At 49.4% G+C, this 56,610-nt stretch carries 64 protein-coding genes (1 of these 64 only partly in view); 15 read left to right on the top strand and 49 right to left on the bottom strand.

Annotation, left to right across the window (positions count from 1 at the left end; translation table 11 throughout):
• Positions 1–572, top strand: partial view of a threonine--tRNA ligase gene (gene thrS / locus FT643_RS21135; RefSeq protein WP_156873410.1) — the end only. It extends 1,345 nt beyond the left edge of the window; only the last 572 of its 1,917 coding nucleotides appear in the window; the start codon falls outside the window, past its left edge; its stop codon occupies positions 570–572.
• Between the two features lie 62 nt (positions 573–634).
• Entirely contained in the window at positions 635–2,029 is a 1,395-nt protein-coding gene (gene cysS / locus FT643_RS21130) for a cysteine--tRNA ligase (RefSeq protein WP_156873409.1), read from the top strand.
• Positions 2,030–2,049: 20 nt separating this feature from the next.
• On the opposite strand, the gene FT643_RS21125 is transcribed toward cysS, so the two are convergent.
• The 3 genes from FT643_RS21125 to folE2 form a co-directional block, all read right to left on the bottom strand.
• Positions 2,050–3,672: a hypothetical protein gene (locus tag FT643_RS21125; RefSeq protein ID WP_198043772.1), complete on the bottom strand. Its 1,623-nt coding sequence runs from the start codon at positions 3,670–3,672 to the stop codon at positions 2,050–2,052.
• 17 nt (positions 3,673–3,689) lie between these two features.
• Complete coding sequence (locus tag FT643_RS21120) at positions 3,690–7,187, bottom strand: BadF/BadG/BcrA/BcrD ATPase family protein (protein WP_156873408.1); 3,498 nt, start codon at positions 7,185–7,187, stop codon at positions 3,690–3,692.
• A 318-nt stretch (positions 7,188–7,505) separates the two neighbouring features.
• Positions 7,506–8,438: a GTP cyclohydrolase FolE2 gene (folE2, locus tag FT643_RS21115; RefSeq protein ID WP_317622094.1), complete on the bottom strand. Its 933-nt coding sequence runs from the start codon at positions 8,436–8,438 to the stop codon at positions 7,506–7,508.
• A gap of 443 nt (positions 8,439–8,881) precedes the next feature.
• Here folE2 and FT643_RS21110 point away from each other — a divergent pair, with 443 nt between their 5' ends.
• The 4 genes from FT643_RS21110 (at position 8,882) to FT643_RS21095 (ending at position 13,115) form a co-directional block, all read left to right on the top strand.
• Entirely contained in the window at positions 8,882–9,604 is a 723-nt protein-coding gene (locus FT643_RS21110; protein ID WP_156873407.1) for a BPSS1780 family membrane protein, read from the top strand.
• A gap of 121 nt (positions 9,605–9,725) precedes the next feature.
• Positions 9,726–10,385: a lytic transglycosylase domain-containing protein gene (locus FT643_RS21105; RefSeq protein WP_156873406.1), complete on the top strand. Its 660-nt coding sequence runs from the start codon at positions 9,726–9,728 to the stop codon at positions 10,383–10,385.
• An 89-nt stretch (positions 10,386–10,474) separates the two neighbouring features.
• Positions 10,475–11,065, top strand: coding sequence for a LemA family protein (locus FT643_RS21100; protein WP_156873405.1), 591 nt, complete (start codon positions 10,475–10,477; stop codon positions 11,063–11,065).
• Positions 11,066–11,138: 73 nt separating this feature from the next.
• Positions 11,139–13,115 (top strand): M48 family metallopeptidase, encoded by a 1,977-nt coding sequence (locus FT643_RS21095; RefSeq protein ID WP_156873404.1) that lies wholly within the window; start codon positions 11,139–11,141, stop codon positions 13,113–13,115.
• On the opposite strand, the gene FT643_RS21090 is transcribed toward FT643_RS21095, so the two are convergent.
• The gene (locus tag FT643_RS21090) at positions 13,112–14,305 is read right to left on the bottom strand and encodes a GNAT family N-acetyltransferase (RefSeq protein WP_156873403.1); all 1,194 of its coding nucleotides are present in this window, start codon (positions 14,303–14,305) and stop codon (positions 13,112–13,114) included. The two genes, FT643_RS21095 and FT643_RS21090, sit on opposite strands and share 4 nt — an antisense overlap.
• Before the next feature lie 138 nt (positions 14,306–14,443).
• On the opposite strand from FT643_RS21090, the gene FT643_RS21085 reads away from it, so the two are divergent.
• The 3 genes from FT643_RS21085 to rhlB all read left to right on the top strand — a co-directional run bounded on the left by FT643_RS21085 (position 14,444) and on the right by rhlB (position 16,803).
• Positions 14,444–14,755 (top strand): cupin domain-containing protein, encoded by a 312-nt coding sequence (locus FT643_RS21085; protein WP_156873402.1) that lies wholly within the window; start codon positions 14,444–14,446, stop codon positions 14,753–14,755.
• Positions 14,756–14,814: 59 nt separating this feature from the next.
• Positions 14,815–15,408 (top strand): DUF938 domain-containing protein, encoded by a 594-nt coding sequence (locus FT643_RS21080; protein WP_156873401.1) that lies wholly within the window; start codon positions 14,815–14,817, stop codon positions 15,406–15,408.
• 93 nt (positions 15,409–15,501) lie between these two features.
• Complete coding sequence (gene rhlB / locus FT643_RS21075; RefSeq protein ID WP_198043770.1) at positions 15,502–16,803, top strand: ATP-dependent RNA helicase RhlB; 1,302 nt, start codon at positions 15,502–15,504, stop codon at positions 16,801–16,803.
• A gap of 82 nt (positions 16,804–16,885) precedes the next feature.
• On the opposite strand, the gene FT643_RS21070 is transcribed toward rhlB, so the two are convergent.
• Positions 16,886–17,338, bottom strand: coding sequence for a MarR family winged helix-turn-helix transcriptional regulator (locus FT643_RS21070; protein ID WP_156873399.1), 453 nt, complete (start codon positions 17,336–17,338; stop codon positions 16,886–16,888).
• 24 nt (positions 17,339–17,362) lie between these two features.
• Complete coding sequence (locus FT643_RS21065; protein ID WP_156873398.1) at positions 17,363–18,271, bottom strand: acyltransferase; 909 nt, start codon at positions 18,269–18,271, stop codon at positions 17,363–17,365.
• Between the two features lie 542 nt (positions 18,272–18,813).
• Here FT643_RS21065 and FT643_RS21060 point away from each other — a divergent pair.
• Positions 18,814–20,220: a hypothetical protein gene (locus tag FT643_RS21060; RefSeq protein ID WP_156873397.1), complete on the top strand. Its 1,407-nt coding sequence runs from the start codon at positions 18,814–18,816 to the stop codon at positions 20,218–20,220.
• 129 nt (positions 20,221–20,349) lie between these two features.
• Here FT643_RS21060 and FT643_RS21055 read toward each other — a convergent pair whose 3' ends face one another.
• The 8 genes from FT643_RS21055 to bioB form a co-directional block, all read right to left on the bottom strand.
• Positions 20,350–22,152: an acyl-CoA dehydrogenase C-terminal domain-containing protein gene (locus tag FT643_RS21055; RefSeq protein WP_156873396.1), complete on the bottom strand. Its 1,803-nt coding sequence runs from the start codon at positions 22,150–22,152 to the stop codon at positions 20,350–20,352.
• Between the two features lie 430 nt (positions 22,153–22,582).
• Positions 22,583–23,512, bottom strand: a complete 930-nt coding sequence (locus tag FT643_RS21050; protein ID WP_156873395.1) for a putative metalloprotease CJM1_0395 family protein — start codon at positions 23,510–23,512, stop codon at positions 22,583–22,585.
• Between the two features lie 12 nt (positions 23,513–23,524).
• A complete protein-coding gene (locus FT643_RS21045) occupies positions 23,525–23,758 on the bottom strand; it encodes a flagellar biosynthesis protein FlgE (protein WP_156873394.1) in 234 nt (77 codons plus the stop codon).
• A 290-nt stretch (positions 23,759–24,048) separates the two neighbouring features.
• Positions 24,049–24,747: a dethiobiotin synthase gene (bioD, locus tag FT643_RS21040; RefSeq protein WP_156873393.1), complete on the bottom strand. Its 699-nt coding sequence runs from the start codon at positions 24,745–24,747 to the stop codon at positions 24,049–24,051.
• Positions 24,748–24,750: 3 nt separating this feature from the next.
• Entirely contained in the window at positions 24,751–25,536 is a 786-nt protein-coding gene (gene bioC / locus FT643_RS21035) for a malonyl-ACP O-methyltransferase BioC (protein WP_156873392.1), read from the bottom strand.
• Between the two features lie 3 nt (positions 25,537–25,539).
• Positions 25,540–26,343 carry a pimeloyl-ACP methyl ester esterase BioH gene (bioH, locus tag FT643_RS21030; protein ID WP_156873391.1) on the bottom strand — a complete coding sequence of 268 codons (804 nt, stop codon included), beginning with the start codon at positions 26,341–26,343 and terminating at the stop codon, positions 25,540–25,542.
• 15 nt (positions 26,344–26,358) lie between these two features.
• On the bottom strand, positions 26,359–27,528 hold the full coding sequence (gene bioF, locus FT643_RS21025) for an 8-amino-7-oxononanoate synthase (RefSeq protein ID WP_156873390.1): 1,170 nt from the start codon (positions 27,526–27,528) through the stop codon (positions 26,359–26,361).
• 38 nt (positions 27,529–27,566) lie between these two features.
• Positions 27,567–28,694, bottom strand: coding sequence for a biotin synthase BioB (gene bioB, locus FT643_RS21020; RefSeq protein ID WP_156873389.1), 1,128 nt, complete (start codon positions 28,692–28,694; stop codon positions 27,567–27,569).
• A 216-nt stretch (positions 28,695–28,910) separates the two neighbouring features.
• Here bioB and FT643_RS21015 point away from each other — a divergent pair, with 216 nt between their 5' ends.
• Together FT643_RS21015 and FT643_RS21010 are read left to right on the top strand one after the other, a co-directional pair.
• Positions 28,911–29,603, top strand: coding sequence for a ComF family protein (locus FT643_RS21015; RefSeq protein WP_411267824.1), 693 nt, complete (start codon positions 28,911–28,913; stop codon positions 29,601–29,603).
• Between the two features lie 96 nt (positions 29,604–29,699).
• The gene (locus tag FT643_RS21010; RefSeq protein WP_317622093.1) at positions 29,700–30,680 is read left to right on the top strand and encodes a serine/threonine protein kinase; all 981 of its coding nucleotides are present in this window, start codon (positions 29,700–29,702) and stop codon (positions 30,678–30,680) included.
• A 29-nt stretch (positions 30,681–30,709) separates the two neighbouring features.
• On the opposite strand, the gene FT643_RS21005 is transcribed toward FT643_RS21010, so the two are convergent.
• Positions 30,710–31,714, bottom strand: coding sequence for a ketopantoate reductase family protein (locus tag FT643_RS21005; RefSeq protein ID WP_198043769.1), 1,005 nt, complete (start codon positions 31,712–31,714; stop codon positions 30,710–30,712).
• A 172-nt stretch (positions 31,715–31,886) separates the two neighbouring features.
• On the opposite strand from FT643_RS21005, the gene FT643_RS21000 reads away from it, so the two are divergent.
• Positions 31,887–32,315: a YkgJ family cysteine cluster protein gene (locus FT643_RS21000; protein ID WP_156873385.1), complete on the top strand. Its 429-nt coding sequence runs from the start codon at positions 31,887–31,889 to the stop codon at positions 32,313–32,315.
• 70 nt (positions 32,316–32,385) lie between these two features.
• On the opposite strand, the gene gspD is transcribed toward FT643_RS21000, so the two are convergent.
• The 5 genes from gspD to FT643_RS20975 all read right to left on the bottom strand — a co-directional run bounded on the left by gspD (position 32,386) and on the right by FT643_RS20975 (position 38,571).
• A complete protein-coding gene (gspD, locus tag FT643_RS20995) occupies positions 32,386–34,482 on the bottom strand; it encodes a type II secretion system secretin GspD (protein ID WP_156873384.1) in 2,097 nt (698 codons plus the stop codon).
• A gap of 59 nt (positions 34,483–34,541) precedes the next feature.
• Positions 34,542–35,507, bottom strand: a complete 966-nt coding sequence (locus FT643_RS20990; protein WP_156873383.1) for a type II secretion system protein N — start codon at positions 35,505–35,507, stop codon at positions 34,542–34,544.
• A 131-nt stretch (positions 35,508–35,638) separates the two neighbouring features.
• Complete coding sequence (gspN, locus tag FT643_RS20985; protein ID WP_156873382.1) at positions 35,639–36,388, bottom strand: type II secretion system protein N; 750 nt, start codon at positions 36,386–36,388, stop codon at positions 35,639–35,641.
• Positions 36,389–36,673: 285 nt separating this feature from the next.
• The gene (gene ssb / locus FT643_RS20980; protein ID WP_156873381.1) at positions 36,674–37,153 is read right to left on the bottom strand and encodes a single-stranded DNA-binding protein; all 480 of its coding nucleotides are present in this window, start codon (positions 37,151–37,153) and stop codon (positions 36,674–36,676) included.
• A 59-nt stretch (positions 37,154–37,212) separates the two neighbouring features.
• Complete coding sequence (locus FT643_RS20975; protein ID WP_156873380.1) at positions 37,213–38,571, bottom strand: MFS transporter; 1,359 nt, start codon at positions 38,569–38,571, stop codon at positions 37,213–37,215.
• Positions 38,572–38,790: 219 nt separating this feature from the next.
• Here FT643_RS20975 and uvrA point away from each other — a divergent pair, with 219 nt between their 5' ends.
• Positions 38,791–41,622: an excinuclease ABC subunit UvrA gene (uvrA, locus tag FT643_RS20970; protein WP_156873379.1), complete on the top strand. Its 2,832-nt coding sequence runs from the start codon at positions 38,791–38,793 to the stop codon at positions 41,620–41,622.
• Between the two features lie 28 nt (positions 41,623–41,650).
• The gene (locus FT643_RS20965) at positions 41,651–42,541 is read left to right on the top strand and encodes a lysophospholipid acyltransferase family protein (RefSeq protein WP_156873378.1); all 891 of its coding nucleotides are present in this window, start codon (positions 41,651–41,653) and stop codon (positions 42,539–42,541) included.
• A gap of 91 nt (positions 42,542–42,632) precedes the next feature.
• On the opposite strand, the gene rplQ is transcribed toward FT643_RS20965, so the two are convergent.
• The 29 genes from rplQ to FT643_RS20820 all read right to left on the bottom strand — a co-directional run.
• Entirely contained in the window at positions 42,633–43,022 is a 390-nt protein-coding gene (gene rplQ / locus FT643_RS20960; RefSeq protein WP_156873377.1) for a 50S ribosomal protein L17, read from the bottom strand.
• A gap of 49 nt (positions 43,023–43,071) precedes the next feature.
• Positions 43,072–44,076 (bottom strand): DNA-directed RNA polymerase subunit alpha, encoded by a 1,005-nt coding sequence (locus FT643_RS20955; protein WP_156873376.1) that lies wholly within the window; start codon positions 44,074–44,076, stop codon positions 43,072–43,074.
• A gap of 32 nt (positions 44,077–44,108) precedes the next feature.
• Positions 44,109–44,729 carry a 30S ribosomal protein S4 gene (rpsD, locus tag FT643_RS20950; protein ID WP_156873375.1) on the bottom strand — a complete coding sequence of 207 codons (621 nt, stop codon included), beginning with the start codon at positions 44,727–44,729 and terminating at the stop codon, positions 44,109–44,111.
• 14 nt (positions 44,730–44,743) lie between these two features.
• Positions 44,744–45,139, bottom strand: coding sequence for a 30S ribosomal protein S11 (gene rpsK / locus FT643_RS20945; protein ID WP_101893379.1), 396 nt, complete (start codon positions 45,137–45,139; stop codon positions 44,744–44,746).
• 27 nt (positions 45,140–45,166) lie between these two features.
• Entirely contained in the window at positions 45,167–45,523 is a 357-nt protein-coding gene (gene rpsM / locus FT643_RS20940; protein WP_156873374.1) for a 30S ribosomal protein S13, read from the bottom strand.
• Between the two features lie 124 nt (positions 45,524–45,647).
• Positions 45,648–45,764 (bottom strand): 50S ribosomal protein L36, encoded by a 117-nt coding sequence (gene rpmJ / locus FT643_RS20935; protein ID WP_156873373.1) that lies wholly within the window; start codon positions 45,762–45,764, stop codon positions 45,648–45,650.
• 30 nt (positions 45,765–45,794) lie between these two features.
• Positions 45,795–47,135 carry a preprotein translocase subunit SecY gene (gene secY / locus FT643_RS20930; protein WP_232340381.1) on the bottom strand — a complete coding sequence of 447 codons (1,341 nt, stop codon included), beginning with the start codon at positions 47,133–47,135 and terminating at the stop codon, positions 45,795–45,797.
• A gap of 1 nt (position 47,136) precedes the next feature.
• Entirely contained in the window at positions 47,137–47,571 is a 435-nt protein-coding gene (gene rplO, locus FT643_RS20925) for a 50S ribosomal protein L15 (RefSeq protein WP_156873372.1), read from the bottom strand.
• A gap of 1 nt (position 47,572) precedes the next feature.
• The gene (gene rpmD, locus FT643_RS20920) at positions 47,573–47,758 is read right to left on the bottom strand and encodes a 50S ribosomal protein L30 (RefSeq protein WP_156873371.1); all 186 of its coding nucleotides are present in this window, start codon (positions 47,756–47,758) and stop codon (positions 47,573–47,575) included.
• Between the two features lie 5 nt (positions 47,759–47,763).
• A complete protein-coding gene (gene rpsE / locus FT643_RS20915; RefSeq protein WP_156873370.1) occupies positions 47,764–48,264 on the bottom strand; it encodes a 30S ribosomal protein S5 in 501 nt (166 codons plus the stop codon).
• Between the two features lie 11 nt (positions 48,265–48,275).
• Complete coding sequence (gene rplR / locus FT643_RS20910) at positions 48,276–48,623, bottom strand: 50S ribosomal protein L18 (RefSeq protein ID WP_156873369.1); 348 nt, start codon at positions 48,621–48,623, stop codon at positions 48,276–48,278.
• A gap of 20 nt (positions 48,624–48,643) precedes the next feature.
• Positions 48,644–49,177 carry a 50S ribosomal protein L6 gene (gene rplF, locus FT643_RS20905; protein ID WP_156873368.1) on the bottom strand — a complete coding sequence of 178 codons (534 nt, stop codon included), beginning with the start codon at positions 49,175–49,177 and terminating at the stop codon, positions 48,644–48,646.
• A 13-nt stretch (positions 49,178–49,190) separates the two neighbouring features.
• Positions 49,191–49,583: a 30S ribosomal protein S8 gene (gene rpsH, locus FT643_RS20900; RefSeq protein WP_156873367.1), complete on the bottom strand. Its 393-nt coding sequence runs from the start codon at positions 49,581–49,583 to the stop codon at positions 49,191–49,193.
• Positions 49,584–49,607: 24 nt separating this feature from the next.
• Positions 49,608–49,913 (bottom strand): 30S ribosomal protein S14, encoded by a 306-nt coding sequence (rpsN, locus tag FT643_RS20895; protein ID WP_156873366.1) that lies wholly within the window; start codon positions 49,911–49,913, stop codon positions 49,608–49,610.
• Between the two features lie 10 nt (positions 49,914–49,923).
• Entirely contained in the window at positions 49,924–50,463 is a 540-nt protein-coding gene (gene rplE, locus FT643_RS20890) for a 50S ribosomal protein L5 (RefSeq protein WP_156873365.1), read from the bottom strand.
• Positions 50,464–50,487: 24 nt separating this feature from the next.
• A complete protein-coding gene (rplX, locus tag FT643_RS20885; RefSeq protein ID WP_156873364.1) occupies positions 50,488–50,808 on the bottom strand; it encodes a 50S ribosomal protein L24 in 321 nt (106 codons plus the stop codon).
• 16 nt (positions 50,809–50,824) lie between these two features.
• The gene (rplN, locus tag FT643_RS20880) at positions 50,825–51,193 is read right to left on the bottom strand and encodes a 50S ribosomal protein L14 (RefSeq protein ID WP_156873363.1); all 369 of its coding nucleotides are present in this window, start codon (positions 51,191–51,193) and stop codon (positions 50,825–50,827) included.
• A gap of 39 nt (positions 51,194–51,232) precedes the next feature.
• Positions 51,233–51,499 (bottom strand): 30S ribosomal protein S17, encoded by a 267-nt coding sequence (rpsQ, locus tag FT643_RS20875; protein ID WP_156873362.1) that lies wholly within the window; start codon positions 51,497–51,499, stop codon positions 51,233–51,235.
• Between the two features lie 2 nt (positions 51,500–51,501).
• Entirely contained in the window at positions 51,502–51,696 is a 195-nt protein-coding gene (rpmC, locus tag FT643_RS20870; RefSeq protein ID WP_156873361.1) for a 50S ribosomal protein L29, read from the bottom strand.
• The gene (gene rplP, locus FT643_RS20865) at positions 51,696–52,109 is read right to left on the bottom strand and encodes a 50S ribosomal protein L16 (protein WP_156873360.1); all 414 of its coding nucleotides are present in this window, start codon (positions 52,107–52,109) and stop codon (positions 51,696–51,698) included. The genes rpmC and rplP overlap by 1 nt, the downstream gene beginning before the upstream one ends.
• Positions 52,110–52,120: 11 nt before the next feature.
• The gene (gene rpsC, locus FT643_RS20860; protein WP_156873359.1) at positions 52,121–52,810 is read right to left on the bottom strand and encodes a 30S ribosomal protein S3; all 690 of its coding nucleotides are present in this window, start codon (positions 52,808–52,810) and stop codon (positions 52,121–52,123) included.
• A 12-nt stretch (positions 52,811–52,822) separates the two neighbouring features.
• Positions 52,823–53,155: a 50S ribosomal protein L22 gene (gene rplV, locus FT643_RS20855; protein WP_156873358.1), complete on the bottom strand. Its 333-nt coding sequence runs from the start codon at positions 53,153–53,155 to the stop codon at positions 52,823–52,825.
• A gap of 11 nt (positions 53,156–53,166) precedes the next feature.
• Positions 53,167–53,442: a 30S ribosomal protein S19 gene (gene rpsS, locus FT643_RS20850; RefSeq protein ID WP_317622092.1), complete on the bottom strand. Its 276-nt coding sequence runs from the start codon at positions 53,440–53,442 to the stop codon at positions 53,167–53,169.
• Between the two features lie 21 nt (positions 53,443–53,463).
• The gene (gene rplB / locus FT643_RS20845; RefSeq protein ID WP_156873357.1) at positions 53,464–54,294 is read right to left on the bottom strand and encodes a 50S ribosomal protein L2; all 831 of its coding nucleotides are present in this window, start codon (positions 54,292–54,294) and stop codon (positions 53,464–53,466) included.
• 16 nt (positions 54,295–54,310) lie between these two features.
• The gene (rplW, locus tag FT643_RS20840) at positions 54,311–54,607 is read right to left on the bottom strand and encodes a 50S ribosomal protein L23 (RefSeq protein WP_156873356.1); all 297 of its coding nucleotides are present in this window, start codon (positions 54,605–54,607) and stop codon (positions 54,311–54,313) included.
• Positions 54,604–55,206, bottom strand: a complete 603-nt coding sequence (gene rplD / locus FT643_RS20835) for a 50S ribosomal protein L4 (protein ID WP_156873355.1) — start codon at positions 55,204–55,206, stop codon at positions 54,604–54,606. The genes rplW and rplD overlap by 4 nt, the downstream gene beginning before the upstream one ends.
• Before the next feature lie 18 nt (positions 55,207–55,224).
• The gene (gene rplC, locus FT643_RS20830; RefSeq protein WP_156873354.1) at positions 55,225–55,863 is read right to left on the bottom strand and encodes a 50S ribosomal protein L3; all 639 of its coding nucleotides are present in this window, start codon (positions 55,861–55,863) and stop codon (positions 55,225–55,227) included.
• 38 nt (positions 55,864–55,901) lie between these two features.
• Positions 55,902–56,213 carry a 30S ribosomal protein S10 gene (gene rpsJ, locus FT643_RS20825; RefSeq protein ID WP_156873353.1) on the bottom strand — a complete coding sequence of 104 codons (312 nt, stop codon included), beginning with the start codon at positions 56,211–56,213 and terminating at the stop codon, positions 55,902–55,904.
• Between the two features lie 191 nt (positions 56,214–56,404).
• Positions 56,405–56,610, bottom strand: a 206-nt coding sequence (locus FT643_RS20820) for an EF-Tu C-terminal domain-related protein (RefSeq protein ID WP_458859527.1), incomplete at its 5' end; no start/stop codon positions are given.

Here is a 56,610-nt window from a genome sequence, read left to right as displayed (position 1 = left end):
GCCTGGGCCTGGAATGCGAACTCAACCCTGGTGAAGGTGCTTTCTACGGTCCAAAGCTGGAGTTCGTGTTAAAGGATGCTATTGGCCGGGATTGGCAATGCGGCACCCTGCAGGTGGATTTTGTTTTACCTGAACGACTCGATGCCGAATACGTCGGGGAAGACGGCGCAAGACATCGCCCGGTTATGTTGCATCGCGCGGTATTGGGATCCCTAGAGCGCTTTCTGGGCATAGTGATTGAATCCAGTGCCGGACACCTACCGATGTGGATGGCCCCGGTGCCAGTGGTGATTGCCACTATCACCGATGATGCACGTGACTGGGCTTTGAGCGTGGCAGACAAACTGAAAACCGCCGGAGTGTATTGCGAACTGGATTTGCGCAATGAAAAAATTGGCTACAAAGTCCGTGAACACAGTAAAGCTAAAGTACCGCAGATTTGGGTGGTCGGTAAAAATGAAGCCGAAGCGCACCAGGTTGCGGTGCGCCAGCTGGGCAGCAAGAACAACGATGTACTGGATTTGGACGACGCCTTGCAGAAGCTGATTGACGCTACCCTGCCGCCGGTTTAACGAGGAACAAAGCAAGGTTCCAGACCAGCATCACGTTATTTAACATTCTCTTTAAGAAGACCATGACCATACATTTATACAATACACTGTCGCAGAAAAAAGAACGCTTCACTCCGATCGACCCGAATCAGGTCACGATGTATGTGTGTGGTCCCACGGTCTACAACTACGTGCATATCGGAAATTCCCGCCCAGTGGTGATTTTTGATCTATTGTTCCGCTTATTGAAACGGCATTACCCGGCAGTGAAATACGCGCGCAACATTACCGACGTGGATGATAAAATCAATAATGCAGCGCGCGAGAACGGTATATCGATTCGGGATTTCAGTGATCAGTACACACAAGCGTTCCACCAGGATATGGGCCGGCTCAACACCCTACCCCCTAGCCTGGAGCCGCGAGCAACCGATAACATCGACGCCATGATCGAACAGATTCAGGCATTGATGGATAACGGCCATGCTTATTCAGCGCAAGGGCATGTACTGTTTCAAGTGAGCACCGATGCGCACTATGGCGCGTTATCTCACCGCAAGCTGGATGACATGATCGCCGGTGCCAGCGAGCGCGTAGAGGAAGCCTCTTATAAGCGTCAGCCCGCCGACTTTGTGCTTTGGAAACCGTCCACTGACGACATGCCAGGATGGGAAAGCCCATGGGGTCGCGGCCGTCCGGGGTGGCATATTGAATGTTCTGCTATGATCAACAAACACCTGGCCAAGACCATCGACATTCACGGCGGTGGTCAGGATCTTATATTTCCCCACCACGAGAACGAGATCGCTCAGGGCACCTGTTGCCACCGCGAGGAAGAACAATTTGTTCGCTATTGGATGCATAACGGCTATTTGAATATCGACGGCGAGAAGATGTCGAAATCACTGGGCAACTTTTTCACCGTGCGCGAGCTACTGGAGCTGTGGCCCGGTGAAGTCATTCGTTACGCATTGTTCACCGCCCACTATCGTAAGCCATTGGACTGGACAGAGGATTTACTGTCCAGCGCCAAATCCAGTCTCGATCGTTTGTATGGTGCATTACGGGATACGCCGATAGACGTTGACCTGACTTTACAGCACCCCCGCCTGGATGAACTTGAGCACCATCTGCAGGACGATCTGGCGACGCCACAAATGCTGGCGGTGTTACACGCCCTGGCCGGTGACATCAACAAAGCCGATGCTGATGAGAAAGCAACCCTACAGCACGTACTGCGCGTTGCGGGGTACCGGGTCGGCTTGCTGGACCAAGATGCCGAAGCCTGGTTTAAGTGGCAATCGGCCAGCCAGACGAGCGGCTTAACCGATGCAGAAATTGATTCGTTGATCGAAGAACGTATCGCCGCCAAGACAGCTAAAAATTATGCCCGAGCAGATGAGATCAGAGCAATACTAAGTGAGCAGCGAATTACCCTGGAAGACTCTAAAGAAGGAACCCGTTGGACCAGACAGTAGTCGGTCCAACGACGGATTGCCTACACACCCGCCACCTCATGAATGACGTTGATCGCTGTGCAGCCAGAAACATGGGGACTGTGGTGTAACGGATGGTTCGCCCGACTGGTGGACAAACGTTTATAGAAATTATCCGGATCGACTTTAGCCTTTTCCAGCAGTGCCTGAGCCTGGGCTTCAACCAATTTTCTCGCCTTGAACAATTGCATCTGCACCCGGCTTTGCACGTTCACCGCACCGTCGCCACTGGTCTCGATAGGCAGGAATATAGCATCCGGGTAGCGTTCGGTAATAATCGATTGCACACCATCCGATACCCCACTGGACGGCATGCACCCGAATGGTTTAACACTGATGGTCATGTCGGATTTTTTATCTTTGACGTTTAAAATGAGTTTTCCGACCTCCATGTGCCCTTCGCCGCCCCGCAGATTATTGTCGTAATAATCGTGGGCGACCTTCGCGATCTTATCCATATCCGAAAGCTTATAACCCTTCAGCCCCATAAACCGTGCTACCGTTTTAAACATCATCGGCAAGGCTTTTTCACCCAATTTAATCATTGCCAGACGTTTACGGACGCTGACGCCTTCCAGCGCAAATTTACTGCCTCCGTCACCCCCTTTGTCGACCCCCCTCAAACCGGAGCGATCCAGCGTGTCGTAACGCGCCTGCCATAATAAATACTGTACCCAGGCCGTAACCGGTTGCACTTCTACTTCTGCGCCTTCCTGCTCCAGAAAACGTTGCAGATGGTAGTTCCCGTCCCCCTCCGTCGTCATCGCCCAAAACTCACCGATAATAGACACCTTCGGTTTTACCTTGGAGCGATCCACTTTAATTGCACTGAATTCCGCTTTTGCTTTACGCAAGGATTTTACAAACCCACTATTGCTGCGCAGTGCTTCCGATATGAAATTCTTACTGTTTTGCAGCGCACGATCCGTTGCGCCTGGCTCGACTTCATAGGGGCGAATCCGGTATGCCAAGGCATTAATCACGTCGCCTGCCACAATCCCTTTACCCATATTCAGCACAAAACTAAGGCCCAAGTCCAAACCCTGGTCGCCTCCGGCAGCTTGCTTTATACCTTTTGTCTGCTCAAACATGATTACACGAAAACCATCGAAACCGGCATCCCGCAACGCCTTGCGATATTCAGTTACATAAGTGCCGAAACGGCAGGGTCCGCAAGAGCCGATCGTGGCGAACAAATATTTTTCTATAATTTCTTCTTTGGGTATGCCGCTGTTCCGCAATCCGATCAGATATTTAACCAGGTTGCCCACAGTAAAATAGGTCGGATTGCATTGCCCGCGGTTGCCGTACTCTCGGCCCACCTGCAGTGCCTTGTTATCGGGAATATCCAGGGCGATGACATTATAACCAGCGCCGGTAAAAGCCGACTGAATAAAAAAGTCGTGTGCCGCAGTTAACCCGGCAAACAAAATGGTGGTCGAGGCACGCTGCGCAGCGGTAAATTCATTGGGAACAGGGTCGTGCCAATGTTCTATTTGGTCTGCAACAATCCCAGGGGTAGAGGAAGGTAAAGCGGATGGCGGATTGAATAGGGCAACGGAACTATTTGCGTCTACCAATTGGATCCGATTGTTTGTAGCGTTTTTTTGTGTGGCCGTTTCCATAACACACTCCTTACTGGTTAATCCACCATCATCACATCGATACGATTTCTAGCCGGTTCAAATTCTGGCGTGAAGGTTTTTACTTTTTGTTTTAGCTGGATGGCTGGGGTAGCAGGCTGAGTTGTTCCCAATGCCGCCTTATCCGCCAGCGCTTCCTGTCTCATCATTAGCGTATGCGCATACGTTTTTACGCGAATTTTAATTGAGCCCGACGGCCGATTCGCGTCGATATCATGCAATGCCGAATAAGGCGTATTAGAAGCACCAATAATACTGTCGATCATGCCATAGGTCGGGGCATCGTGGCCGCATTTAAAGCTCGACAAATCCAGCACCGCCACATTTGGATGACGGGCGGCGAACTTTGCTGCCCAGACCTTCTGCACACTGTTAACAGAGTAGTTTTCCGGCCACACATCATTAATTTCAAGCGGGGAGTTAATACGCCCCGACTCCAGGTCCTGCCGGAAGAAGCGATGCAGGTACGTTTTGTCTTTAGGGATTGAGCGCATACTGATAATGGGATAACCCAACGCCTGGAATTCCTCTAACACCCCGTGATTTAAACCCAAATCGTTGTGATAGGGCCGACCCAACATCAAAATCGCCATACGATTTTCCTGTTCCACCTGGTCAAGTATATCGCGACATTTTTCCTGCAAGAACTCATCGAATTTATCCAGTGCTATAAAGCCCTGATCTACAGCAAAATCACTCTCATCCTCAGTAATACCCAGAATATCTGCAAACTGCTCATACATGCGTTTCTTCAGCAGCAACGGTTCCATCAGGCTCAGAGCCGGATTCACATACTCAATATTGCGCTCAGCAAAAAAGTCGGTTTCTTTGGTAAATGCGGATTTAATGACTGCCGGGGTTCCGGCCACAATCGGACAGCAAGCAGTGTCCATGACATTTTCAACAAATGTCGGTATGTGGGTTAGTGCCGGAAAGAAAATATAGTTAAGCGGCTTTTTCGCGTGGTGCACAAACAACAGATTGTGCACGTGAGCCTGAACGACTTTCGATGGATAACAAGGATCAACCGCGCCGTACTTGCCACCCGATTGAAATAGCTCTTCGGTCGTTTCATCGGAAAATACGATGTTTCTGGGGCTCAGACCTAAGGCTTCAAAATAGGTTCGCCACAGTGGCCCAGTGCTGTACAAGTTTAATGCGCGCGGTATCCCGATACGGATTGACTTGCGCCGTTCCGCCGCTGCCGCATCGGATCTTTCAAAGCCGCGCACAATTCTTTTGTGTTTTATTTTACCGAACAAGCTTTTTTTGACTTCGATATCCTGACGCGGTGAACCGGCATCGGGCAAATCTCCCGCTTTATAAAACGGGTTAAAGCAAAGCTTGCTTTCCGTTTCAACCAGGTTGGGGTAGCGGGTCATGCGCGTTTTACGCTCTTTATTCAGCTTTCGCAGCGCGTCATAATCTTCTACTGTGCCCTTCTCACAGGAAAAGCCGGAGATATAACGCGCCGACTGCCCACTGTCGGACTGCGTATCAATAAAGGTACGAGAACAATCGTTTGCACAAAAGTGACAGCGGGTGGTTTCGTCATTGGTCGAGGTATATTTGAGGTTGATCGCATTATCCAACCCCACAAAAGAGGTATACCCTTTTCGCGTCACTACTCGCAACGCTTCATAAGCGGCGCCGATTGCTCCGGCTTCACCGGTATGCGGGTGCACATGCACTTCGGCATCGGGCACACGTTCTTTAATATAATCGACCTGTGATTTGACCGCTGCCAGATTGTTTTGGGTGCCGCCCTGCAAAACAAAGACCCTGCCGAGCTCGGCCATACGCGGTATCTGCACTACGTATTGCCAGACGTTTTTTGGCAATACTAATGCCAAGCCCGCCAGCAATTCGTTGGCGGAGTAGCCTTCTTTTTGAAAATTCACGCGATCCGAATCCAGAAACACCGCGCAGCCGTAACTGAAATTTGGGGATAGATCCGCCTCAAAAGCACGATCAGCGTATTCCGTTACCGGTATACCGAACTGATCCGCCATAGCTTGTAACAGCATACCGTTCCCGGCGCTGCACGAATTCGAAAGGCGGAAATTTTTGATATCCCCTTTGTGCAAAAACAGCACTTTTATGTCCTGCCCGCCGATATCACAAATCACATCCGCATCCGGAAAAAAGTGGGTAGCGCTTTTCATGTGAGCGACAGTTTCAACTATATTACTGTCCGCTGCCAGCGCGGTTTCCAGCACATCGCCCGCGTATCCGGTCACCCCGAACCCACAAATATCCAGACTGGCAGACTGCTCGGACGCCCACGTCTTTAATTGCGCGAACATATCCTGCATATCTGAAATGGGATTACCTTTAGAGAGGCGATAGACTTTTTTAAGAATTTCGCCCTGCTCATCAATCAAAACCAACTTACTGGATGTCGAGCCACCATCCAGCCCAATCACGCCGCGGATCACCTGATTACTGCTGATGGTTGCCGCTTTGAATTTAGGCGCTGCATACAGGTCAACAAAGAACGATTTCTCGTTCGGATTTGCCACCAGTCCCGGACCGGCAGAATTTCCCAGCTGCGCTTTACGGCCATGGTTAATAAATTCTTTCAAGCCTTCCAGTCCAGCGTATTGACCGACATTCGCTTGTTCATGGGAGCCATATAAAACAGCACCGAACGCCGCATAAAGCTCAGCGTTGTCCGGTACAAAAATCATCTCTTCAATCGGTACATCTTTTGCGTATTGGTAGCCCCGCTCGTCCCAGGTCTGCGGGATTCTGTAGCGCCAACACTCTTGCAGAAACGGCAGATAGGTATTCGGCCCACCCAACAACAGCACCCGTGTGCGCAACGTATTACCGCGTGTAAGTACAGAGATATTCTGTTGGACAATCGCGTCGGCCAGAGAGCATAGGATTTCTTCTTTAGGAATACCGCTTTTCACCAGGTTTACGATATCGGTTTCCGCAAACACACCGCATTTAGCCGCTACGTGATGCAAATGCTCCGTGTCGAAGTGCAAATTCGCCACTTCTTCCAGCGGCATTCCCACTTTTATAAAACATTTGTCTATGGTCGCGCCGGTTCCCGAGGCACATTTATCGTTCATAGACGTAATGGCCTGCTTTTCACCGGTTTCGGGATTTTCTTTAAAGATGATGATTTTTGCATCCTGCCCGCCCAGCTCGATCACGCTGCCGACTTCGGGATGGTAATATTCCACCGCCATTGTCACCGCGTTGACCTCCTGCACAAAGCGCCCGCCAATATGCGGAGCAATCGGGGACGAGCCCGAGCCGGTGGCAAAAATGCGAAATGCGTTATTGGAAGGAGGGAATTTAGACTCGATGTCCTGCATCATTTCGAGTACTTTTTCGGCCTGCTTGGTTTCGTGCCGTCGATACTGATGCCACAAGATCTGCTTGGTTTCTGCGTCCACCACTACGGCTTTTACCGTGGTGGAACCCACATCAACTCCGATGATTAGGGATCGTAAATCCGTCGTTGAATCGAGGTTTGGCAAATCCGTTCTCCAGGTCAGTTCTTATTTTTCTTGCGCGACCACTACCCAAAAGTCCGCAACCTGCGTCCAGCATCACTCTGTGCCGTTGAGTCTCGCACAGGCTTCCGTGCGATGTAAACAGCCGTCCAAGCGGGATGGCACCTACACCACTAAAGCGGCGTTCCGGCTCGCCTTTATGACCACACTAGCAACGAAGTGTCACCCGCAACACCAAAATTCCATAAAAAAAGCCGCACCCAGAAGGGGTACGGCTTTTAATATTAAACTTGTTTCGATGTCGCCAGGCCAGATTGGCAAATCTGACCCGCACCTTGTAGATCAAGGTTTGGGCAAATATCCGCCTTTTATGCCTTTGCTAACAATGGCCACGGCGTTGTGAGCATGCAGACTCTCAAGATGATTCACTCTCAACCAGAAATCCTGATAGGACTCGTGCTCGTTTAGTACGGTTTGTATACGGCGGGCCGCATCTTCACAAAACATCAGATTCTGACCATTTAGCAGAGCAAACTCTTGCTCATCTTCACGCTTAACTGCGGTCTGGACCGGTGTTTTAAGAGCGTCTTCAACCACATCAATCAACTCTTCCAGTGGAAAATCATCGGTATCCTCTGATAGCTGGACTTTGATTTCGGCAACACTGCGTTGGCTATGAGGGGTTGCAACAATGCCCTGCTCGGTGCCAAGCCACCCATGCACTTCTTCAGCAGATATCGGGTCATGACCGGCAAAATCCTTGCGGAATTGCTGTTGGATCAATTGCCGGGCCAAAGCTGCAGAACAAGGACAAGTAGAGGAATAAGGGATTTCCACATGCAGCTCGAACTGGAAGCCCTCAGGTGATTCGCTCGCTACAATACGGGCGGGGTACGCCTTCCAACCACTGAACTCGCTTTTGAGCGCCGGTCGACGAGCCAGAAACTCAAAGCGGAAATCCACAAACGCCTGGTCACTCAGGCCTTCATGGGATTCCAGAAAACGCCGCAGAATATCGCGCAAACCACGGGCAGTCATAGTTTGACTGCAAACTTCATCCAGCAGCAGATAAAGCCGCGACATGTGGATGCCTTTCGCCTCTGGGTTAATCAGGTTTACATACGCCTGAGCTTTCGCAACGGCGTGTGCCACGGCCCCGTTACGCGTAGGAATAGCGAGTGGAACATCGATTTCGCTCATGCCGACCCAATCCAGCGCTACGGATGCTTTGGCCTGAGATGCGACGGCGATGTCAGGCATTGATCTGCTGCCCATTGCTGATATATCCAAATATTTCATAAAGTCAGAGGACTCCTCCAGGCAAAACCCTGAAACTCTTCCGGTGATTCCGGTCACGGTTTCGAATACCTGGACAATTAATCCATAGGGTCAGGCTCTTTACAAGCGCTGAAAATGACGCCGGATTTTATAACAAACTGAGCCAAGACTGAAATTTAGTTGACTAAGCACCTAATGCATTAAACTCATTGGGGGATAATACCCATATTTATCAGCTTGTTAATAGATTTTAATCTACCACGGGCGCAACGTGTTGATAGTTTTCCTGCCCGTGGGCCGATAGACATTTTTGATCACATACATGCGAAAAGTGCCACCCAAAGCGCGAATCATTTGCAAACCGGAAAAACATATCAGAACCTATCCCGTCATTCGAAGCCAAACCAAACAATATCTCTAACAAGAACGGAGCACGCAGTATGGCCCGCGCACCCCATGAATCACCCTCCCCTCAGGTGGTTATCCGAACGGTTGCCGCGACCCATGGCAAAGAGTGGGTATTAGCCGCCTGGTTGTTATTCAAACAAGCGCCCTGGCCAGTACTCGGCAGCTGGGTCGTAGTAATGGTGCTGACTGTTACTGCGAGTGCAGCGCTGCCGATTATTGGAACCGTGTGCACACCGGCTCTCTTCGCCGGATTTGCCAGCGCGGTTGACCGTTTGCGAAATGGCAGGCGCATTGATATCGCGGATCTGCTGCAAGGGCTGCAACACCGAGGTATTCCATTGCTCATATTGGGGGTATTGCTTATTTTGACTACCGGAGTGATTGCCCTATTGATAGCTGCCATCGCAGCGGTGATGCTCAGCGCCATGAATCAAGGACATATGACTTTAATTCTGGCCGCAACAATGGTATGCGTTCTAATCGGTTTAGCGCTGGCATTCGTGGTTGTGTTTGCTATGACCTGGGCGCCCTGTTTGGTTTATTTTAATCATCAAAGTCCGACAGAGGCCTTAAAAAGCGCCATCCTGGGCATGCTCAAAAATATGAAAGCATGCTTTATATATAGCCTTTTGGTCTTGCTTTTATACCTCGGGGTTTTATTGACTGCCGGTATCGGGATCTTACTGGTGGGTCCTTTACTCATGGTCGCAATGTATACCAGCTACAGGGATGTTTTTGTGGACTATAAAGATTAGCTAAATGCCTTATTTAACAGGCCAGAATTGCCGGCAAAAATACAGAATAACAACAAAATAAAAACCCCTTTGCAGCAAACACCCCCTACCATAGACGACAATCAAATTTCGTCTTGAGACTATGTCCCGGCTATTCGTTTTATTACTACTTATACTGTCTGCATTCCCGTGTTACAGCGAAGATTTGTTCACCAAAGCAGCAACAGCGAACGGCATCAGCCCCGCCCTCTTGCGCTCCATTGCAGAAATGGAATCGCAAGTTAATCCGTGGGCGGTCAACTTGAACCGAGAAGGGTTTATCCCTTCCACCAAAGCGGATGCCATTGACCTGGTGCAGCAGGCCCGTAACAAGCCCTGGCTTTTACGGGTGGACTACAAAGAAGAATCGCATCGGTTATTTTTTACCAGCAGCAAAGACGCCACAGCCGCTTTGTCCGATATCCGCTCCGGAGCAAACCTTCTTGGGATCGAAGCACCACACCAATGGGAAATCCGCCTGCTTGACACCCGCAGCGTTGATATCGGTCTAATGCAGATAAATTGGAAATTCCACGGACGCCATTTTGATTCACTGGATGAGTTATTTGAGCCCAGGGCCAATATAAACTATGCCGCGCGCTATCTGGGCAGTTTAATCAAACGCCATGGAGACGTAGAAAACGCGGTAGCGCACTACCATAGCAATACTGAAAAATTTCAGGATATCTACCTTAAGGGATTTCTGCCAATTTATCAGCGCCAGCTACTATCGATCAATACCGCGGTAACCGCTGTACCTTAACCAATCAATTTGAGTAAACTTGCTCCATTCTGTGCCCTGCCGCTGTCTATAACGGTAACGTAGCTGGATACATTCAAAAGGAGAAAAGCATGTCTATCGGTTTCATCGTCACCTTGGTTGCGATCGCTATTATCGTTATCTATTTCATCACCATTTACAACAAGCTGGTAGCACTGAAAAACCGCTTCAAGAACGCCTTTTCCCAGATCGATGTGCAACTGCAAAGGCGTTATGACCTGATCCCCAACCTGGTGGAAACCGCCAAAAAATATATGTCCCACGAGCGGGAAACCCTCACCGCCGTTATAGAAGCCCGCAATCAGGCGCTGGCCGCATCGAAAGCCGCTGCCAGCCATCCTGATGACGGCTCTGCCATGCGAAACCTATCCGGAGCCGAATCCCTGCTCGGGGGCGCGTTGGGCAAATTATTTGCCCTATCAGAAAGCTACCCGGACCTGAAAGCCAATACCACCATGACCCAGCTAATGGAAGAACTGTCCTCCACTGAAAATCGTATCGCCTTTGCCCGCCAGGCGTTTAATGATTCGGTTATGGAATACAACACGTACCGGGAACAATTTCCCAACAGCCTTGTAGCCGGGGGACGATTCCAGCCCGCTGAACTTCTGGAAATTGAGGATCCGGCGGCGAAAAAAAGTGTAAAAGTCGATTTTGGCTAAGTGACTATTGCCCGCCAGACAGGCAGGTAATCTCACACACCCTGAAACCCAATCTTTGTACTGGTAGAATTCCATGAGTTTTTTTGAGAACCAGGATCGGGCCAGAAAAAAAACAGGATTACTTGTTTTTTACTTCTGCACCGCAGTGCTGCTGATTATTGCAGCAGTCAATATTGCTATCTATTTCATCTTATTTTTGGCTAATCAGCAAAAATTTTCCTTTGGCTATTGGCTAACCACAGGCACATGCTGGTGGATTGCATTGGCCACCCTGATCATCATCGCTGGAGGTAGCCTGGTACGCATGGCCCAATTGGGCAAGGGCGGCGTATCGGTTGCACTCATGGCCGGTGGCACACCTCTGAACCCCGACACCAGCGATCACCAGGAACAAACCCTGATCAACGTTATAGAAGAAATGGCGATCGCCTCAGGCAGCCATGTTCCCCGCGTTTTCATAATGCGTGAAGAAGAAGGCATCAATGCTTTTGTGGCGGGCACTCAAGCCAATAACACCGTGTTAGCGATTACACAAGGAGCACTCGATAAGCTCACCCGGGATGAATTGCAAGGCGTCATAGGCCATGAGTTTTCACACATTCTGAACGGTGACATGAGCCTGAACGTGCGCTTATTGGGTATTCTGGGCGGCATTCTGATGATCGGACAAATCGGAGAGTTCTTGATGCGGGGAAACCGCAGTCAAATTGTCCTGCATGGATCAAGTAGACGCATAGGCAATAAGTTGATGCCCCTTGCCCTGGTGTTAATCGTAGTGGGCTATATTGGATTATTTTTTGGTCGACTGATCAAAGCGGCTATATCCCGCCAGCGCGAATTCCTTGCCGACGCTTCGTCAGTCCAGTTCACCCGTAGCCCAGAAGGTATCGCCAGTGCGTTGTACGCCATCCAATACCATGCCGGCCAAGGCTTTCTGATGAATCGTCATGCAGAAGATATGAGCCACATGTGCTTCGGGGATAGCGTCAAAGTGAGAATGAGCAGAATTTTGGCTACCCACCCGCCCATTGAAGATCGCATCCGGTCCATCGACCCGGGGCTGCTGCCGCGCCTGAAAGCGCGCTTTAAAAAACGCAGTGAATCGGGCCATTTGAAAGCGGGTCGTGCAAGGGGATATTCCCAATCCCCCCTACAACCGGAGGCCGATAATCAGTTCCAGCCGGACAACATCACGGCCCTTGTAAACGCGAACACCTCCTCCCTGTCACCTGAAGCCATCGCAGCATCAATGAAAGACTCGATTGGCCATCCGACACCGGATCATCACTATTACGCTCACTCTCTTCACCAAGGATTCCACCAAGGCCTTAGAGAAACCGCACACAACCCGAAATTGGCCCCGGTTATTCTGTATGGCCTGCTACTCACGGAAACCAGGCTCACTTCGACCGCCCCCCCCGTGATAAAAATTCTGGAGCAAGACGACCACTGGACTCGACTGGGAGAACATACGCAAGCGTTTCAGGCGATCGTCAATGAACTCCCGGTTGAATACCGCCTTCCACTGCTGGAAATAGCAATTAATACCCTAAAAACCTCGCCACCGGAAATACGAAAGCAGGTTATTGAGACCTGTTTCCTTCTGATCAAGGCAGACCAACGGATCACGCTGTCAGAGTTTGTTTTCACTTATCTGGTAAAACAGGGCCTAAGTGAAATAAGACGGCCGCCCCGGAATATTTATTCACTGACTAAAGCAGAAGATGCACTGGGGACGCTGTTCAATGCCCTGGTAAAAAGCAGCGGGGAAAGCGCTGAACGTCAAAAGCAAAACCTTACCGCCATCATGGGTAATTTCAGTGAACAGGATGCCAGTCATTTCCTGAATACGACACCCAGCGCAATGGGATTGAACACGGCGCTGGAACGCCTAAACCGATTAACGCCACTGCTTAAAGAACCGGTAGTGAATGCCTGCGTGGACTGCATACTGCACGATAAAAAAGCCGTCATAAAAGAAATTGAGCTGTTAAGGGCTGTTTGTGCGGCCTTGGACTGCCCGATGCCCCCAGTGCTGGAACATCACTAATTTTCAGTGATCTTAAACGGCAGATATTCAGTGGCATTTTCCTGATATTGCTGCATATGCTGCTGTTCCGACTGAAGGTATTGCGCAATTGCGTGCCGGAATCCGCTATGACTAATGTAATGCCACGAGGTAGTCGTAACGGGCTCAAAGCCCCGGATCAATTTGTGCTCGCCCTGCGTGCCCGGGTCAAAACGGGATAACCCGCGCTCGATACAGAACTCAATCCCTTGGTAAAAACAGGCCTCGAAGTGTAAGCAGTCTATATTCTCGATAGCTCCCCAATGGCGCCCATACAATACCTTGGCATCGAAAAAGCAAAGAGAACCACCAATGAACCGCCCTTCCTTATAGGCTTGCACCATCAATACATTATTCGCCAGTGTTCTGCCAATTCGCTGAAAAAAAGCCAAGTTCAAATGCGGTTCCATGCCCCGCTGATGATAGGTATTACAATAGAATTGAAAATAGTCTAACCAATCTTGCTCATTCAACTCCGTTCCCGTAACACGGCAAAGCGTCACACCCTGCTCCATTACTTTCTGCCGTTCCCGGCGCAGACTCTTTCGCTTACGGGATTTCAGCGTGGCGAGGAAATCATCAAAATGGTTGTAGCCCCGGTTGTTCCAATGAAACTGCGTATCTCGGCGAGACAACAACAGACCGTCCGGGTTAGCCGGTGGCGCCTGCTCCGAAAACAGCAAATGCCAGCTGGAATCAGCACCTGATTTGATCTGCGTCCGGATAACGTCAAAGACTTGCTTCCACAGTTCCGATTGGTCGTAACCCTCTGCGGCCCACCAACGGGGACCTGAACTGGGTGTAAACGGTATAGAAGTCACCAGTTTGGGATAATAACGCAACCCGTTCCGATGATAAGCATCAGCCCAGTTCTGATCGAACACAAATTCACCCCAAGAGTGGGCTTTACGATACAGCGGCAGATAGAACACTGGGGCACCTGCGTCTTCCAACCACAGATGGCAAGGCTGCCAGCCGGTTTCGGCGGCAACGCAACCGGTCTCCTCCAGGGCGCTCAAAAATGCCTCATTCAAAAATGGGTTGGCGTTAGCGGACGGGAGCTGCTGTATTAATGACAAAGGTAAATCCGAAAAACGAGCTGATTGTTTAACCACCATATCTGTACTCACCCACACCAAAACGATGATCAATAACTGAACTTTTAATGCCAATCGCAAGAAACGTGTTGATATTTTCCCTGAAAATGGTATTCATTTAAGTAGAAATAGAATAAACCACAATAATAAAGCAATAAGCACGGGGAATGCTAAGGATGACCAACTTGTATAGGCAAACTAAAGGACGTAGGTATGAGCTTATTTCAGGACAAGTCGGATTACTTTCTAAAAGGTGACGACCAGTTAGACGTCTTCCACCTTCGCCCTCATGGCTGCGACGTTATGTTCAGCCATTATGAAGCCGACACCCAAAATCTCTCTGTCAGTAATTCCACTCAGTGTAAATGCCTGGTTATTCAAGGTAGCGTCTCTCTCAACCTTAATCAGAACCAGCAGGATTTCACCACCGGAGAATGGTTCGAAATTCCGGCCAACACGCTGCACGACGTTCATTATCTGACGGATTGCTCGATAATAGAATTCTGGTTTGAGGCCAAGCACTAAACCCGGTTTGATACCGGCACCCGGCTTACGCTATGCTGGCTCCGCTATAGGAGCCCCGTATGAACAAACCGTTTTCACAAGCATGCGAAAATAATAAAGCCCCCATTCTTTCCGTACTTCAGCACCACCTAAAGGCTGCGTCCAGCCTGCTGGAAGTTGGCAGCGGTACCGGGCAACACGCGGCCTATATGGCAACTCACCTCCCCTACATACAATGGCAACCCTCGGACGTTGATTCGAACTTAAGCGGAATCAGGCAATGGTGTGACGAAGCGAACTGCGCTAATTTACTTCAACCGGTACCTTTCGATGTCAATATTTTGCCGCACCCGAATCAGCACCACCACCTTTTCTCAGCCAACACACTACATATAATGAGTTGGGATGAAGTACAGTCCTTGTTTAAACTCATCCCGCATCTAATTTACCCTGAAGGTTTTGCTTTTTTCTACGGACCTTTCAAATATGATGGTCAATTTACTTCGCCCAGCAATGCCGATTTTGATCTGTGGTTAAAACAACGGGGACCTCATCAGGGTATACGCGATTTTGAAGCAGTCCGGGAACTTGCAGAGCGGTCCGGATTAAGCCTGATCGACGATGTCGCTATGCCGGCTAATAACCAGCTATTGGTGTGGCGTCGGGAGCGATGAACCAGGAATCAGAATAACAGTATACTTAGCACGCAAGATGCCGCTATGCTACGAAGTCTTGCTATCGTTAAAAATGAAAGGCTATATAAAAATATGACAGAAACGGAGAATAAAGAAACCCAGCCTGCACTTCGCTTTAAAGAACTGCAGCTTGATTCTTCTTTACAGCAGGGCATTGACGATCAGGGATTCGAATTCGCCACCCCTATTCAGGCACTCTCACTACCTCACAGCTTGCAAGGTAAAGATGTTATCGGCAAAGCGCAGACCGGCACCGGCAAAACCGCGGCTTTTCTGATCACCGTCATTGACCGCCTGTTAAAAGAGCCCGAACAAGAAGAACGCTACAACGGTGAGCCCCGCGCGCTGATTTTGGCCCCCACACGGGAGCTGGCCATGCAGATTGAGAAAGATGCCGCCACCCTTATCAAGCACACGCCCGTGACCTTGATGAGCATCGTTGGCGGTATGGATTACCAGAAACAACAACGCAAACTGCAAAATGAAATTGTCGATATTGTTGTCGGCACCCCCGGCCGCCTGATTGATTTTGTGAAAAACCGGGATTTGTTTTTAAGCGAAGTCGAGATACTCGTTATTGACGAAGCGGATCGCATGCTGGATATGGGTTTTATACCCGATGTGAAACGATTAATTCGGGAAACTCCCTTCAAAGAATACCGTCAGACATTACTGTTCAGTGCCACGTTCACCGAAGACATCATGAACCTTTCTTCCAGCTGGACCATTAACCCTGAACAACTGGAAGTCGCTTCAGAAACCGTTGCTGCTGACACGGTAGATCAAAAGGTTTATATCGTAACGACCGAAGAAAAATTTGTGTTGTTATACAACCTGATATCCCAAAATGAACTGGAACGAGTCATGATCTTTGCAAACCGACGTGACGAAACCCGGGATTTAACGCACAAACTAAGGGACTACGGTATTAAGTGCGCAACGTTATCCGGCGATGTTCCCCAGCATAAACGGATCAAGGTTCTGGAAGGATTCCGGGAGGGCAAAATCCGTGTTTTGGTGGCAACGGATGTCGCTGGCCGGGGCATTCATATTGATGACATCTCTCATGTCGTGAATTACAGCTTGCCGGAAGACCCCGAAGATTATGTGCATCGAATCGGGCGTACCGGGCGAGCAGGTAAAAACGGAGTCAGCATAAGCTTTGCTTGCGAGGAAGATGCATTCCAGTTGCCCGCCATTGAAAAGCTATTGGGTGATAAGCTGGAATGTGTGCAGCCAGAAGAGGATTTGCTAAAGGATATTCCTGCACCCCAAATAGACAGCTCACGGCAAAATGAGCGCAGCTCACACGAGCACAAGCCACAGCGCAAACGACGCAGCCGACGACCCAGGCAGTCAAACAGCGCTAATTAAGTGGAACGGAAACAAAATACCAAGCTGCATGGCACGGTCTTTTATAAGATCCGCGCCATGCTTGGCTAGCAAGCTTGCTCGATCAAGCAGGCTGGAAAGGGTCTCCCCATTCCTGTGCCAATGCCTCTCGTAATGCGCTGACCCGATCGCTACCAATCCGCGAAGACAGCGACGTTTCAATCTCACGCAGAGCAGAAACGGCTGTACCACCCACACTCTCGCCTTTCTCGGTATAAACAACCACTTTTGCACGACGATCACTGGGATCCGGTTGCAATGTCAGATAGCCCAATTCAACCATTTCGTTAATGGTCTGGTGAATAGCCTGACGCGTAACTCCAACCCTGGCGGCAATCTCGGATGGACGAGTCACGCCCTCACCGATATTAACGAACACCAGCGATTGGGCTCGAGTAATAGCAGGCCAACCCTGTTGCTTTAGGGCGTTTTGCAGCCCTTCGTCTGCCCAATAAAAAGCTCGCATAAAAAGCTGAGCCAAATTTGTATCTACGGAGCTTCGTCCAAGTTCAGACATACTTCAAACCCTTATCAAATTAACCTAATCATTCACAGCCGACTGCGTTAGCATCGTTGCAATCAATACATCTTTCTCCAACCAAACCTGATTTACCCATTCCTGAAGCCGCGCCCGAAATACAGGATCACCTTCGTAATCGCCCTGCGCGAAATCTTCCGGAATCGGTCGTTCCTTCACCTGTACCGATATACGACGAATTCGGCCACATAACAAATCCCAAAACCCTATGGTCTTATCGTGATAAACGATCGTCACGTCCAGCATTGAACGCAACTGCCCCCCCATTGCAGATAACACAAACGCTATTCCTCCCGATTTAGGTTTTAATAGGTATCGGTACGGTGATTGTTGTGCGTCGTGCTTTTCTTGCGTAAAGCGTGTCCCCTCCAGAAAATTCATAACAGAAACCGGTACTTCTTTAAACTTCTCGCACGCTTTCCGCGTGGTTTCCATATCTTTACCCTTCATTTCAGGGTGCTTTGCTAAATACTCTTTGGTGTATCTCTTCATAAATGGGAAGTCTAACGCCCACCATGCCAATCCCAATAGAGGCACCCAGATCAACTGCTGTTTCAGAAAAAACTTCAGCATCGGAATCCTGCGATTGAAGATGCTCTGTAAAATTAATATATCGCTCCAGCTTTGGTGGTTACAACTCACCAGATACCATCCGTGATACTGCAAGTTGTCATCGCCCCGAATATCAATTTCAATCTTCTGAACTAAGGCCAAAACTGAGCGATTGATCGACATCCAGGTTTCGGCAATCTGGATTAGCACCACAACGGTCCAACGCTGCCACACCGGAACCGGGATCAGGAATTTCAGGATGGTGAACATAAACAAAGGCGTCACACACACCACGGTATTCAACGCTATGAGCGTAAATGCCAACACACCCTTAAAGGGAGCGGGCAAAAAAGACAACATATTAGAGTATTCTCCCCGGACTCAAGGTCATTCCCGAACATAAAACGACCCAAAACGTCGCCCCCTTAGTAAAGAGGCCGCACATTATGCCACAATTGTCCGAAAACTAAACGGTGAATTTAGGTGAAATTTGAGCTAATACGCTCCCCGCATGACCACATCTGGACAAGCTATTAACACCCATGGGAATCCGCGATCCCGGCCCGCTTCAACCTAATTCACTTATCAAATGTATAACAAAGACTTAGCCTTGTGTTGGCTGCTCGGCTTTGGGAAACTGATCTATGGGTCGCGTAATTGTAGTTGGCCACTTTGTATTCTGATCAGGCCAGCACATGCCAATTTCTGCACAAATAAAGCGTTCAACCTATAACAGCGACCAAAGTTCGACTATATTTAATTAGTCAAGGAGGCAATATCCAGTTATTTCATTGGTTTAGATGGAACTCATGATGGTTTTATTCACGGCTCGTGATAACACCCGTCCGGATCACAACGCTCACTACTCAAGTTAAGTCTAGAGGCACAAAGCAGGTGCATACATGAAGGTTAAAACGCAACTTACATTCAGCATTACCCTAACCTACTTGTTATTGCTTCCGGGTCTAGCATTCGCTGACACTTTTGACGATGCGGTAAATGAATACATTAAGGGCTACAAAGAATGCACTGAAGCGAATACGTTACGCAGTACTAACTTACAGGCGGCAAAACGAAAATTTGACGGTTACCTGAAACACCTGAATCGAGCAAGATCCATTGACCCCTCTATTACGACCACAACGCAGCGGGATATGGATTCCAATTTGCGATATTGCGAGCGGGTAGAAGTTAATATCAAGCGCGCAGAAGCAACCCCGATTTTGGAGAAAGGCTTTACTTATTGTGACACGGCAAAAGATGCGTTGAAAAATGGTGACGTGCAGAATGCGAACACCAACATGACCGAATACAAACGTCATCGCGATGATGCCATGATCATTACAGACAGCATCATGGAAGTCTTTGCACTGTCTTCTAAAATCCGCTCTTGTGCACGGGTTGAAGAAAAGCTGGCTGAAGCGATGCGCGAAGAGCAGCTGGTGGTTGATAAATTCAACCTCGCTATTAGCGGTTACCAGGAAGTAAATAAGCAATGCCAGGCTGCCCGCACAATGATTTCGTCACCGAACTTTAATCTGAACAAGTTAGATGACGTCAACACGCTTATGAACGAATCGGCAAAAGCCAAGAAAAGCGCACGGCAAAATGCAGAGGCTTTTACGATTATGGAGCAGCAGCCCAATCGCACACAAAGCCAGGAACTGAAAAAACAAGTTGATTCAGCTGCAAGCTGTGAGGGCCAGACCTCTGAATTTATACGGACGGCAATTAAAAACAAGCGCGCGCTGGAGAAAGATATTCTTGAGGGTATTGCCGTGCTGACAGAGGCACAAAACGCTTGCGATGCTGCCGCCAAATCCAGCATCCGCTTTACTGGAGATGCCGACGTTTCAAAAGCGGAAAGCGCCTACAATCAGTCAGCCACCCAAAAACGCAAAATCACAAGCGATAGCAAGTTATTGGGGACGGTTAAACAGTATTCAAGCTGGACTTCCAGCCAGCAATTTTCCAAATTAATGAATTCTACTGAACGCTGCCAAACAGCGACTGCAGCCAACATCAAAAAGCAGAAAGCGGCTTACGGTCAACAGCAAGATAAGGCGAAACAAGAAACCGCCCGACAAACCCAGCTGGAAAAAGAGCGTCAACAACTCGCCGAAGAGCAAGCAAAACAAGAAGCAGAGAAACGAAAGCAAGCTGAAATCGCCCGAAAACAAGCTGCAGAAGAAGCACGCAAGGCCGCGTCACTTGAAGATGTTCCTGATGACGCCGAGGTGGACGACGATGAATTTGGCAGTTTCGGAGACAATGATAGCTCTGGTGGATGGACTGACTTGGTAAAATAGGTTCAGCACAGGTGAAATAAAAAAGGTTCAATGGAATTTTCATTGAACCTTTTTTATTTGGCAATCGTTTCTGTAGAAAAAAAGCCCGCTTGTGTGCGGGCAAAGGACTACAGAGGGAAACCGTGTGTATCAATAGAAGCCGAAATTATCTTCTTCCATCTCCATCAAACTATCTATGCCGCCGTTAAGTGTTTCAACGTGCGCTTTGGTGCGCGGCAGGATACGCTTAAAATAAAAACGGGCTGTCTGAACTTTCGCGGTATAGAAACCAACGTCACTGCTACCGGCAGCCAACTGCTCTTGGGCGGACTTGGCCATCAAGGCCCAAAAATAGGCTAACGTGATGTAACCGCTGTACATTAGATAATCCACTGCAGCAGCGCCAATTTCTTCCTGATTGGCCATCGCCCGCATGCCAATCTGAGTTGTCACGTCACCCCATTCTTTGTTAACCGCTGACAAAGGCGCGATAAACTCCGCCATAGATTCGTTATCTGCATTTTCTTTGCAGAATTTGTGAACGATCTTGGTGAAGTTTTTGAGTAACGCGCCCTGCGTCAACATCACTTTACGCCCTAATAAATCCAGGGCCTGGATACCGGTAGTGCCTTCATACAACGTGGAGATGCGGGTGTCGCGAACAATTTGCTCCATACCCCATTCCCGGATAAAACCGTGACCACCAAATACTTGTACACCATGATTGGCGGCTTCCAGACCGGCTTCTGTACAAAAGGCTTTCGCAATCGGGGTCAAAAATGCCATCAAGTCATCGGCCAGTTTTTTCGCTTCTTCGTCTTCAGCATGCTCAACCACGTCACCCTGCATGGACAGGTAATACAACATTGCACGACCGCCTTCAGCAAAAGCCTTCTGGGTCAACAGCATGCGACGAACATCCGGATGAACAATGATCGGGTCAGCTTCTTTATCCGGTGCCTTAGGTCCGCTTAATGAGCGCATGGCTAAACGATCTTTTGCGTACGCCAATGCACCCTGGAATGAACCTTCCGCAGCCGAGACGCCCTGCAACGCAGTTCCGATACGCGCTGTATTCATAAAAGTGAACATGCAGTTCAGACCGCGATTAGGGGGGCCGATCAGATACCCTTTCGCGCCTTCGAAGTTCAGCACACAAGTGGCTGAGGCTTTGATTCCCATTTTGTGTTCGATAGAGCCGCAGGTCACTCCGTTGGCTTCACCCAAGGTACCGTCTTCGCCGACATTTACTTTAGGTACAATGAACAAAGAAATGCCCTTGGTGCCTTTGGGCGCATCCGGTAAGCGCGCCAATACAATGTGAATAATATTATCCACCATGTCGTGGTCACCCGCCGAAATAAATATTTTGTTTCCGGTAATGCTGTAAGAGCCGTCGGCATTGGGCTCCGCTTTCGTGCGCAAAATTCCCAAATCCGTTCCACAGTGTGATTCGGTTAAACACATGGTTCCGGTCCATTCTCCGGATATCAACCGAGTCAAAAACCGCTCTTTTTGCTCAGGAGTACCATGCGATTCCAGCGTTTTAATTGCGCCATGGCTGAGTCCGGGATACATTCCCCAGGACCAATTCGCAGTACCCACCATTTCACTGATCATAATTCCCAATGAATTCGGCAAGCCCTGGCCACCATCTTCAATAGATGCGCTAAGTGCTGGCCATCCACCCTCGATGTATTTTTGATACGCCTCTTTAAAACCTTTTGGAGTTGTGACCTGGCCGTTCTCAAAGCCACAACCTTCTTCATCGCCATTGCGATTCAAGGGCGCCAACTCGTTTTCGCAGAACTTAGCGCCTTCTTCCAGAATGGCATCAATCAAATCACGATTAACTTCCTCATCGCCACGCAGCGCTTTGTAATGCTCTTCCAACTTCAGAACTTCGTGCAATACAAACTGTATATCTCGTCTGGGAGCTTTATATTCTGGCATGGTTAAATCCTCGTTTGCCCGTATGCGTCTGCAGGCATGTTGAACAACATTCGGCTTGGCTGGCTTCAACCAAGCATGGAAATCCAGTGAAAACTGTATCATTGATGCAGGCTTGCACCAAAACATTCGGGGAAAGCATGGTACCCGAACTATTCAAACGAGCGTTAGAATTTTTCGTGACCCCGAAGTCAAACCCGGCCTTCGCATTCCAACGCTCAACACTGACAAACAGAAGTTTCAAACAATTGTTTTAATTCGTCAATGTTGTTTTACACTTTTCATACAGATATTGGCCGAGTAAGGCCACTTGTTGGCCGAAATTTAGCAAACTACCCCCGTCATGCGAGCAATGATTGAGCCAATTGAGCGCAATAAAAAAGTTTTTAAATTAATAGGAAAGATAGGGACGCTGCGTGCGCACAATGCAGGCTCAGGCTAGAAGGTGCAACTGCCCGCTTTTACCGTAAGGGTGCTGCACATCAACCGGACCTTGCTGCCGGAATTGCTGGAAATAGACGTTGTCGGTCGCGACTCGAAACGCAGCGGCAGTTTGACTTTCAGTGTCTGAGGTTATCGCGGCAGGGTTTGCTTCTGCCAAACCGGCCTCTCCCGCTGACAAATTAAGTTGATCGCGGCTGGCGTCATACACTGATGACGAGTTGTCGCCACGTTTTTCCGGGAGCGCGCCAGGATCATCCGACTCACTTTCAGCCGTTTCTGATTCCCGCTCCCGTACTGACTGCTCGGCTTCCTGGGCTTTCAATTGCTGCAGCTCGGCCTGAGCATTCAATTCCATTCGAGCAGCTTCTGCTGCCACCAGACGATCCTGTGCGGATGGCTGAGCCGGCGCCAAAGCCGCAGCTTGAATCACTCTGGCCTTTTCAATAGTCGCTTGGGGATCGTTGGCCTCCGATACGCTGATGCCCACTTCGCCAGCTGTAGCGTAGTTTTTACCATCGGGGCCTCGTGTGAATTCATAACTGGGAGAACCCGCATATTGCCCTCCGACTGCAGCATGAGCCGCCTCGTGAACCCGTACTTCACGGTCACGAGCCTTAAGCTGATCAATGATAACCTGGTCTTCCTGCTGCTGTTGCTGCTCTGCTTGTTTTTCGGCTTCCGCTTTGCTTAAAGACGGTTCCTTCGGCGCTGTTTTTTCAGTATCGGATGGTGGCGCAGGACTGGCGCCATTCGCCACAGGGGAGTCAGATTGTTGGTTCTGGGAAGCCGCATCTTTTTCTGCGGCTTCAACCGGAGGAATCGCCCCACGTGCACTAACGCGAACCACTCCGGTTGCGGTCGTCGCACTTTCTGCACCGCTATAATACGCCGCGTTCGTTTGAGCAGGAGAAATAAACATCAGCTTGACCGCTTATGCCTGAATATCAATGAGCGAGCCGATCGTGTCACTGGCCGTCTGCAGCACCTTAGCAGAAGCCTCAACCTGCACTTTGCCCTGCATCATTGTAACCGCTGATTCGGTCAGATCCCGGGTCGGGTTTTCTGATACCGCTACTTTAGCAATGTTGGCTGTTGCCTGATTGATCTGGCTATAGCCTTTTTGGATGCCCATTACACCGTTGTTCATAATGGAGCCGATGGCCATAATATTTACCTCATCCGGACAATTCTGAGACCCGCGCATACCGACTGCGGGTTAACACGCTGACCTAGCCCAGTGAGCTCCTGCATTAGCGAACCAATACAAAGCGGTCTAACGGCGTTCTAATCAGTATAGACCAGCAGATCAAATATTGTACTGCCGGAATCTACCCGGCAACGATGGAGTAAAGAGCTGCTTTTAAAAACGAAAATCATCAAAACAGGTTAGGGAGGATTCCCCCGGAATTGGCGGACTGTAGCCCCATACCGAAAACCACGCATTAAATCCGGTTCTTAAAGTGCACTTTCTAATAGCCCATCAATATTAAGAAATTCCGCGCCGCCCCACTCGCTCGCCGACGTCTGCCGGGGAATCACACCCAAACAAGGCGCATCGATACGCGCTGCCAACGTTTCAATATTTTCTGACACCATCGACGCTGCAGGATCCAGGCAATTCGCCACCCAGCCAGCAAGCGGGAGGCCCGCCGCGGTAATCGACTGGACTGTTAGCAGGGCATGATTCAGACAACCCAAACGCACCCCCACCACCAGAATCACCGGGATGGCTAGCTGACCTACCAAGTCCGCCAACGTCTCCCGCTCATTCAGTGGCACCAGCCAACCACCAGCCCCTTCAATCAAGGCAACATCGGCCGGCGTCATCAACGAACCGCGAATAACACCGGTTAATCGATCCGCCGACAGTCGCCTGCCTTCCTGCTGAGCGGCCAGGTGAGGCGCAATGGCCGACTTCAGCGCAATGGGATTTATTTGCTGGTATGGCAATTGCTCTGTCATCGCCCGACGTAATTGCAACGCATCGTCGTTAACCCATTCACCACCCTGCTCTTCACAACCGGCCGCGATCGGTTTCAATGCCAATGTCCGTAACCCCTTCTGCTTAAGGGCATTCAGCAACGCGACTGTCACGTAGGTTTTTCCGACCTCAGTATCGGTGCCCGTGATAAAAAACACTTTTGTTTTAGCCATAATTTATTTTTCCACACAAACGACAACGTAATGCCAACTGGCAGGCAATTGCCCCGATTCAGTCCGGAGCCTTTCATAAGCCGCAGTCATACGCAAAACAGTCTGTTTTCCAGTTAACGAGGGGGTCCGATTGGAAGTGACCTGGTGGGCGCCCAAGGTTTTCAATTCGCGCGTTAGCTCCCGCACACTTTTATAAAAAACCTGATCTGTACGCTCCTGAAACGCAACCATGTTAAATTCAGATTGCTGCAAGGCCAAGCGCACCTGGTCAACCGGTAAAAAAGAATTCACGTGGCTGTGACGGCCTTCCGCCTGCGCCCAGCTTTGCTTTAATTCGCAGAGTGTCCCGTCCACCGGTAACGAAAACAAAAAACGCCCTTGCGGTTTTAACAAAGCACGGATGTCGGTCACTACCTGAAACAGGTTATCGCACCACTGTAATGCAAAACTACTGAACACCAAGTCAAAACATTGTGACGGGAAAGGGAGTTGCTCGGCATCGCCACAGACAAACCGACTAATACGCTTATCTTGATCACGCTGTTGCGCGACCGCGAGCATTCCGGGCGCAATATCCAAAGCCGTGAGACTATCCGCATAAGGTGACAACGCCCGTGTTAATGCACCGGTGCCACAGCCGATATCCAATGCGTTCTGATAATACTTTCCCTGTTTTTCAAGCAAAGACAACATCGCCTCCCCCACTTGGCGTTGCACATGCGCAACACTGTCGTACCGGGTAGCGGCACGGCTGAATGACTTTGCAATAGCGCGCTTGTTAACTGACATAACTCATCCTAAATTCCGCGCACTGAAAAATTCTGAGCAAGCCGCCACAAATAAATCAGGAGCCGATAAAAACGGGATATGGCTCACCCCTTTGATAATCGCCGTGTCCGCCTCTGGTTGCAGTTTGGTTATTGCAGCGCTGACCCCCACAGGAACCAGGTGGTCATGTTCCCCAAAAAGATACAGTGCCGGACATTGAATCTGATTTAACTCATTGCGCAAATCCACTTGCTGCAAAATCTCCAAACCACAGCGCAACGCTTTTTTTGCCGGAATCCCGTGAAAGGTCACCAGCTCCTTGAGCCGACGTATATCGGCCTTAATGGTATCGCTGCCCTTGCATTGTAAAGAGAGGAAACGAATGAGCGTGCCTTCTGCGTCTTCCAGCAGCACTTGATAAAAGGCAGTCAGAATTTCCGGATTAACGGCCACCAACCACTGGTCGTCAGAAACAAACCTGGGTGTCGATGCCACGCTCACCAGCCCGGTGACACGGCCGGGATAATCGATCGCGGCTTTCATTGCTACCATGGCACCCAGCGACCAGCCCATCCATACAGCTTGGGCTGGAGCAATAGCCAGTATATGCCGCAGCAGATAGTCCAGGTCGTAGTCTCCGCCCGGCATAGGGCTACGCCCCAAGCCGGGTAAATCCACCACAGTCACCTGAAAACGTTGTAGCAGTGCTGGCATCACCGGATCCCATACCAGACTGTGCATACCCCAACCATGAACCAACAAAAGCTCGGGGGGGCGCTCGATATCGCCTGTGCAGCGAAAAGTGTCGTAGTAAAGTGACAAAGACATGACTTGGATAAACTCCTACTGCTGGTCAGTCTGGTGAAATACCGACACCAAGGTATCCAGCAATTGATCTATTTCGATTTCCTGATGATCGGCCTGCAACGTAATACGTAACCGCGCGGTATTAACAGGCACCGTCGGAGGCCGGATAGCGCCGACCAGAATGCCACAAGCTTGTAGCTTTTCGCTGATCTGAACCGCCCGTTCCGAATCGCCGATCTTGAAAGGTTGAATGGCGGATTGCGACGACAGTATTGGTAACTGCCGGGCCGCTGCAGCCCTGCGAAAATAGTCAATCAACGAGTGCAAACGGTCTATGCGCCAGGTTTCCGTTTCCAACAACGACAACGATTCCAGGGACGCCGCAGCAATCGCAGGCGGGATTGCCGTGGTGTAAATGTAGGATCGGGAGAATTGAATTAAAAACTCGATCAAATCATCGCTGCCAGCCACGAACGCACCATAACTCCCGAGCGCTTTGCCCAGTGTCGCCATATACACCGGTACATCGGACTGACTCAGGTTATACTCTGCCAGCACGCCTTTTCCCCGACCCAACACGCCCAGCCCATGCGCATCATCTACCATAAGCCAAGCATTTTCGTTTTGGCAGGTTCGGGCCATATCCATTAACGGTGCTACATCCCCATCCATACTGAAAATGGAATCCGTCACCACCAATGATGGCGTATCCGTAGCCGATAATAGCCTTTGTAAATGTTCTGTATCGCAATGGGGATAGCGTACCAATCTGGCCCGGCTCAGCTGCGCACCATCCAGCAGGGAAGCGTGGTTAACCTTGTCCTGAAAGACCGTATCACCGCGTTTTAAAAGCGCACTGATCACCCCCATATTTGCCATATAACCGGTAGAAAACAGAAGCGCTCTTGGCCGCCCCACCCAATCCGCCAAGCGCTCTTCCAATTGCTGGTGCAAACAGCTATGGCCGATGACTAAGTGGGACGCACCGCTGCCGACTCCAAACGTATTGACGGCCTTTTTCGCGGCTGAGATCAAGCGAGGATGATTTGCCAGACTCAAATAATCATTACTACAGAAATTCAGCAGGGGTTTTCCGTCACATTGTATGTGCGTTCCCTGAGCCGAGTGCAGCGCCCTGCGCCGACGATACAGATGCTGTTCTCGTCGTTGGCGCAGCCGGTCACCCAGCTGGAAAGGATCGCTCATTGTTCAATTAACCTACTAAGAAAAACCGTACCGGCAACTTACTGCAGCGCTCCGCCGGTTGCAGCCATCTTGGGGCATTGTTCATGCGGTTTAGGTGTCGCGCTTTTTCGGGTAGCGTCCACGAACAAGTGGGCATTCTTCTGGTGTTCCACCGAGTCCAGAATAGCCGCTTCATTAGCCTCATCACTGGCGCCCTGAATTTGCAGAGGTTTGATGCCCAGCTTGGCAAACAATTTCTGATCCGAATTCGCTTCCGGATTGCTGGTTGTTAACAAACGGTCGCCATAGAAAATCGAGTTTGCACCCGCCATAAAGCAAAGCGACTGCATTTGTTCGTTCATGGCTTCGCGTCCGGCAGACAGACGTACAAACGATTTTGGCATCAGGATCCGAGCAACCGCAATATTACGCACGAAATCGAACGGTTCCAGATCCGCGACATCGGCCAGGGGCGTGCCTTCGATCTTGACCAGCATATTAATCGGTACACTTTCTGGATGGTCTGGCAAATTCGCTAACTGCATCAGTAACCCGGCACGATCGCGGGCCGTTTCACCTAGGCCCAAAATGCCACCGCAGCACACTTTCATGCCGGCATCGCGTACATTGGACAATGTATCCAGGCGATCCTGGTAGGTACGAGTGGTAATAATGGAGTTGTAATGCTCAGGTGAGGTATCCAGGTTATGGTTGTAATAATCCAGCCCGGCGTCAGCGAGTCGTTGTGCCTGCCCCTGATCCAACATCCCCAAAGTCATGCAAGTTTCCATGCCCAGAGATTTAACCTGTTGCACCATATCCAGGACATAGGGCATATCCTTCTCCCGAGGGGAGCGCCATGCAGCCCCCATACAAAAGCGGCTGGCACCGGATGCCTTCGCCTGTCGAGCCTGTTCTAGCACCCGATTGATTTCCAACAGTTTTTCTTTCTCCAGGCCGGTATTGTAATGACCACTTTGCGAGCAGTATTTGCAATCCTCAGGGCAGGCACCGGTTTTAATACTCAGCAGGGTGCTGATTTGAACTGCGTTAGGATCATGGTATTGACGGTGAACTGTCTGCGCCTGAAACATCAGATCATTAAAAGGTAGATCGAATAACTGTTGGATTTCTTTGATTGTCCAATCGTGTCGTATCGATTCCACTGGATTCTGCTTTGCCGTCATGTCCCCGTCCTTTCTGCCGTCAATATTTGTCGCTGCGTTGTCTATCTGATTGCTGTAGAGCAATTTCAGATACTCACGCAAAACATGTTCCGAAATGCCACTCAGCCCGTGGGCCGGTTAAATTGAGCTAATGATGAGCATAGTAACCGGCGACACCCCTTTGTCAACTGGATAGTTTTGACAAAAGTTTACAAGAGGTCGTTTTATAACCTAAATATGTTTTCTTGCTTGCTATGCCAACGTTATATCGGATTGAAAGGCGAATGGTGCCCGGGATGCCATGATGATTTGCCCTGGAATCAGCATTGCTGCCTACGCTGCGCTGAACCATGGGGTACGCCGTTTAACGGCCTGTGCGCTCAATGCACCCACACAGAACCGGAATTTGATTCATGCCATGCCCCCTTCGTTTACGACTTCCCTATCAACCAACTATTGCTTTCCGGCAAAAGCGGAATCCGGGCGGAACTGTTACTCAGCTTGGCCCGGACTCTAGCAACAAGCATCCAACAAAATAATGTTGTTCGTCCCCAACTGCTGGTCCCCGTCCCTCTCCACCCGTACCGGCAAAGTGAAAGGGGCTACAATCAGTCCGGCATCATTGCTAAAACACTGGGCAATAAACTCAAGATCCCGGTGAGTTATACATTGATCCGGAAAATAAAAGACTCCGTTCAGCAGAAATCGCTTTCCCGCGCTGAGCGACAAGTCAATTTACAGCGCACCTATCGAGTTAACCGCGCCTTGCTGCGGGAAGAATATCCGGCGCTTTCCCACATCGCACTTATCGACGACGTCATCACAACCGGCAGTACCCTGAATCAGATTGCCGCTCAGTTCCGTCGCTCCGGCATCGAAAGAGTGGATGGATGGGCAGTCGCCCGCACCAGTGCAACCAATTCATTTTGATTGTTGTGCTAAAATGGACCGCTCCGTCTTAGGACGGCACCGACGGCAACCTTAAGTGAAGCGTTTTTTATGTCGAATCGACCCTCCACCGACAGGGTGCTACACCCCAACTATGACAACCTCACTCCCGACCTGATCATCAATGCAGTAGAGTCTCTTGGTTTTATCGCTGACATGCGTTTTTTTCCCTTGAACAGCTACGAAAACCGGGTTAACCAAATTGGAATCGATGACGGCGAGCCTGTCATCGTAAAGTTTTATCGCCCTTCACGCTGGTCCGATGAAGCCATTCTTGAGGAGCACGCTTATTCCAGGGATCTCGCCAATCTCGAATTACCGGCCGTGGCGCCATTGCAAGTTAAAGGACGCACACTGCACTATTTCCAGGGCTACCGTTTTGCTGCCTTCCGACGCCAAGGCGGTCAAGCTCCAGAACCGAATGATTTTGACCAGCTGGTATGGCTGGGTAGATTGTTGGGTCGACTGCACAAAGTGGGGGGAACGACTCTTTTCACTGCCAGGCCCACACTAACTATAGAGCGCATGATCAGCGAGCCCTCTAACTACTTGTTAAGCCGCAACTTTATTCCGAGCCACCTAATACCAGCTTACAAAAACCTGATTAACGAGTTTACCGAACGTTTCAGAAGCTTGTTCAATGCCATCACTCCCTCCCTAATACGCTGTCACGGTGACTGCCATATCGCAAATATTCTGTGGCACCGGGAAACCGGCCCCTGGTTTGTCGATTTTGATGATTGTCAGAACGCTCCGGCAGTCCAAGACCTGTGGATGCTGCTGTCTGGTAGCCGCCATGAACAGATCGCTCAATTCAGTGAAATATTGGAGGGGTATGAAGAATTCCATGATTTCGACCGGCGAGAACTACAACTAATTGAACCACTGCGAACCATGCGAATGGTCTATTACTCCGGCTGGCTCGCGCGACGCTGGGACGACCCGGCTTTCCCCCCTAACTTTCCCTGGTTTAATACAGAGCACTATTGGCAAAGCCATATAAGCGAACTTCAGGAACAATTATTCATTTTGGATGACGAACCCTTTCGCTTGTTTTAAGAACACGGATTGGCTCGGCAGCCATAACCCTACGCCGCTTTCGCGCTTTCCGGCCTCTCCGGAAGGCGGTCATAGAGCGCCTGTAATGCCACCGTAGATTGCCCCAACAGCTCACCATCATCGATAAAATGTTGTAGCATCATTCGCGTTTGGGACGCGGTTTTAACGAACTGAAATTTGGCATAGGATTCGACATCCATAGGTGAAACATAACGCATAACCGGTAACGCCAGCTTTACCCAGAACAAACTGAATAATCGCTCGGTCCAATTCAACCTCCGCCCAAATTTTGCCGCCACAATCGACAAAGCCTCTCGTGCAGCCCCAACGGCTAACCCAAGCGAATGACTAAAGCGTAATTTTTTGAACGACCAATGCTCCAATTCCAGCAAAGCCACCAGCGGAATCATCATCGCGGTTCGGTCTGCATAAACTCGGGACGCATCCTGCTCGACTTTCACGTTAAAGCGACCGTCTGCCATCGCCTCCATCACTCCGGTCAGACGCTCTACATCCCCTGAAAACTCGGCGGGCATCATGGGAAGAACCAGGTAGGCAACGCCCTGCTTTGAGGAGTCAGGGTGATAATCCGGCAAATCCGGCAAATCCGGCAATGGCGTTTGGTAACTGATAAAGTTAACTATGCCGCAGACGACTTGCTGCTGAGGGAATGCACTATAAATGTAATCGCGGTCATCAAGATCCGGTTGCAGCATCACAATGGTTGCGCCGCCCACCACTTCACGCAATTGTCGCAACCACTCACCACGAAGATCAGAGGAAGAAACGGTCAGCCAGACCTGATCCCAATTTGTACCTTTTAGCTCATCGTACTGCGTGAAAATACGGTCAGCCCTGAAAGCTTCAGCTGCACCTAAACCGCTACGACGACACCGGTAAAGGCTAAATCCCTTTTCGCAGTCGTATTTGTACTTCTCTTTCACCAGGTAGGATACGGACGCGCCACCTCGCTGCAGAAAATGCCCGTAAACCTGGCCCACGGCCCCTGCACCTACAATTAATGCCGTTACCACGTTATTATCCCCTCCTCTAGTGACCGACATCTTGATATAAACATACGATATAAAGGGGAACAAGCTAGCGCATCAGGAGAGGCACCGGCTGTTTATAACAAGTTGATCTAAAAGCATCATCTTCAAAATCTAAATTCATATTGGCCACGGACCAAATCTTTAACCTGTTGTTATGGCGAAAAAAATTGCTGTATCCGACACTACGTTATCGGACAATAAATGTGACATCTGTTACGAATCCAAATGCTGTCGATATGTGACGCAAAATATTGATAAACCCACCTCGATGCGGGATTTTGACCTGCTGTTATGGCAAATTTCCCACAAAAACGTACATATATTCAAAGACTCCGAAGGCTGGTATCTGCTCTTTTTGAGCGAATGCCTGCACTTACTGGACGATGGGCGTTGTGGAATTTATGAAAAGCGGCCACTGATATGCCGAGACCATAGCAACGACTATTGTGAGTTCGACGTTAGCATTGAGGAAGGCAGTGATCTGTATTTCGGAAGCTATGAGGCACTGGATAAATACTGCCGCAAGCGTTACAAAGGCTGGGACAAACGCTTTAAAAAGAAAAGCTGGCAACAAAACGCGTGAGTGAAACTATAATTCTGCGGACGAAAAAAAGGGGCTTTAAGCCCCTTTTCTTGTCAGTGACCAAGCGGAACTAGTCCGTCATATAATCACTATCATCCTGTTCTTCTTCGCCTTGCTCTTCCCCATTCGCTTTGGGGTCGGCTTCTGTCGCGGTTTGAGAGCCAAAGTGCAGACCTTTCTTTAACACTTCCTTGGCGCTTTCGGGAAATACCGAACTGGGAGCCTGCTCAATATTGCCGTATTGATCGATGGTCAAGCTCAAGCTGCGCATCTGCTTATATTTTTCTTCGCTCACCGATTTGGCGCCCTTATCATTGCGCACAATAGTCGGCTGAAGAAACATCAATAAGTTTCGCTTCGTCAGTTTCTCACTCTTGGCCCGAAATAACGCGCCAAGCAAAGGAATATCACCCAGCAACGGAACTTTGTTCACCACTTTCTGCACGTCATCACTGACTAAACCACCCGTGACAATAATTTCGCCGTCGTTGGCTAAAATTACTGATTTGACAGAACGTTTTTGCGTGGTTATGTCAGCAGCGCCTTCTATTGCCTGGCTGCTCACGTTGGAAACTTCCTGCACTAACTGCAATCGGACTACGTTGCCGTCGTTTATCTGGGGTGTAACGCGCAGGGTTAAACCAACATCCTGTCGATCGATTGTCTGGAACGGATTGTCGTTATTTCCACTCAAACTTGTACCCGTAATAAACGGCACATTCTCACCCACAATGATTTCAGCTTCTTCATTATCCAAAGTCATGAGGCTGGGAGTGGATAGCAGATTGGTGTTGGTATTGGACTCTACAGCCTGAATAATGGCTCCCATCCTGACTGCACCGTTTTGAGTTGCCCCACCCAGCAACAACCCAGAAAAAGAAGTATCTGTGGCGGCATTACCCGTCGTGCTGGTATCACTACCACTATCAATTAGCCCAGCTACGGTGGAAAGAGATAACTGACCAGGCACCGACAAGCTGGTTCCGCCTACCCCCTCGGCAGGATCACCATAAGCCCACTGAACACCGATGGCCTCACTAGCCGAACCGGATACTTCCACGAAAGCCGCTTCGATTAACACCTGAGCCCGGCGGACATCCAGCTGATCCACAATGCTGCGGATTTCAGCCAGATCGGCGGGAGCCGCTCGAACGATTAACGCGTTCAACGTTTCGTCAGCCTGAATGGTGACATCACTACCATCACCGGTCGACGTGGATAACGCTGGAGCAGACGTTTTCTTGCTGCCGCTTGAACTACTAGACGAAGAGCTTCCGCCGGTTGCAGACTTGCCTGCGATCAAAGCACTGAGAATTTCAGCTACTTTTTCGGCTTCCGCATGCCGAAGATACATAACCTTGGTGGACCCGCTGGATTCCACCGGCCGATCGAGGTCCATCACCAGATCTTTAATACGCGCTCGGGCGGATTTTTCGCCCCGCAATATTAACCGGTTTGTTCGTTCCTCGGCTACAACTCGCACCCGCACATTGCCGGAAGGACGGCTGGTCTTCTTCCCTGCATTTCCTGTCTCCACCGGAGTCAACTGCTCCAGGGTTTTTACAACATCCCCAACCCAGGCGTGTTTCAGCTGGATCACTTCCACTTCTTCGCTTTCTGCGTTATCGATACGCTTGATGATGCCCATGATACGGGAGATGTTGTTGGCATGATCACTGATAATCAGAGCATTTGCAGAGCTGACCGCAGCCAGATGCCCGTATTGAGGAACCATCGGACGTAAAATCGGCACCAGCTCCGTGGCACTGGTATTTTCTACCGGTATAACGCGGGTGACCATTCTCTCGCTTTCCAAGCCGCTGTTTGAGAGAGGAAGATCTTCCTGCTTCGCACCCTGCGTAGGCACAATTTTTACAACGTTGCCGGTTTTAACAGAAGCATAACCATGAATACGCAACACGCTTTCGAACAAATTATAAATATCCGCAGAGGACATCTCCGTGTGGGATACAACGGTCACCTCCCCTTTCACCCGGGGGTCCACGACGAAGCTATAACCGGTAATATCGGAAACCTGCTCGATAAAAGTTCGAATGTCGGCTTTTTTCATGTTGATTTTCCAGGCACCTCCGTCGTCTTGTGCCCAGGCACAAATCGATAACATCAGTCCAAAAATCAACGCCGCCAGCGTTCTAGTTATTTTCATATGGAACTCGCTTCCAACCATTTGTCTTTTCATTATTGCCAATCCAGCCACATCATTTATCAGCGCCCAGGTAGTTGAAATTCAGACTCAAAAGCCCTGCCGTTGCGCTCAAGGGAGATTCTTATTGACCCGTCTTGCATAACTTCTTCAATGAGGCCGACATCTTGTTGAGGATCACCAAGAGAACGACCATTCACGGCCAAAATCAAATCCCCCGGTCGTGCGCCTGCCGCGGCTAACATGGGGTTTGCACTTTCAGAAACACGATAACCACGGCCATTATTTGACGCCAGCCCGAACTGAGTCAGTACTTCAGACGGGTTCTGATCCAATTGTTCACGTAAAGCGCCCACCATCTGGCCGGTCATGGCTGCCTGCATATCCGCTTGCGACAGACCACCACCAGCGCCGGGTCGTGAGCCAAATGCCTTGCGACCACTATCTGACCCGGAACGACGCATCAAGTTTGCGGAACGCGCATCACGTCCACGCGCGGTTGACCCAGCTCGGCTCATGCCCGCTCCTGCGTTCTCAGGAAAATAAAGTGCTTCCAGCAAACCGTTGCGGTTCAAAAGTACACGGTCAGGGTGCACTGCTTCCAAAGACACATTACCGGGAACCTTATCGCCAACACGGTACAGAAGACTTTCTTTACGGGCTTCTGCAATCATGGCGGAAGAGCGTTCTTTATCGGGCGAAACGAAAACAGCCTGCAACTCCAATGCAAGGCGCGTTTCAGGAGCATCCACATCTGTGGTTTGAGTGGTTTCGACCGGCTTCGCTCCTTCCTTGCCGAAAAGACTCCACAAAGCGATAGCCGATGTATCGACCTTGCTGCCTTCGGAGCTCACCGGCATACCAGCCGTATTGCCATCCCCGTAAACCGAGGGGGCATCGCCAACAGAGGTATCTACGAACAAATACACTATCTGCACCAACACATAGGCAATAGCAATTACCAGGACGGCACACGCCAGTATGTTGCCTTTACTCACCCAAGGATTGGTTTGGGGATCCGCTGTCAATGTAATCTCCTGCCCTTCTTAATTCTTATTCTTATTCTGGTTCTATGAACCTCACTTTAACCGATGGTTCAACGCATACGAATAAGACGGTACTCTTCAATAACAGATTAGCATTCTTCAATAACTAAATATCAGAATGGCAGCGGTTGCTGCATATTTACCAAAACTTTGTCGTCACTACCCGAGGCTTCCATACCCGCAAGCCTTAACACTCGCTGTAACACTTTTACACTCGCGACACCATTTTCAAGCAGTAATCCCAGTTCGCCCAACGACTTATTGCCCTTTGTTTCCGTAAACGCCAGCATCAAATTGCCTTCGTTTTCGGAAAGCTCACCTTTCACCGGTGGAAAATCGATGGGGTTGCTTCTGCCGCGGCCGGGCGCAGTAACCATACCACCACCCCATGTTATCTGACCTTCGGCTGAAGATACCCGGTTTCCGCTTATATTAAAGCCGACTTGGTTCACTTTTAGCGCACCACCAGCGGACACACCGAATTCTCTTAGCATCTGATCCAGCATTCTGGCCTGAATATCCCCGTTAAGGTCGTTTGCACCCTTACCCCAGAGCCCTGTGAAAGCATCACCGGTCAGCTGGAATGCCTGGCCTTCAACCCGCAGCCCTAAACGGACTTCGCCCAAAATCAAACGGAGGGCCTTAAGGTCCCAATCTATAACTACCGGCCCTCGCAACGCAGGGTTGCGCAGATTGGCTACGGCATAACCATCCCAAACACTGCCACCGACTCTTTCGACCTGAAGCGGCAGACCTGCCAAAGAGCCTGAGGCGGCACGCCACAACAAGCTTGCTGGTAAGAACAAAATAGCAAAAACAATAATTGAGCAGACACCAAGTATAATCAGGTTGCGTAACTTCATAATTCGACTGGAAGGGCTTCCTCTCCTTGACGGCTCTTTTGAGCTTTATCTTATTCTTATTATCTTAAGCGCAGCAGCAGCTTAACATAATTTGTTCACGTCTCCCTATGCCAGAGAGGACATTCAAGCTAGTACCTGTTAACACTATTGCAAACAAATACTCATTCAGTATGGCAGAAATCCCGCCTAAGTCTTTGCTTCAATAAAACAATTGAAATACGCCGATTCCCCCGACCCAGTCACTTGATCAAGTGACTGGACCAAATTCCGGTATCGGGATGCACATCAGAACGGAATATCGTCTTCAAAGTCAGCACCAGCAGGCGTACTGCTACTCTGAGCAGGAGAAGAAGAGGAAGACGGTTGCTGCGCTTCGGGCATCTGATCGTAACCATCAAAACCGCCACCAGAATCACCACTTCCGCCACGAGAGTCGAGCATTTGCATTTCTGAGGCCACAATTTCAGTGGTGTAGCGGTCATTTCCGCTTTTATCTTGCCACTTGCGGGTTCGTAACGAGCCTTCAATATAAACTTTGGAGCCTTTTTTCAGATATTCGCCTGCAATTTCTGCCAATTTGTTAAAAAATACAACGCGATGCCACTCTGTACGCTCCTGCATCTGGCCGCTGTTTTTATCTTTCCACGTTTCGCTGGTCGCCAAGGACACGTTAGTGACGGCCCCGCCACTGGGCAAATACCGCGTTTCCGGCTCTTGCCCCAGGTTGCCCACTATTATTACCTTGTTCACACCGCGCTGTGCCATGAAACTCTCCCGCTTCTCTATATTGCTGTATGCTTTTGTGTATTCGAAATAAATCTTATTTATACGGAGGCTTGGGACAATTGCAACAATTGTTCTTGATCCAGCCGACTTTTATCCACTTTTAAATAAGCCATTTTGTCCTCGACGATCACGACGGCCTCCTCCACCCCCGCAATCGCCATAAAACGCTTGACCCAAACATGCGTATCCAGGTCAGAAGCATGGCTCAGCTGTAACGTCAGGCTATGTAAGTTTGGCGGCTGCCTCATACCTAAGGCAAATAGAAACCAAACTGCAATCAACCCGCTGCCAACCATATAGACTGCGGCACCATCAAAATTACCCAATAACCAGCCACCGCCTGCACCGCCTACGAAAGCGCCCAAAAATTGGCAAGTGGAGTAAACGCCCATTGAGGTGCCTTTGTACCCCGGCGCAGCCAGCTTACTCACCAATGACGGCAGCAATGCTTCCAGCAGATTAAAGCCCCAAAAGAACACAAACAAGCCTAACAGAATTGATACCAGGCTATGATGCCACAGACTGATAGCCAGGAGTGACACCACCAACAGTGCAATTGCGAACAAGAAAACCTGTTTCACCTTACCTGCTTTTTCCGCCATGATCATAAGCGGCAGCATCAGAATGAAAGAACCAAACAGTACAGGAAGATAAACCAGCCAATGATGAGTGCTCTCGATATTAGCCTGCCCCACCAACCAGCTTGGCAATACAACAAAGCTTGCCGTCAACACCATATGCAGCAGAAAGATTCCTAAATCGAGGCGCAGTAGATCGGGATTTTTCAGAACATCGACAAGATTATCCATGACGGGCCGGGTATCACGGAACACCCGCCGACTATCCGGATCCGGAACAACCCACACAGTGACTGCGATCCCTCCTACAGCCAACAACGCCGTTACCCAGAAAAGCCCCTGCAAATGAACAATACCGGCAATTACCGGACCTATAATAAGGGCAAGAGAAAACGACAAGCCAATACTCGCGCCCACTAAAGCCATGGCTTTGGCGCGCTGATCGTCACGGGTCAGATCTGCCAGCAACGCCATAACTGCGCTGGCTATGGCACCCGCTCCCTGAAGGGCTCGGCCGATTATCACGCCATAAATTGATTCGGACTGCGCCGCAACCACGCTTCCGACACAAAATACAATTAACCCTAATATAATAACGGGCTTACGACCAATACGGTCAGACAATAAGCCAAAGGGGACCTGCAACAACGCCTGAGTCAGACCGTAAGCACCTATCGCGAGCCCAATTAGCTGAGGGGTCGAGCCCGCCAACTGCTCACCATAAATGGCAAAAACAGGCAATATCATAAACAAGCCCAACATACGCAACCCGAATAGGCTGGCAAGGGACCATGTGGCTCGAGCTTCTGAAGAGTTCATCAAAAAATCTTATCCGATCAAATTGGGCAGGATTCTACCACTGATACCCTCTCTCCCGAAGTGCTGGCGCTGACCAATGATCCACAAAGTACATTTAGTTTGTGTAACAGGCCCTTTTAACCCTCTTATCAGATCCACAATCCGGCTCAAGCCATCTATTAAGTAGTTCCCGCTGTACAATCCCTTTATACTTGCGGGTTTTCATTGGCGGGGGTAACGATGGACACCATCCAAGTACGTGGCGCACGCACTCACAACCTAAAGAATATCAGCCTGGACATTCCGCGCGACAAGTTTATTGTCATTACTGGCTTGTCAGGTTCAGGCAAGTCCTCTCTGGCCTTCGATACGCTTTACGCAGAAGGTCAAAGACGTTACGTAGAATCCCTATCTACCTATGCCAGACAATTCCTGTCATTGATGGAGAAGCCGGATGTTGATCATATTGAAGGGCTCTCTCCTGCCATATCCATAGAACAAAAAAGCACCTCTCATAACCCCCGATCCACTGTTGGCACCATCACTGAGATCTACGACTATCTGCGTCTTTTATATGCCCGCGTAGGCACTCCTCGCTGTCCAGACCACGACCTTCCCCTGGAAGCACAGACCATCAGCCAGATGGTAGATGATGTGATGGCGTTAGCAGCGGAAAATCGTTACATGCTGCTGGCACCGGTGGTACAGGACAAAAAGGGGGAGCACCTCCACTTATTCGAGGAGCTACGTGCTGACGGATTTGTTCGAGCGCGAATAGACGGCATTGTGGTGGATCTGGATCAAACCCCGAAACTGGATAAGAAACGCAAGCACACGATTGAAGTTGTGGTTGATCGCTTCAAAGTTAAAGCAGGCTTGGAATTGCGCCTTGCGGAGTCGTTTGAAACAGCCTTGAATCTGACGACGGGTACCGCTTTGGTGGTCAATATGGACTCTCCCAAAGAACAATCACTATTCTCTTCCAAATTCGCCTGCCCGGTTTGCAACTACAATCTCAGCGAGCTGGAGCCCAGGCTGTTCTCCTTCAACAACCCCGCAGGCGCCTGCACCACCTGTGATGGGCTGGGAGTAAATCAGTTTTTCGATGAAGACAACATAGTAGTTTCTTCCGAGCTCAGCCTGGCAGAAGGCGCAATTAAAGGTTGGGACCGGCGCAGTATCTACTACTTTCAAATGCTACGCTCACTGGCGGAGCACATCGGTTTCGACATTGACAAACCTTTTGGCAAACTTAACAAAAAAGCCCGCCAGGCCGTTCTCCATGGCACCGGAACCGATTCGGTGCCGTTCCATTACCTGAATGACCGTGGCGATGCCATCACCCGCAATCACCCATTTGAAGGCATCATCCCCAACATGGAACGGCGCTACCGCGAGACCGAATCGGACGCGGTCAGGGAAGAGCTATCCAAATTCCTAAGTGTGGCGGATTGCAGAACCTGTAACGGCTCTCGGCTTAACCGATCTGCACGCCATGTGTACATAGAATCGGCCACATTACCTGATGTCATTAAATTACCGGTTGGCGAATCACTAGAATATTTTAAGGCCCTAAAGCTTCAGGGCAAGAAAGGCGAAATAGCGGAAAAAATACTTAAGGAAATACGCGAGCGGCTGCAATTCCTGGTCAATGTGGGCTTGGATTATCTGTCTCTCAACCGCAAAGCTGAAACCCTCTCCGGGGGAGAAGCACAGCGCATTCGGCTTGCCAGCCAGATTGGAGCAGGCTTGGTGGGCGTGCTCTACATCCTTGATGAGCCGTCTATTGGCTTGCACCAACGAGATAACGAGCGGCTACTTGCCACGCTCACCCGCTTGCGGGATATGGGAAACACCGTCATTGTAGTGGAGCACGATGAGGATGCGGTCCGCGCCGCTGATTTTGTCATTGATATAGGGCCTGGTGCCGGCGTCCACGGGGGTGAGGTAATAAAAGCGGGCACGGTAGAACAAATCATGTCATGCCGCAAATCCCTTACTGGGCAGTATCTAAAGGGCACTAAAAAAATCGACATTCCAGCCCTGCGCAAAAGCATCGACCCTGAACGCACACTCATCATCAAGGGCGCTCAGGGTAATAATCTAAAATCGGTAGATCTTCATCTACCGGTAGGATTAATGACTTGCATAACTGGCGTATCCGGGTCGGGTAAATCAACCCTGATAAACAGCACTCTTTTTCCGTTAGCAACAACCTTACTAAACGGCGCAACCACACACAAAGCCGCTCCCCACACGTCCATCGAGGGGCTCGACCACTTCGACAAAGTCGTCGATATAGATCAAAGCCCGATCGGCCGCACACCCCGATCGAACCCGGCAACCTACACGGGACTATTTACGCCCATAAGGGAGCTGTTTGCTGGAACTCAGGAATCGCGCTCCAGGGGCTACGGGCCAGGCCGGTTTAGCTTCAATGTCAAAGGCGGACGGTGTGAAGCCTGTCAGGGCGATGGTGTCATTAAAGTGGAAATGCATTTTCTACCTGATATGTATGTACCTTGCGATGTATGCAAGGGCAAACGCTACAACCGTGAGACCTTGGAAATTCGCTATAAAACCAAAAACATCACCGAAGTACTGGCGATGACGGTGGAGGAAGCACACGAGTTTTTCGAGAATATTCCGGTTATAGCACGTAAACTTAAGACATTGGTCGATGTAGGTCTTTCTTACATTAGACTGGGCCAGTCGGCCACTACACTTTCAGGCGGGGAAGCGCAACGGGTCAAGCTATCCAAGGAGCTTTCCAAAAGGGACACCGGCAGCACCCTCTATATTCTTGATGAACCCACAACCGGGCTTCATTTTCATGATATAAAACAGCTTCTTGTTGTATTGCATCACCTCAGAGATAAAGGCAACTCCGTGGTAATCATTGAACATAACCTGGACGTCATAAAAACGGCAGACTGGGTGATTGATCTCGGACCGGAAGGCGGTAGCGGTGGCGGGGAAATAATTGCACAAGGTACACCAGAGCAATTAACGAAAATACGACAATCCCATACGGGTCGATTCCTAAAGCCGATTCTATCGAACCACAAATAAATCGAATCACAAGGCCAGCTTAAATACTTTGAAAAAGACGTATAAATTCCAACATTCTGCACTTCGATGCTTTATCTTTTGCTGCTCTAATCTGCCGCTGCCGGTGATGCGTGCAATTGGCCGCAGCTGCGGGTTGCTTTATTACATATTTAATAACCGCCGTGTAGACATAGCCCGCTACAACCTAAAATTGTGTTATCCGCAATTATCGCAAGAAAAACGCGAAAAAATTGTAAAAAACCAATGCATGCAAGCGGGAATGTGGGTGATGGAAGCGGGGGCGGCCTGGGGCTGGACGCCGGAAAAAGCGATGAAGAAGATGACCATCCGAAACGAACGCACCCTACTGGATGCGGAAGCATCTGGTCGCGGAGTGATCGTAGGAATTCCCCACTTGGGGAATTGGGAAATGCTGAATCACTATTTCTGTAGCAGGCACGAGATGACCGCGCTATTTAAGCCAGACGACAAACAACCTGCCTTGACAGAATTTATACTGGAGCAACGCAATCGCAACGGGATCATCATGGCGCCAGCTGACAAACGGGGAATTCGGGCACTTATAAAAAGCCTGCGCTCGGGAAGACTGGTAGCACTTTTACCGGACCACATTCCCAGTGAAGGAATGGGCGTATATGCACCCTTTTACGGTCATCCTGCTTATACAGATACGCTAATCTCATCGCTGGCACGCAAACACGATGCAATTGTATTACTAGCTACAGCGCTGAGGACCAAAAACGGTTTCGATATTGTATTCGATGTAGTTAAGAATCAATCAAGTGAAGACCCATGCCAAGCCGCCAAAGGCATTAACGAAGCCGTTGAAACTGCGATAAATCGAGCTCCATCCCAATTCCAATGGATGTACGGCAGATTCAAGAAACAGCCTGCAGACTCGAGCCTAAACTACCCATAATCATTTCAAATCGGCGGAGCAAGGCGAAATACGGCCTGCATAAAAAAGGCCGGCAAAAATAAGCCGGCCTTTTTTATGCAGAACCTTGGAACTAATCGTCTAACTCAACCGCTTCAGCGATAACCGGGCGATCAACCAGCTCGACATATGCCATCGGAGCCTTATCACCTGAGCGGAAACCACATTTGAGTATGCGGATATAACCACCTGGCCGTTCCTTATAACGAGGGCCAAGATCTGTGAACAATTTACCGACCGCCTCTTTGCTTCGTGTTCGGGCAAAGGCCAGGCGACGATTAGCAACACTATCGTTCTTCGCAAGTGTAATCAGCGGCTCAGCATGGCGACGCAACTCTTTCGCTTTAGGCAAAGTGGTCTTGATCAGCTCATGTTCAACCAGGGATACAGCCATATTGCGGAACATCGCTTTCCGGTGGCTGCTGTTCATATTAAATTTACGACCACTTTTACGGTGACGCATCGCTCTTATCCTTTACAACTAACGGGGCCGTTAATTCAGCCCCAGTGGTTTAACGTTTCTTTAGCACGCGCTCATCATCACGCAGGCTGCCGGGAGGCCAGTTTTCCAGGCGCATACCCAGAGAAAGACCTTTTGACGCCAACACGTCTTTAATTTCAGTTAATGACTTCTTACCGAGGTTCGGCGTTTTTAACAACTCGACCTCAGTACGCTGCACCAAGTCACCAATGTAATAAACGTTCTCAGCTTTCAAACAATTCGCAGAACGAACTGTTAATTCCAAATCGTCGACTGGTCGAAGTAGAATCGGATCAATTTCATCACGCTCTTCCACTGCTTGTGGTTCTGACTCTTTCTCGAGGTCAACAAATACGGCAAGTTGCTGTTGCAATATGGTAGCTGCACGTCGAATCGCGTCTTCAGCGTCTATGGTGCCGTTGGTCTCAAGATCAATAACCAGCTTATCAAGGTCGGTTCTCTGTTCAACACGAGCGCTTTCTACAACATAGGCCACGCGCCGAATTGGCGAATACGTTGCATCAAGAGGCAAACGACCAACACCGCGTGTGTCTTCGTCACTATCGCGACCGTCAGCAGGCTCGTATCCGCGCCCTTTTTGAATTCGCAGTTTCATATTTAGCTTGGCACCGGAACTGAGATTGGCGATAACCAAATCTTTATTAACAATCTCAACATCATGATCCAACTGAATGTCACCGGCAGTTACAGGACCCGGTCCTTCTTTGTTAATGCTCAGAACCGCTTCACTTTTTTCGTTCAGGCGTACAGCCAGATTCTTCAAATTGAGCAAAATATCAATTATATCTTCTTGCACACCTTCGAGCGTACTGTACTCGTGTACAACACCGTCGATTTCAACTTCTGTAACAGCAGAACCAGGCATACTGGATAACAGAATTCTTCGTAACGCATTACCCAACGTATGTCCGAAACCACGCTCAAGGGGTTCCAGCGTGACCTTGGCATGTGTTTCGTTAATTTCCTGCACACCAATTGTTCTTGGTGTTAAAAACTCATTTACAGAGCGTTGCATATAGAGTACCACCTCAACCTGTTGCTTATTTATTACTTAGAATAAAGCTCTACGATTAGGTTTTCGTTGAGTTCAGAGGGAAGATCAGTACGCTCTGGTACAGCCTTGAAAACACCTTCTTTTTTCTTGGTATCTACTTCAACCCAGGACGCAAAACCACGTTGCTCAGCCAATTCCAGAGCAGCACTAATGCGCAACTGCGATCTGGCTTTTTCACGAATGGCCACTACATCACCAGGACTAACCTGGAAAGAAGGCACGTTTACCGTTTGCCCATTAACGACAATAGACTTATGACTAACCAGTTGCCGTGCTTCTGATCGAGTAGAACCGAAACCCATACGGTAAACTACGTTATCGAGCCGACCTTCTAGCAACTGCAGTAAGTTTTCGCCTGTTGCGCCTTTACGACGGGCTGCTTCAGAATAATAATTCCGGAATTGACGCTCTAGCACACCATAAATGCGGCGCACTTTTTGTTTCTCTCGTAATTGCGTGCCGTAATCGGAAAGCCGACCACGGCGATCACCGTGCATCCCGGGCGCTTTTTCTGAGCGGCATTTGCTTTCATAAGCACGAACACCACTTTTAAGTCCGAGGTCTGTTCCTTCACGACGGGACAATTTACATTTAGGGCCTAAATACCTTGCCATGAATGGTACTCCCGTTAAACTCGACGTTTCTTCGGCGGACGACACCCATTATGGGGTATCGGCGTCACGTCAGTTATGCTGTTAATTTTATATCCACACGAGTGCAATGCGCGGACCGCTGATTCACGGCCTGGTCCTGGACCCTTTACCATCACTTCCAGATTCTTCAAACCATATTCCTGGGCTGCAAGACCAGCTTTCTCAGCTGCTACCTGTGCTGCGAAGGGTGTACTCTTTCGTGAACCACGGAAGCCACAACCACCTGCTGTCGCCCAGGACAAAGCGTTGCCCTGCCGGTCGGACAGTGTGATGATAGTATTGTTAAATGAAGCGTGGATATGAGCCACTCCATCAACAACTGACTTTTTAACTTTCTTACGCGTACGCGCTGTCGCTTTCGCCTTAGCCATCTCAATTAATTCCTGAACGTTGCGCTATTACTTACGAATTGCCTTGCGTGGACCTTTGCGGGTACGCGCATTTGTTTTTGTGCGCTGACCACGAACTGGCAAACTGCGACGATGTCGCAGCCCGCGATAGCAGCCAAGATCCATGAGACGCTTAATGTTCATAGATACTTCTCGACGCAAATCGCCTTCAGTTGGATGCTTAGCAACTTCATTACGCACAGCGTCAAGCTGCTCATCCGTCAACTCTCTGATCTTCATAGCTGGATTAATACCAACCGATTCACAAATAGCTTTTGCCTTTGTGTTCCCAACACCAAATATGTAGGTTAACGAGATAACCGCATGCTTGTTATCAGGAATATTGACGCCTGCTATACGGGCCATTCAACTTACTCCATTTACTCGAGCTTCAAATACTGTTTATCAGCCGCGAAAGGGCGCAAAGAATATCTTTACAGCGCACAAAAATCAACTATTTAGATCTTTGTCTTTTTCGCGAGGTTTAAATTTAGCCCTGGCGCTGCTTATGGCGGGGCTCAGAACTGCATATCACGCGTACAGCGCCTTTGCGACGTACTATCTTGCAGTTACGGCAAATCTTCTTTACTGATGCCTGAACTTTCATGTCAAACTCCAAATAAGCTTAGGGTAAACCTTATCGAACTAGGCCGGTTCCGCCGTAGCCTTTCAGGTTTGCTTTCTTCATCAAGGACTCGTATTGCTTGGACATCAGGTGACTTTGTACCTGCGCCATAAAGTCCATAACCACAACGACAACGATCAGTAGCGACGTACCGCCTAAATAGAACGGGACATTACCAAACGCTTGTAAGCCCTGTGGTAACAGACACACCAGCGTGATGTACAACGCGCCGACCAATGTCAAACGACCTAACACCCCGTCGATGTATTTGGCGGTTTGCTCTCCGGGACGAATCCCAGGTACAAAAGCGCCAGATTTTTTCAAGTTATCCGCTACGTCCTTGGGATTAAACATAATCGCCGTATAGAAGTAACAGAAAAACACAATAAGCAAAGCGAAAAGCAATAAATACAGCGGCTGGCCCGGGCTCAGTGCCAAAGAGACTTCTTGCAACCACGCCATATTTTCGTTCTCACCGAACCACTGACCGATACTTGCAGGGAAAAGTAAAATACTCGTTGCAAATATCGGTGGAATAACACCGGCCATATTGATTTTCATTGGCAGATGAGACTGCTGCGCAGCAAACATCTTTTTGCCTTGCTGGCGACGGGCGTAGTTAATCGTTATCCGCCTTTGCGCCCGCTCCATAAACACTACAAAGAAAACTACCACCACAGCAACAACAGCCAATACCAGTAACACGGCGATATTCAGCTCTCCCTGACGGGTAGCCTCCAAAGCCTGACCAATGGCTTGCGGAAGGCCCGCAACAATACCCGCGAAGATGATCATCGAAATACCATTACCAATCCCGCGCTCCGTGACTTGCTCACCGACCCACATCAAAAACATCGTGCCTGTTGTCAACGCAACGACAGCAGGGAAGAGCCAACTGAAACCAACGGTCAAGGTAACTCCTTGACTCTGCAGTGCCATGGCCATACCCAGAGACTGCAAGGTCGCCAAACCCAGAGTGCCATATCGGGTATATTGTGAAATCTTGCGTCGGCCCGCCTCTCCTTCTTTCTTCAGTTGCTCCAACTGAGGACTGACCGCAGTAAGCAACTGCATGATTATAGAGGCTGATATATAAGGCATTATCCCCAATGCCAGAATAGACATACGCTCTAAAGCACCACCTGAGAACATGTTAAACAGGCTAAGAATCGTGTCTTGTTGCTGATTGAACAGGTTCTGCAACTGTACCGGGTCGATACCAGGTACAGGAATGTGCGCCCCAATGCGATAAATCAAAATTGCGAAGAACAAAAACTTGAGACGAGCCCAAAGTTCTCCCATTCCCGCAGAATTTGCGTTCGGCATGCCGGTTTGCTGGGGCTTGGTTGCCATTCTATTCCTCTACTTTTCCACCAGCAGCTTCAATCGCAGCTTTTGCGCCTTTAGTTGCTGGAATTCCCTTTAAGGTAACCGCTTTGTTTATCTCACCGGATAGTACGACCTTGGCGAACTTGGTACTACGTCGGATAATCCCTGCAGCTTGAAGAGCTCCCAAATCAACCACATCGCTTTCAACTTTTGCCAACTCGGACAAACGCACTTCTTGAGTAATCAATGCTTTTTGCGAGGTAAAGCCAAACTTCGGCAAACGACGCTGAATTGGCATCTGACCACCTTCGAAACCTGGCTTAACAGTGCCACCGGAGCGAGAAGTCTGACCTTTCACACCACGTCCACCTGTTTTACCCAGCCCACTACCGATACCGCGGCCGCGTCGCTTTGCACTTGGTTTGGAACCAGTTGCCGGACTCAAGCTATTTAATCTCATGTCATTCACCCTCAACACGAACCATGTAATACACCTTATTGACCATACCGCGAACCGAAGCTGTATCTTCCACTTCAACAGTATGCCCTATGCGCCGAAGACCCAAACCTCGAAGGCTTGCTTTATGGCTTTCGACACGGCCGATTGAGCTTTTAGTCTGTGTTACTTTGATGGTGTTCTTGCTCATGGTTCTTATCCCAGAATTTCTTCTACGCTCTTCCCACGCTTGGCTGCCACGTCTTCAGGAGACTTCATAGAGGCCAAACCTTTAACGGTTGCACGTACCACGTTCATTGGATTAGTTGAGCCGTAGCACTTCGCCAGAACGTTTTGAACACCTGCAACCTCTAAAACCGCACGCATTGCGCCTCCGGCAATAATGCCGGTACCATCGGATGCTGGCTGAAGATAGACCTTTGAGGACCCATGTTGCGCCTTGATCTGATGTTGCAGGGTCGTGCCATTCAGCTCGACCGAGACCATGTTACGCCGGGCCGCTTCAAGAGCCTTTTGGATCGCAACCGGTACTTCGCGAGCCTTACCACTTCCAAAGCCCACTTTGCCGTTGCCATCGCCAACTACGGTCAACGCGGTGAAACCGAATATCCGTCCGCCCTTGACCACTTTAGCAACGCGGTTTACCTGGACTAATTTTTCCTGGAAACCTTCGTTTTTATCTTCAACTTTTGCCATTTCAATACCCTTTAAAACTCAAGGCCGCCTTCACGCGCTGCATCTGCCAATGCTTGAACCCGACCGTGATATTTAAACCCGGATCGATCAAACGCTACTTTGGTAACGCCCTTTTCTTTGGCGCGTTCAGCTATCAACGAACCAATGGCTGCTGCTGCATCACGGTTGCTGGTCGCTCCCTGAAAACCTTTCTCGTTGGTTGACGCACTAACGATCACATTACTGCCGTCAGTGGAAATCACCTGAGCGTAAATATGTTTGCCAGTCCGATTTACCGTCAAACGGGTCTGATTCAACTCGCGAATCTTCATTCTGGTGCGTTTCGCCCGGCGCAAACGCGCAAATTTTTTGTCATTCATGGCTACTGTCATCTCACCAATTATTTCTTCTTCGCTTCTTTGCGAAGAACTTGTTCATCAGAATAGCGAACACCTTTACCTTTATACGGCTCAGGTGGGCGAAAGGCCCGCACGTTTGCTGCGACCTGACCAAGCAACTGCTTGTTCGCGCTCTTCAACACCACTTCAGTTTGAGTCGGTGTTTCCGCTGTGACACCTTCAGGCAGTTGATATTCGACAGGGTGCGAAAAACCCAGCGTCAAACTCAGAACATTGCCTTTGGCTTGAGCCCGGTAACCTACACCAATCAGCTCTAATTTTCTCTCAAAACCCGAATTAACACCCGTGACCATGTTGTTAACCAGAGATCGGAATGTACCTGCCATCGCCCATGCTTCCTGGCTTTCTGCATGCGGCTTGACCTGTACTACACTACCTTCCACTTCCACTAGGACCAGCGGGTGGACGTTCAGTTTCAATTCGCCCTTAGAACCCTTAACCGTCAATTCCTGACCGCTCTGGCTAAAATTCACGCCAGAAGGAATTTCAATAGGGCTTTTAGCTACACGTGACATCGCTGACCACCTATTAAGATACGTAACAAAGCACTTCACCACCGACGCCGGCAGCGCGAGCAGCTCGATCAGTCATAACGCCCCTATCGGTGGATACAATGGCTACACCCAGCCCACCCATCACCTTAGGTATAGAGTCGTTTGACTTATAAATGCGCAGTCCTGGCCGGCTTACGCGTTTTATTTCTTCAATAACAGCTTTGCCTTCAAAGTACTTCAGCTCTACTGTTAACTCTGGAATCTTATCGCCTTCAACGGAGTAACCTGCGATATAACCTTCGTCTTGCAGTACTTTCGCGACCGCAATTTTGGTTTTCGAAGAAGGCATGGCAACAGTGGCCTTCTTAGCCATTTGCCCGTTGCGAATTCGTGTCAACATATCCGATAAAGGATCTTGCATACTCATGATTTAATGCTCCGTAAACCGTAATTACCAGCTGGACTTAACCAGGCCGGGAACATCTCCGCGCATCGCAGCTTCACGCAACTTGTTACGTGCTAAACCAAACTTGCGATAAAAGCCGTGTGGACGGCCTGTAATACCACAACGATTACGCAAACGCGCTGGAGATGCATTTCTAGGTTGCTTTTGCAATTTCAGCTGTGCTTCCCAGCGCTCTTCTTCGCTGCTATTCGGATCATTTATGATCGCTTTCAGCTCCGCACGCTTCTTGGCGAATTTTGCTACCGTGATTTGGCGCTTTTTTTCACGCTCGATCATTGAAACCTTTGCCATTCTATTTCACCTATTTCTTTAGCGGGAACTGAAAGGCTTCGAGCAACGCTCTGCCTTCTTCATTAGACTTCGCTGTGGTAGTGATGGTGATATCCATACCGCGAATCTTGTCGATCTTGTCATACTCGATTTCAGGGAATACGATTTGCTCTTTGATCCCCATGCTGTAATTGCCACGGCCATCGAATGACTTAGGATTTAAGCCCCGAAAATCACGGATACGCGGGATAGCCATCGAAACCAGACGATCCAGGAATTCGTACATACGCTCACCACGAAGCGTGACCTTCGCGCCGATCGGCCAGCCCTCACGGATTTTAAAACCCGCTACTGACTTTCTAGCGTTAGTAACGAGCGGCTTTTGGCCGCTAATAAGCGCCATATCAGCAACAGCACCATCAATCGCTTTTTTATCTGCTGCGGCTTCACCCACACCCATGTTCAGTGTGATTTTAGTGATTTTAGGAACTTCCATTACGCTCTTGTATGAAAACTGCTCTTGCAGCTTTGATACGATCTCGTTCTTGTAGACTTCTTTCAATCTGCTCATTGCTATAACCCGTAACCTTCAGGCTTACGCCTGCTCCTCAATGACTTCGTTCGTTGATTTAAAACAACGAACCTTCTTGCCATCCTCAAGGAATTTAAATCCAACACGATCCGCTTTTTGGGTCTGTGGGTTGAATATGGCAACGTTTGAAACCTGTATAGGGGCCTCTTTTTCAACTATGCCACCAGCAGCGCCTTTTTGTGGGTTCGGCTTTTGGTGCTTCTTAACGATATTAATACCGCTAATGAGCAACTTACCTTCCAACACTTTAAGAACCTTGCCCCGCTTACCCTTATCACGGCCAGCGATGATAACTACTTCGTCATTGCGTTTGATCTTTAACATATTGATTACCTCAGCCTTATAACACTTCGGGGGCTAAAGAAATAATCTTCATAAACTGATCACCGCGAAGCTCACGAGTTACAGGCCCGAAGATACGTGTACCGATGGGCTGTCGATTCGCATTCAACAATACCGCGGCATTCTCATCGAAACGGATCAGAGAGCCGTCCTGACGCCGAACACCTTGGCAAGTGCGAACTACAACAGCGTTCATTACATCGCCTTTCTTAACTTTGCCTCGAGGAATCGCTTCCTTAACCGAAACTTTAATTACGTCACCGATTCGCGCATAGCGACGATGAGAACCACCAAGCACTTTAATACATTGCACCCGGCGAGCACCGCTGTTATCAGCAACCTGTAGTACAGTTTGGGTCTGAATCATTGCCAGTCTCCAAAATTAAATTCCAAGAGCTTTCAAAGACTAAATCTTTGCTCTCTCAACAATGCTCACCAAGCGCCAGCACTTGGTTTTCGACAACGGACGACACTCTTCAATAGTGACTGTATCCCCCGCATTACACTCGTTAGCTTCATCGTGAGCATGAAACTTGGTAGAACGGCGCACAAACTTTCCATAAACAGGGTGTTTAACTTTGCGCTCTACCATTACAGTGACGGATTTGTCACCTTTGTTACTCACTACCTTGCCGGTATGAGTACGCTTAGTTTTCGCAGTAGCTTCTGTCATTCTCAATTACCCTGCTTCTTTTCTGCCAAAATCGTTTTAGTGCGAGCTATATCGCGACGAGTTTGCTTGATTATATGGGGTTGTCCCAGCTGGCCAGTAGCCAGTTTCATGCGATTCTCGAACTGCTCGCGCAACAAACCCAGCAAATGCTCATTGAGCTCAGATTCCGATTTTTGCCTTAAATCACTAGCGCTCATCACATCACCGTCCGCGTTACCACAGTTGTCTGAATAGGCAACTTAGCAGCTGCCAACTGGAAAGCTTCACGAGCAATTGCTTCATCAACGCCTTCCATCTCATACAACATCTTTCCGGGGCGGATCTCCGCTACCCAGTACTCAACATTACCTTTACCTTTACCTTGACGAACCTCAAGAGGCTTCTCTGTAATCGGCTTGTCAGGAAAGACCCGAATCCAGATCTTACCGCCCCGCTTTACATGACGAGTCATTGCACGTCGCGCGGCTTCAATTTGTCTGGCAGTCAGTCGTCCTCGACTCACAGCTTTCAAACCGATGGTTCCAAATGAAACCTTATTACCGGCCTGAGCCAGGCCACGGTTGCGGCCTTTATGCTGCTTTCTAAATTTGGTGCGTTTAGGCTGTAACATCTTCTTGACCCTTAGCTAGCACGTGTACGTTTTGGTGCGCTTGCTTTTTGCTCTTCAGGTTGGTCCAGATCACCATCTAGAATCTCGCCTTTGAAGATCCACACTTTCACACCAATGGTGCCGTAAGTGGTTTCCGCACGCGAAGTAGCATAATCGATGTCTGCACGTAGTGTATGAAGAGGCACTCGACCTTCACGATACCATTCAGTTCGCGCGATCTCCGCTCCACCCAATCGCCCAGATACCTGGACTTTAATTCCTTTAGCGCCTAAGCGAATTGCATTCTGCACCGCTCGCTTCATGGCTCGCCGAAACATAACTCGACGCTCAAGCTGCGAGGCAATACTTTCTGAAACCAGACGAGCATCCAGTTCGGGCTTACGAACTTCCTCGATATTGACATGCACAGGCACGCCCATCATCTGAGACAATTCACGACGCAGCTTTTCTACGTCTTCGCCTTTTTTACCGATCACTATGCCAGGCCGAGCCGTTTTGATAGTAATACGCGCGTTCTCAGCAGGACGCTCGATCTCGATTCGACTTACGGAAGCTGATTTCAGCTTATCGAAAAGATACTCACGTACTTTTAAGTCTGTTAGCAAATAACCTGAGTACTGCTTGGGAGAGGCATACCATGTTGAAGTATGCTTTTTAACGATTCCCAAACGTATCCCGGTCGGATGAACTTTCTGACCCATCTGGTCTGTCTCCTAGTTGTCAGATACCTTGACCGTGATATGGCAAGTTCTCTTCATGATACGATCAGCGCGCCCTTTAGCACGAGGACGAATGCGCTTCATCGTCATGGCTTCGTCAACAAAAATCTCTGAAACCCTTAATTCGTCAACGTCCGCGCCATCGTTATGCTCAGCGTTAGCAATCGCAGATTCCAAAACCTTTTTTACCAGGTGTGCTGCTTTCTTCGGGCTAAATGCCAGTATATTCAAAGCCTGGTCAACCTTCTGACCACGAACCTGATCGGCGACTAACCGCATTTTCTGTGCAGAAATCAATGCGCTGCGTAATCTAGCTGCTGTTTCCATCACTGCACCCCTTAGCGTTTAGCCTTTTTATCTGCAACGTGTCCCCGATAAGTACGGGTAGCTGCAAATTCACCTAATTTATGACCAACCATGTGCTCAGATACGATAACTGGAACATGTTGGCGACCATTGTGAACCGCAATAGTGAGGCCCACCATGTCTGGAAGAATCATTGATCGACGCGACCATGTCTTTATCGGCTTGCGCGAATTAGCTTCTGCAGCTTCTTCCACTTTCTTCAAAAGATGTTCGTCGATGAACGGACCTTTCTTCAATGAACGTGGCACAATAAATACCTCTTATCCGTATTACGATTTCGAACCGCGACGACGAACAATCAACTTATTCGTGCGCTTATTCTTACGTGTTTTGTGACCTTTAGTGGACACACCCCAAGGCGTTACCGGATGGCGACCACCTGATGTACGACCTTCACCACCACCGTGCGGGTGATCAACCGGGTTCATGGCTACGCCTCGAACCGTTGGACGAACACCGCGCCATCTTTTTGCACCGGCCTTTCCAAGCGATGCCAAGCTATGCTCTGAATTGCCTACCTCGCCAATCGTGGCTTTGCAATCCGCCAACACCTTGCGCATTTCGCCGGAGCGAAGCCGTAATGTCACATAAGCGCCATCACGAGCAAGCAACTGAGCAGAACCACCTGCACTTCTGACCATCTGAGCACCCTTACCGGGTTTCAACTCGATGCAGTGAACCACGCTACCGACTGGTATATTGCGCATCGGCAAACAGTTGCCAACTTTAATTGGCGCGTCCTGCCCACTTAACACCTGAGCGTCAACAGCCAGGCCCTTAGGTGCGATAATGTAACGCCGTTCGCCATCTGCAAACTTGATAAGCGCAATGTGGGCAGACCGGTTAGGATCATACTCCAAACGCTCAACTGTGCCAGGAATACCGTCTTTGTCACGTTTAAAGTCGACAATTCGGTAGTGCTGCTTGTGGCCGCCACCCTTGTGTCGGGTCGTGATTCGCCCGGTGTTGTTACGTCCACCTTTTTTGGAGTTCGTATCCAATAACGGGCCGTGCGGCGCACCCTTATGCAAATCCGGATTAACAACTTTTACAACAAAGCGGCGACCGGGTGATGTAGGTTTAGCTTTAACCAATGCCATGATCTCTACTCCTTAATCACTCTGCGCCGAGAAAGTCGATATCAAAGCCATCTTGCAGAGACACATAGGCTTTCTTCCAATCGGACCGTTTCCCCATGCCGCGACCGAATCGCTTCGCCTTGCCTTTAACAAGCAAAGTTTGCACAGACTTAACTTTAACGTCCCACATTTTCTCTACAGCAGCTTTAACTTCAGCCTTGGTGGCATCAGTAGCAACCTTAAATACGAACTGGTTACTTTGATCGGCAACCAGAGTAGCTTTCTCAGAAATATGAGGTGCTCTCAAAACCTTAAAAAGTCGTTCCTGGTTCATGCCAGCTGCTCCTCGATCTTCTTAAGCGCATCTACTGTGATGATCACTTTGTCATGAGCTATCAGGCTAACAGGGTCCACTGCATGCACATCACAAACCTCAACTTTCGGCAAGTTACGCGAAGCAAGATAAACATTCTCACTCACTTCAGCCGCCACAATCAAAGCTCGCTCTGCGCTTAACTCTTTTAGCTTGGCTGCCATCAGTTTCGTTTTTGGTTGCTCAAGATCGAAACCCTCAACCACCACCAAACGTTCCTGGCGCACCAACTCAGACAATATGCAGCGCATAGCACCGCGATACATCTTGCGATTCACTTTTTGACTATAATCACGCGGCGATGCTGCAAACGTAACACCACCACTACGCCAAATGGGGCTTCGGATCGTTCCCGCACGGGCGCGCCCTGTACCTTTTTGACGCCATGGCTTTTTACCGCCACCGCTTACATCTGCTCTCGATTTTTGAGCTTTGGAACCCTGACGACCAGCCGCCATAAAAGCGGTTACCACTTGGTGAACCAGAGGCTCGTTAAATTCTTTAGCAAACGCCACTTCTGACACACTAACAGTTCCGCCAGAGGCAATATTCAGATTCATCCGCTAATCCTCTTTGGCTTAACCTTTCACAGCCGGGCTAACGATCACATCGTTGCCAGCAGCACCCGGAACCGCACCTTTAACTAAAAGAAGATTTCTTTCAGCATCAACCCGAACAACCTCAAGAGACTGTACTGTTGTTTTGCGATTACCCATTTGCCCAGCCATTTTCTTACCTTTAAAAACCCGGCCAGGAGATTGGTTTTGACCGATAGAACCGGGCACACGATGCGACAAGGAGTTACCATGTGTCGCGTCCTGACCTTTAAAGTTCCATCGTTTGATGGTTCCGGCAAAACCTTTACCTTTGGAAGTGCCTGTCACATCTACTTTGCTTCCAGCTTCGAACAAGTCAACCTGGATAGCATCGCCGACCTTATAGGAATCCAGATCCGCTTCAGTGAGCGTAAATTCCCACAAACCCCGACCTGCTTCGGTTTCTGCTTTTGCAAAATGACCTGCAGCTGACTTAACAACGCGTGACGCTTTGCGTGACCCTGTTGTAACCTGAACAGCTGAGTACCCGTCTGTTTCGGGCGCCTTAACCTGCGTAATGCGGTTAGGCTCAATTTCAATTACGGTAACTGGAACGGACATACCGTCTTCTGTGAAGATACGGGTCATGCCACATTTTCGTCCGACTAGACCGATTGCCATATCATTAACCTCTTATGCCATGCTGCTTATCAGCACGATCAACCCAATGAGATTTGAACATCAACGCCAGCTGCCAAATCCAACTTCATCAGGGCGTCAACCGTTTTATCTGTGGGCTCTACAATATCGACCATTCGCTTATAAGTACGAATCTCGTATTGATCTCGCGCATCTTTATTAACATGCGGTGAAATCAAAACCGTGAATCGCTCTTTGCGAGTTGGCAGAGGAATAGGACCGCGCACTTGCGCACCCGTACGTTTCGCCGTCTCCACGATCTCAAGCGCAGACTGATCAATTAGTTTATGATCAAACGCTTTTAAGCGAATACGAATTTTCTGGTTTTGCATCGCCTGGGAACTCCAGAAATTTCAATAAATAAACAGCAAAAAAACCGCCTGAATCCCAACTAACTTTCTGATAAAAGTCAGGAAACGGTTTTAATGGCTACGTGCCTAGAACGTTGCCTAGGCTGTGAATCTCGCACCCCACATCTGTGAGGCGCGATAATGTAACCCGATCGAAGCCGGGTTACAAGCTTTTATTCAACAATTTTCGCTACAACACCCGCACCAACAGTACGGCCACCTTCACGAATTGCGAAACGCAGACCTTCTTCCATCGCAATCGGTGCAATCAGGGTAACATCCATCTTGATGTTATCGCCCGGCATTACCATCTCTACGCCTTCAGGAAGCTCTACAGCACCGGTGATATCCGTTGTACGGAAGTAGAACTGCGGACGAT

Origin of the sequence: Ketobacter sp. MCCC 1A13808, from assembly GCF_009746715.1 — a bacterium.
Lineage (GTDB): Bacteria > Pseudomonadota > Gammaproteobacteria > Pseudomonadales > Ketobacteraceae > Ketobacter.
Note: the sequence above shows the minus strand (reverse complement) of the source record. Positions and strands in the feature narration are given on the sequence as shown.

Excerpts from the sequence above, each read along its gene's own strand:
- rpsJ (WP_156873353.1), bottom strand. The coding sequence starts at position 56,213 with ATGCAAAACCAGAAAATTCGTATTCGCTTAAAAGCGTTTGATCATAAA.
- rplW (WP_156873356.1), bottom strand. The coding sequence starts at position 54,607 with ATGAACCAGGAACGACTTTTTAAGGTTTTGAGAGCACCTCATATTTCT.
- bioH (WP_156873391.1), bottom strand. The coding sequence starts at position 26,343 with ATGTCTTTGTCACTTTACTACGACACTTTTCGCTGCACAGGCGATATC.
- cysS (WP_156873409.1), top strand. The coding sequence starts at position 635 with ATGACCATACATTTATACAATACACTGTCGCAGAAAAAAGAACGCTTC.
- folE2 (WP_317622094.1), bottom strand. The coding sequence starts at position 8,438 with ATGGGCAGCAGATCAATGCCTGACATCGCCGTCGCATCTCAGGCCAAA.
- rpsC (WP_156873359.1), bottom strand. The coding sequence starts at position 52,810 with ATGGGTCAGAAAGTTCATCCGACCGGGATACGTTTGGGAATCGTTAAA.
- FT643_RS21105 (WP_156873406.1), top strand. The coding sequence starts at position 9,726 with ATGTCCCGGCTATTCGTTTTATTACTACTTATACTGTCTGCATTCCCG.
- bioD (WP_156873393.1), bottom strand. The coding sequence starts at position 24,747 with ATGGCTAAAACAAAAGTGTTTTTTATCACGGGCACCGATACTGAGGTC.
- gspD (WP_156873384.1), bottom strand. The coding sequence starts at position 34,482 with ATGAAAATAACTAGAACGCTGGCGGCGTTGATTTTTGGACTGATGTTA.
- FT643_RS21080 (WP_156873401.1), top strand. The coding sequence starts at position 14,815 with ATGAACAAACCGTTTTCACAAGCATGCGAAAATAATAAAGCCCCCATT.
- rpsQ (WP_156873362.1), bottom strand. The coding sequence starts at position 51,499 with ATGACAGAAGCTACTGCGAAAACTAAGCGTACTCATACCGGCAAGGTA.
- rhlB (WP_198043770.1), top strand. The coding sequence starts at position 15,502 with ATGACAGAAACGGAGAATAAAGAAACCCAGCCTGCACTTCGCTTTAAA.
- FT643_RS21065 (WP_156873398.1), bottom strand. The coding sequence starts at position 18,271 with ATGTTGTCTTTTTTGCCCGCTCCCTTTAAGGGTGTGTTGGCATTTACG.
- gspN (WP_156873382.1), bottom strand. The coding sequence starts at position 36,388 with ATGAAGTTACGCAACCTGATTATACTTGGTGTCTGCTCAATTATTGTT.
- FT643_RS21060 (WP_156873397.1), top strand. The coding sequence starts at position 18,814 with ATGAAGGTTAAAACGCAACTTACATTCAGCATTACCCTAACCTACTTG.
- FT643_RS21100 (WP_156873405.1), top strand. The coding sequence starts at position 10,475 with ATGTCTATCGGTTTCATCGTCACCTTGGTTGCGATCGCTATTATCGTT.
- rpmC (WP_156873361.1), bottom strand. The coding sequence starts at position 51,696 with ATGAGCGCTAGTGATTTAAGGCAAAAATCGGAATCTGAGCTCAATGAG.
- secY (WP_232340381.1), bottom strand. The coding sequence starts at position 47,135 with ATGGCAACCAAGCCCCAGCAAACCGGCATGCCGAACGCAAATTCTGCG.
- rplV (WP_156873358.1), bottom strand. The coding sequence starts at position 53,155 with ATGGAAACAGCAGCTAGATTACGCAGCGCATTGATTTCTGCACAGAAA.
- FT643_RS21125 (WP_198043772.1), bottom strand. The coding sequence starts at position 3,672 with ATGGAAACGGCCACACAAAAAAACGCTACAAACAATCGGATCCAATTG.
- rpsD (WP_156873375.1), bottom strand. The coding sequence starts at position 44,729 with ATGGCAAGGTATTTAGGCCCTAAATGTAAATTGTCCCGTCGTGAAGGA.
- FT643_RS21070 (WP_156873399.1), bottom strand. The coding sequence starts at position 17,338 with ATGTCTGAACTTGGACGAAGCTCCGTAGATACAAATTTGGCTCAGCTT.
- FT643_RS20955 (WP_156873376.1), bottom strand. The coding sequence starts at position 44,076 with ATGCAACGCTCTGTAAATGAGTTTTTAACACCAAGAACAATTGGTGTG.
- rplE (WP_156873365.1), bottom strand. The coding sequence starts at position 50,463 with ATGAGCAGATTGAAAGAAGTCTACAAGAACGAGATCGTATCAAAGCTG.
- rpmJ (WP_156873373.1), bottom strand. The coding sequence starts at position 45,764 with ATGAAAGTTCAGGCATCAGTAAAGAAGATTTGCCGTAACTGCAAGATA.
- FT643_RS21055 (WP_156873396.1), bottom strand. The coding sequence starts at position 22,152 with ATGCCAGAATATAAAGCTCCCAGACGAGATATACAGTTTGTATTGCAC.
- uvrA (WP_156873379.1), top strand. The coding sequence starts at position 38,791 with ATGGACACCATCCAAGTACGTGGCGCACGCACTCACAACCTAAAGAAT.
- bioB (WP_156873389.1), bottom strand. The coding sequence starts at position 28,694 with ATGACGGCAAAGCAGAATCCAGTGGAATCGATACGACACGATTGGACA.
- FT643_RS21050 (WP_156873395.1), bottom strand. The coding sequence starts at position 23,512 with ATGTTTATTTCTCCTGCTCAAACGAACGCGGCGTATTATAGCGGTGCA.
- rplR (WP_156873369.1), bottom strand. The coding sequence starts at position 48,623 with ATGAATGACAAAAAATTTGCGCGTTTGCGCCGGGCGAAACGCACCAGA.
- FT643_RS21095 (WP_156873404.1), top strand. The coding sequence starts at position 11,139 with ATGAGTTTTTTTGAGAACCAGGATCGGGCCAGAAAAAAAACAGGATTA.
- FT643_RS21085 (WP_156873402.1), top strand. The coding sequence starts at position 14,444 with ATGAGCTTATTTCAGGACAAGTCGGATTACTTTCTAAAAGGTGACGAC.
- ssb (WP_156873381.1), bottom strand. The coding sequence starts at position 37,153 with ATGGCACAGCGCGGTGTGAACAAGGTAATAATAGTGGGCAACCTGGGG.
- FT643_RS20975 (WP_156873380.1), bottom strand. The coding sequence starts at position 38,571 with ATGAACTCTTCAGAAGCTCGAGCCACATGGTCCCTTGCCAGCCTATTC.
- FT643_RS21045 (WP_156873394.1), bottom strand. The coding sequence starts at position 23,758 with ATGGCCATCGGCTCCATTATGAACAACGGTGTAATGGGCATCCAAAAA.
- rplP (WP_156873360.1), bottom strand. The coding sequence starts at position 52,109 with ATGTTACAGCCTAAACGCACCAAATTTAGAAAGCAGCATAAAGGCCGC.
- rplQ (WP_156873377.1), bottom strand. The coding sequence starts at position 43,022 with ATGCGTCACCGTAAAAGTGGTCGTAAATTTAATATGAACAGCAGCCAC.
- FT643_RS21015 (WP_411267824.1), top strand. The coding sequence starts at position 28,911 with ATGTTTTCTTGCTTGCTATGCCAACGTTATATCGGATTGAAAGGCGAA.
- rplO (WP_156873372.1), bottom strand. The coding sequence starts at position 47,571 with ATGAGATTAAATAGCTTGAGTCCGGCAACTGGTTCCAAACCAAGTGCA.
- FT643_RS21110 (WP_156873407.1), top strand. The coding sequence starts at position 8,882 with ATGGCCCGCGCACCCCATGAATCACCCTCCCCTCAGGTGGTTATCCGA.
- FT643_RS21000 (WP_156873385.1), top strand. The coding sequence starts at position 31,887 with ATGGCGAAAAAAATTGCTGTATCCGACACTACGTTATCGGACAATAAA.
- rpsH (WP_156873367.1), bottom strand. The coding sequence starts at position 49,583 with ATGAGTATGCAAGATCCTTTATCGGATATGTTGACACGAATTCGCAAC.
- rplB (WP_156873357.1), bottom strand. The coding sequence starts at position 54,294 with ATGGCATTGGTTAAAGCTAAACCTACATCACCCGGTCGCCGCTTTGTT.
- rpsN (WP_156873366.1), bottom strand. The coding sequence starts at position 49,913 with ATGGCAAAGGTTTCAATGATCGAGCGTGAAAAAAAGCGCCAAATCACG.
- bioC (WP_156873392.1), bottom strand. The coding sequence starts at position 25,536 with ATGTCAGTTAACAAGCGCGCTATTGCAAAGTCATTCAGCCGTGCCGCT.
- rpsE (WP_156873370.1), bottom strand. The coding sequence starts at position 48,264 with ATGGCAAAAGTTGAAGATAAAAACGAAGGTTTCCAGGAAAAATTAGTC.
- bioF (WP_156873390.1), bottom strand. The coding sequence starts at position 27,528 with ATGAGCGATCCTTTCCAGCTGGGTGACCGGCTGCGCCAACGACGAGAA.
- rplC (WP_156873354.1), bottom strand. The coding sequence starts at position 55,863 with ATGGCAATCGGTCTAGTCGGACGAAAATGTGGCATGACCCGTATCTTC.
- rpmD (WP_156873371.1), bottom strand. The coding sequence starts at position 47,758 with ATGAGCAAGAACACCATCAAAGTAACACAGACTAAAAGCTCAATCGGC.
- rpsK (WP_101893379.1), bottom strand. The coding sequence starts at position 45,139 with ATGGCTAAGGCGAAAGCGACAGCGCGTACGCGTAAGAAAGTTAAAAAG.
- rpsM (WP_156873374.1), bottom strand. The coding sequence starts at position 45,523 with ATGGCCCGTATAGCAGGCGTCAATATTCCTGATAACAAGCATGCGGTT.
- rplX (WP_156873364.1), bottom strand. The coding sequence starts at position 50,808 with ATGTTAAAGATCAAACGCAATGACGAAGTAGTTATCATCGCTGGCCGT.
- rplF (WP_156873368.1), bottom strand. The coding sequence starts at position 49,177 with ATGTCACGTGTAGCTAAAAGCCCTATTGAAATTCCTTCTGGCGTGAAT.
- rplD (WP_156873355.1), bottom strand. The coding sequence starts at position 55,206 with ATGAATCTGAATATTGCCTCTGGCGGAACTGTTAGTGTGTCAGAAGTG.
- rplN (WP_156873363.1), bottom strand. The coding sequence starts at position 51,193 with ATGATTCAGACCCAAACTGTACTACAGGTTGCTGATAACAGCGGTGCT.